At 35.1% G+C, this 51,713-nt stretch carries 77 protein-coding genes, 1 tRNA gene and 1 pseudogene (2 of these 79 running past the window's edge); 22 read left to right on the forward strand and 57 right to left on the reverse strand.

Annotated features, from left to right (window positions below):
• On the reverse strand, nt 1-801 hold the 5' portion of the coding sequence (locus VIX88_RS09350) for an IS982-like element ISRa1 family transposase (protein WP_127919811.1). It extends 78 nt beyond the left edge of the window; only the first 801 of its 879 coding nucleotides appear in the window; it begins with the start codon at nt 799-801; its stop codon lies beyond the left edge, outside the window.
• Between the two features lie 119 nt (nt 802-920).
• Here VIX88_RS09350 and VIX88_RS09355 point away from each other — a divergent pair, with 119 nt between their 5' ends.
• The 4 genes from VIX88_RS09355 (at nt 921) to VIX88_RS09370 (ending at nt 3,714) form a co-directional block, all read left to right on the forward strand.
• A complete protein-coding gene (locus VIX88_RS09355) occupies nt 921-1,241 on the forward strand; it encodes a hypothetical protein (RefSeq protein WP_214193797.1) in 321 nt (106 codons plus the stop codon).
• A 149-nt stretch (nt 1,242-1,390) separates the two neighbouring features.
• Nucleotides 1,391-2,224: a DUF3800 domain-containing protein gene (locus tag VIX88_RS09360; RefSeq protein WP_014938297.1), complete on the forward strand. Its 834-nt coding sequence runs from the start codon at nt 1,391-1,393 to the stop codon at nt 2,222-2,224.
• 348 nt (nt 2,225-2,572) lie between these two features.
• Nucleotides 2,573-2,965, forward strand: a complete 393-nt coding sequence (locus VIX88_RS09365; protein ID WP_214193799.1) for a hypothetical protein — start codon at nt 2,573-2,575, stop codon at nt 2,963-2,965.
• Between the two features lie 2 nt (nt 2,966-2,967).
• On the forward strand, nt 2,968-3,714 hold the full coding sequence (locus tag VIX88_RS09370) for a phage antirepressor KilAC domain-containing protein (protein WP_214193800.1): 747 nt from the start codon (nt 2,968-2,970) through the stop codon (nt 3,712-3,714).
• A gap of 502 nt (nt 3,715-4,216) precedes the next feature.
• Here the strand turns inward: VIX88_RS09370 and VIX88_RS09375 are convergent.
• The 27 genes and pseudogenes from VIX88_RS09375 to VIX88_RS09505 all read right to left on the reverse strand — a co-directional run bounded on the left by VIX88_RS09375 (nt 4,217) and on the right by VIX88_RS09505 (nt 19,666).
• Nucleotides 4,217-5,128: a hypothetical protein gene (locus VIX88_RS09375; protein ID WP_214193802.1), complete on the reverse strand. Its 912-nt coding sequence runs from the start codon at nt 5,126-5,128 to the stop codon at nt 4,217-4,219.
• 73 nt (nt 5,129-5,201) lie between these two features.
• Nucleotides 5,202-6,095 carry a hypothetical protein gene (locus VIX88_RS09380; RefSeq protein WP_214193804.1) on the reverse strand — a complete coding sequence of 298 codons (894 nt, stop codon included), beginning with the start codon at nt 6,093-6,095 and terminating at the stop codon, nt 5,202-5,204.
• The gene (locus VIX88_RS09385) at nt 6,092-6,556 is read right to left on the reverse strand and encodes a hypothetical protein (protein WP_214193806.1); all 465 of its coding nucleotides are present in this window, start codon (nt 6,554-6,556) and stop codon (nt 6,092-6,094) included. Before VIX88_RS09385 ends, VIX88_RS09380 begins: the two co-directional genes overlap by 4 nt.
• Entirely contained in the window at nt 6,553-7,041 is a 489-nt protein-coding gene (locus VIX88_RS09390; protein WP_214193808.1) for a hypothetical protein, read from the reverse strand. The genes VIX88_RS09385 and VIX88_RS09390 overlap by 4 nt, the downstream gene beginning before the upstream one ends.
• Entirely contained in the window at nt 7,038-7,541 is a 504-nt protein-coding gene (locus VIX88_RS09395) for a hypothetical protein (RefSeq protein ID WP_214193810.1), read from the reverse strand. The genes VIX88_RS09390 and VIX88_RS09395 overlap by 4 nt, the downstream gene beginning before the upstream one ends.
• Before the next feature lie 66 nt (nt 7,542-7,607).
• A complete protein-coding gene (locus VIX88_RS09400) occupies nt 7,608-7,826 on the reverse strand; it encodes a hypothetical protein (protein ID WP_214193812.1) in 219 nt (72 codons plus the stop codon).
• A 4-nt stretch (nt 7,827-7,830) separates the two neighbouring features.
• Nucleotides 7,831-7,977, reverse strand: coding sequence for a hypothetical protein (locus tag VIX88_RS09405; protein WP_153928891.1), 147 nt, complete (start codon nt 7,975-7,977; stop codon nt 7,831-7,833).
• Nucleotides 7,978-8,264: 287 nt separating this feature from the next.
• Nucleotides 8,265-9,485, reverse strand: coding sequence for a phage terminase large subunit (locus VIX88_RS09410; protein WP_214193814.1), 1,221 nt, complete (start codon nt 9,483-9,485; stop codon nt 8,265-8,267).
• Nucleotides 9,460-9,993 carry a hypothetical protein gene (locus tag VIX88_RS09415; protein WP_214193816.1) on the reverse strand — a complete coding sequence of 178 codons (534 nt, stop codon included), beginning with the start codon at nt 9,991-9,993 and terminating at the stop codon, nt 9,460-9,462. Before VIX88_RS09415 ends, VIX88_RS09410 begins: the two co-directional genes overlap by 26 nt.
• Nucleotides 9,990-10,316, reverse strand: a complete 327-nt coding sequence (locus VIX88_RS09420; protein WP_153928887.1) for a VRR-NUC domain-containing protein — start codon at nt 10,314-10,316, stop codon at nt 9,990-9,992. Before VIX88_RS09420 ends, VIX88_RS09415 begins: the two co-directional genes overlap by 4 nt.
• A gap of 226 nt (nt 10,317-10,542) precedes the next feature.
• Nucleotides 10,543-10,788 carry a hypothetical protein gene (locus VIX88_RS09425; RefSeq protein ID WP_214193817.1) on the reverse strand — a complete coding sequence of 82 codons (246 nt, stop codon included), beginning with the start codon at nt 10,786-10,788 and terminating at the stop codon, nt 10,543-10,545.
• Nucleotides 10,785-11,081: a MazG-like family protein gene (locus VIX88_RS09430; protein ID WP_214193818.1), complete on the reverse strand. Its 297-nt coding sequence runs from the start codon at nt 11,079-11,081 to the stop codon at nt 10,785-10,787. Before VIX88_RS09430 ends, VIX88_RS09425 begins: the two co-directional genes overlap by 4 nt.
• A 106-nt stretch (nt 11,082-11,187) precedes the next feature.
• Entirely contained in the window at nt 11,188-11,502 is a 315-nt protein-coding gene (locus VIX88_RS09435; protein WP_214193819.1) for a hypothetical protein, read from the reverse strand.
• A gap of 4 nt (nt 11,503-11,506) precedes the next feature.
• Nucleotides 11,507-11,776, reverse strand: a complete 270-nt coding sequence (locus tag VIX88_RS09440) for a hypothetical protein (protein ID WP_214193820.1) — start codon at nt 11,774-11,776, stop codon at nt 11,507-11,509.
• 4 nt (nt 11,777-11,780) lie between these two features.
• Nucleotides 11,781-12,227, reverse strand: coding sequence for a hypothetical protein (locus tag VIX88_RS09445; RefSeq protein ID WP_214193821.1), 447 nt, complete (start codon nt 12,225-12,227; stop codon nt 11,781-11,783).
• Nucleotides 12,228-12,239: 12 nt separating this feature from the next.
• The gene (locus tag VIX88_RS09450; protein WP_214193822.1) at nt 12,240-13,052 is read right to left on the reverse strand and encodes a phosphoadenosine phosphosulfate reductase family protein; all 813 of its coding nucleotides are present in this window, start codon (nt 13,050-13,052) and stop codon (nt 12,240-12,242) included.
• On the reverse strand, nt 13,049-14,167 hold the full coding sequence (locus VIX88_RS09455) for a DUF4942 domain-containing protein (protein ID WP_324711526.1): 1,119 nt from the start codon (nt 14,165-14,167) through the stop codon (nt 13,049-13,051). Before VIX88_RS09455 ends, VIX88_RS09450 begins: the two co-directional genes overlap by 4 nt.
• A pseudogene (locus VIX88_RS09460) lies at nt 14,162-14,443 on the reverse strand (class I SAM-dependent methyltransferase); the annotation flags it as partial. The pseudogene VIX88_RS09460 and the gene VIX88_RS09455, both read right to left, overlap by 6 nt.
• A 109-nt stretch (nt 14,444-14,552) precedes the next feature.
• On the reverse strand, nt 14,553-14,765 hold the full coding sequence (locus VIX88_RS09465) for a hypothetical protein (protein ID WP_214194219.1): 213 nt from the start codon (nt 14,763-14,765) through the stop codon (nt 14,553-14,555).
• Nucleotides 14,765-16,150 carry a replicative DNA helicase gene (gene dnaB, locus VIX88_RS09470; RefSeq protein WP_214193824.1) on the reverse strand — a complete coding sequence of 462 codons (1,386 nt, stop codon included), beginning with the start codon at nt 16,148-16,150 and terminating at the stop codon, nt 14,765-14,767. Before dnaB ends, VIX88_RS09465 begins: the two co-directional genes overlap by 1 nt.
• Nucleotides 16,140-16,814, reverse strand: a complete 675-nt coding sequence (locus VIX88_RS09475; protein ID WP_324711470.1) for a hypothetical protein — start codon at nt 16,812-16,814, stop codon at nt 16,140-16,142. The genes dnaB and VIX88_RS09475 overlap by 11 nt, the downstream gene beginning before the upstream one ends.
• Complete coding sequence (locus tag VIX88_RS09480; RefSeq protein WP_214193826.1) at nt 16,799-16,948, reverse strand: hypothetical protein; 150 nt, start codon at nt 16,946-16,948, stop codon at nt 16,799-16,801. The genes VIX88_RS09475 and VIX88_RS09480 overlap by 16 nt, the downstream gene beginning before the upstream one ends.
• A 2-nt stretch (nt 16,949-16,950) precedes the next feature.
• Entirely contained in the window at nt 16,951-17,253 is a 303-nt protein-coding gene (locus VIX88_RS09485) for a hypothetical protein (RefSeq protein ID WP_214193827.1), read from the reverse strand.
• A 21-nt stretch (nt 17,254-17,274) separates the two neighbouring features.
• A complete protein-coding gene (locus VIX88_RS09490) occupies nt 17,275-17,631 on the reverse strand; it encodes a DUF3127 domain-containing protein (RefSeq protein WP_214193828.1) in 357 nt (118 codons plus the stop codon).
• Nucleotides 17,632-17,650: 19 nt separating this feature from the next.
• Nucleotides 17,651-18,574, reverse strand: a complete 924-nt coding sequence (locus VIX88_RS09495; protein ID WP_214193829.1) for a hypothetical protein — start codon at nt 18,572-18,574, stop codon at nt 17,651-17,653.
• Nucleotides 18,574-19,461: a recombinase RecT gene (locus VIX88_RS09500; protein WP_222535065.1), complete on the reverse strand. Its 888-nt coding sequence runs from the start codon at nt 19,459-19,461 to the stop codon at nt 18,574-18,576. The genes VIX88_RS09495 and VIX88_RS09500 overlap by 1 nt, the downstream gene beginning before the upstream one ends.
• A gap of 13 nt (nt 19,462-19,474) precedes the next feature.
• The gene (locus tag VIX88_RS09505) at nt 19,475-19,666 is read right to left on the reverse strand and encodes a hypothetical protein (protein ID WP_214193831.1); all 192 of its coding nucleotides are present in this window, start codon (nt 19,664-19,666) and stop codon (nt 19,475-19,477) included.
• Nucleotides 19,667-19,978: 312 nt separating this feature from the next.
• Here VIX88_RS09505 and VIX88_RS12840 point away from each other — a divergent pair, with 312 nt between their 5' ends.
• Entirely contained in the window at nt 19,979-20,116 is a 138-nt protein-coding gene (locus VIX88_RS12840) for a KTSC domain-containing protein (protein ID WP_374099872.1), read from the forward strand.
• Here VIX88_RS12840 and VIX88_RS09510 read toward each other — a convergent pair.
• The 5 genes from VIX88_RS09510 to VIX88_RS09530 form a co-directional block, all read right to left on the reverse strand.
• On the reverse strand, nt 20,085-20,297 hold the full coding sequence (locus VIX88_RS09510; RefSeq protein ID WP_214193833.1) for a hypothetical protein: 213 nt from the start codon (nt 20,295-20,297) through the stop codon (nt 20,085-20,087). The genes VIX88_RS12840 and VIX88_RS09510 overlap by 32 nt on opposite strands.
• Nucleotides 20,298-20,394: 97 nt before the next feature.
• Complete coding sequence (locus tag VIX88_RS09515; RefSeq protein WP_214193834.1) at nt 20,395-20,580, reverse strand: hypothetical protein; 186 nt, start codon at nt 20,578-20,580, stop codon at nt 20,395-20,397.
• 96 nt (nt 20,581-20,676) lie between these two features.
• On the reverse strand, nt 20,677-20,994 hold the full coding sequence (locus VIX88_RS09520) for a hypothetical protein (RefSeq protein WP_214194215.1): 318 nt from the start codon (nt 20,992-20,994) through the stop codon (nt 20,677-20,679).
• Nucleotides 20,995-21,053: 59 nt separating this feature from the next.
• Nucleotides 21,054-21,335: a hypothetical protein gene (locus tag VIX88_RS09525; protein WP_017686247.1), complete on the reverse strand. Its 282-nt coding sequence runs from the start codon at nt 21,333-21,335 to the stop codon at nt 21,054-21,056.
• A 5-nt stretch (nt 21,336-21,340) separates the two neighbouring features.
• Nucleotides 21,341-21,547: a DNA-packaging protein gene (locus VIX88_RS09530; RefSeq protein WP_222535064.1), complete on the reverse strand. Its 207-nt coding sequence runs from the start codon at nt 21,545-21,547 to the stop codon at nt 21,341-21,343.
• Nucleotides 21,548-21,677: 130 nt separating this feature from the next.
• Between VIX88_RS09530 and VIX88_RS09535 the strand changes: the two genes are divergently transcribed.
• A complete protein-coding gene (locus VIX88_RS09535) occupies nt 21,678-22,994 on the forward strand; it encodes a coiled-coil domain-containing protein (RefSeq protein ID WP_222535063.1) in 1,317 nt (438 codons plus the stop codon).
• A gap of 2 nt (nt 22,995-22,996) precedes the next feature.
• Here the strand turns inward: VIX88_RS09535 and VIX88_RS09540 are convergent, their stop codons facing one another.
• Nucleotides 22,997-23,173 carry a hypothetical protein gene (locus VIX88_RS09540; protein WP_222535062.1) on the reverse strand — a complete coding sequence of 59 codons (177 nt, stop codon included), beginning with the start codon at nt 23,171-23,173 and terminating at the stop codon, nt 22,997-22,999.
• Nucleotides 23,174-23,218: 45 nt separating this feature from the next.
• Between VIX88_RS09540 and VIX88_RS09545 the strand changes: the two genes are divergently transcribed.
• The 14 genes from VIX88_RS09545 (at nt 23,219) to VIX88_RS09610 (ending at nt 33,214) form a co-directional block, all read left to right on the forward strand.
• Nucleotides 23,219-23,953, forward strand: a complete 735-nt coding sequence (locus VIX88_RS09545) for a hypothetical protein (protein WP_310503728.1) — start codon at nt 23,219-23,221, stop codon at nt 23,951-23,953.
• Nucleotides 23,954-23,968: 15 nt separating this feature from the next.
• Complete coding sequence (locus tag VIX88_RS09550) at nt 23,969-24,970, forward strand: HNH endonuclease (protein ID WP_222535061.1); 1,002 nt, start codon at nt 23,969-23,971, stop codon at nt 24,968-24,970.
• A 1-nt stretch (nt 24,971) separates the two neighbouring features.
• Nucleotides 24,972-25,214 (forward strand): hypothetical protein, encoded by a 243-nt coding sequence (locus VIX88_RS09555; protein WP_222535060.1) that lies wholly within the window; start codon nt 24,972-24,974, stop codon nt 25,212-25,214.
• 229 nt (nt 25,215-25,443) lie between these two features.
• On the forward strand, nt 25,444-26,466 hold the full coding sequence (locus tag VIX88_RS09560) for a quinone-dependent dihydroorotate dehydrogenase (protein ID WP_153926521.1): 1,023 nt from the start codon (nt 25,444-25,446) through the stop codon (nt 26,464-26,466).
• Between the two features lie 169 nt (nt 26,467-26,635).
• On the forward strand, nt 26,636-27,823 hold the full coding sequence (tuf, locus tag VIX88_RS09565; RefSeq protein WP_064969766.1) for an elongation factor Tu: 1,188 nt from the start codon (nt 26,636-26,638) through the stop codon (nt 27,821-27,823).
• Between the two features lie 82 nt (nt 27,824-27,905).
• Nucleotides 27,906-27,976: transfer RNA gene (locus VIX88_RS09570), tRNA-Trp, on the forward strand.
• Nucleotides 27,977-27,989: 13 nt separating this feature from the next.
• Complete coding sequence (gene secE / locus VIX88_RS09575) at nt 27,990-28,196, forward strand: preprotein translocase subunit SecE (protein WP_004916763.1); 207 nt, start codon at nt 27,990-27,992, stop codon at nt 28,194-28,196.
• Between the two features lie 19 nt (nt 28,197-28,215).
• Entirely contained in the window at nt 28,216-28,758 is a 543-nt protein-coding gene (nusG, locus tag VIX88_RS09580; RefSeq protein ID WP_014937424.1) for a transcription termination/antitermination protein NusG, read from the forward strand.
• Between the two features lie 223 nt (nt 28,759-28,981).
• Nucleotides 28,982-29,425 carry a 50S ribosomal protein L11 gene (rplK, locus tag VIX88_RS09585; RefSeq protein WP_004916770.1) on the forward strand — a complete coding sequence of 148 codons (444 nt, stop codon included), beginning with the start codon at nt 28,982-28,984 and terminating at the stop codon, nt 29,423-29,425.
• An 11-nt stretch (nt 29,426-29,436) separates the two neighbouring features.
• Nucleotides 29,437-30,129 carry a 50S ribosomal protein L1 gene (gene rplA, locus VIX88_RS09590; RefSeq protein ID WP_214193836.1) on the forward strand — a complete coding sequence of 231 codons (693 nt, stop codon included), beginning with the start codon at nt 29,437-29,439 and terminating at the stop codon, nt 30,127-30,129.
• 13 nt (nt 30,130-30,142) lie between these two features.
• Nucleotides 30,143-30,646: a 50S ribosomal protein L10 gene (rplJ, locus tag VIX88_RS09595; protein WP_064969764.1), complete on the forward strand. Its 504-nt coding sequence runs from the start codon at nt 30,143-30,145 to the stop codon at nt 30,644-30,646.
• A gap of 73 nt (nt 30,647-30,719) precedes the next feature.
• Complete coding sequence (gene rplL / locus VIX88_RS09600) at nt 30,720-31,088, forward strand: 50S ribosomal protein L7/L12 (RefSeq protein ID WP_064969762.1); 369 nt, start codon at nt 30,720-30,722, stop codon at nt 31,086-31,088.
• 144 nt (nt 31,089-31,232) lie between these two features.
• The gene (locus VIX88_RS09605; RefSeq protein WP_064969760.1) at nt 31,233-32,618 is read left to right on the forward strand and encodes a hypothetical protein; all 1,386 of its coding nucleotides are present in this window, start codon (nt 31,233-31,235) and stop codon (nt 32,616-32,618) included.
• 29 nt (nt 32,619-32,647) lie between these two features.
• Nucleotides 32,648-33,214 carry a hypothetical protein gene (locus VIX88_RS09610; RefSeq protein ID WP_153929269.1) on the forward strand — a complete coding sequence of 189 codons (567 nt, stop codon included), beginning with the start codon at nt 32,648-32,650 and terminating at the stop codon, nt 33,212-33,214.
• Nucleotides 33,215-33,276: 62 nt separating this feature from the next.
• Here VIX88_RS09610 and VIX88_RS09615 read toward each other — a convergent pair whose 3' ends face one another.
• Both VIX88_RS09615 and VIX88_RS09620 read right to left on the reverse strand, forming a co-directional pair.
• Nucleotides 33,277-34,158: an alpha/beta hydrolase family esterase gene (locus VIX88_RS09615; RefSeq protein WP_064969756.1), complete on the reverse strand. Its 882-nt coding sequence runs from the start codon at nt 34,156-34,158 to the stop codon at nt 33,277-33,279.
• Between the two features lie 69 nt (nt 34,159-34,227).
• Complete coding sequence (locus VIX88_RS09620; RefSeq protein ID WP_154212550.1) at nt 34,228-35,757, reverse strand: hypothetical protein; 1,530 nt, start codon at nt 35,755-35,757, stop codon at nt 34,228-34,230.
• Nucleotides 35,758-35,916: 159 nt separating this feature from the next.
• On the opposite strand from VIX88_RS09620, the gene VIX88_RS09625 reads away from it, so the two are divergent.
• Nucleotides 35,917-36,599, forward strand: a protein-coding gene (locus VIX88_RS09625; RefSeq protein WP_222535059.1) for an IS1 family transposase whose coding sequence is annotated in 2 segments (ribosomal slippage) — nt 35,917-36,244 and nt 36,244-36,599 — 684 coding nt in all. Because the reading frame shifts where the segments join, the coding sequence is not laid out codon by codon here.
• Here VIX88_RS09625 and VIX88_RS09630 read toward each other — a convergent pair.
• The 7 genes from VIX88_RS09630 to VIX88_RS09660 all read right to left on the reverse strand — a co-directional run bounded on the left by VIX88_RS09630 (nt 36,596) and on the right by VIX88_RS09660 (nt 40,961).
• A complete protein-coding gene (locus VIX88_RS09630) occupies nt 36,596-37,450 on the reverse strand; it encodes a DNA adenine methylase (RefSeq protein ID WP_222535058.1) in 855 nt (284 codons plus the stop codon). The genes VIX88_RS09625 and VIX88_RS09630 overlap by 4 nt on opposite strands.
• A 1-nt stretch (nt 37,451) precedes the next feature.
• Complete coding sequence (locus VIX88_RS09635; RefSeq protein WP_064969752.1) at nt 37,452-38,075, reverse strand: thymidylate synthase; 624 nt, start codon at nt 38,073-38,075, stop codon at nt 37,452-37,454.
• A gap of 244 nt (nt 38,076-38,319) precedes the next feature.
• On the reverse strand, nt 38,320-38,886 hold the full coding sequence (locus VIX88_RS09640; protein ID WP_127919927.1) for a hypothetical protein: 567 nt from the start codon (nt 38,884-38,886) through the stop codon (nt 38,320-38,322).
• The gene (locus VIX88_RS09645; RefSeq protein WP_064969748.1) at nt 38,879-39,433 is read right to left on the reverse strand and encodes an N-acetylmuramoyl-L-alanine amidase; all 555 of its coding nucleotides are present in this window, start codon (nt 39,431-39,433) and stop codon (nt 38,879-38,881) included. The genes VIX88_RS09640 and VIX88_RS09645 overlap by 8 nt, the downstream gene beginning before the upstream one ends.
• Entirely contained in the window at nt 39,430-39,828 is a 399-nt protein-coding gene (locus tag VIX88_RS09650; RefSeq protein WP_064969746.1) for a hypothetical protein, read from the reverse strand. Before VIX88_RS09650 ends, VIX88_RS09645 begins: the two co-directional genes overlap by 4 nt.
• 12 nt (nt 39,829-39,840) lie before the next feature.
• Entirely contained in the window at nt 39,841-40,281 is a 441-nt protein-coding gene (locus VIX88_RS09655) for a hypothetical protein (protein ID WP_127919929.1), read from the reverse strand.
• Nucleotides 40,282-40,292: 11 nt separating this feature from the next.
• Entirely contained in the window at nt 40,293-40,961 is a 669-nt protein-coding gene (locus VIX88_RS09660; RefSeq protein WP_222535057.1) for a hypothetical protein, read from the reverse strand.
• Nucleotides 40,962-41,168: 207 nt separating this feature from the next.
• Here VIX88_RS09660 and VIX88_RS09665 point away from each other — a divergent pair, with 207 nt between their 5' ends.
• Nucleotides 41,169-42,047: an IS982-like element ISRa1 family transposase gene (locus tag VIX88_RS09665; protein WP_214193766.1), complete on the forward strand. Its 879-nt coding sequence runs from the start codon at nt 41,169-41,171 to the stop codon at nt 42,045-42,047.
• Here VIX88_RS09665 and VIX88_RS09670 read toward each other — a convergent pair.
• The 14 genes from VIX88_RS09670 to VIX88_RS09735 form a co-directional block, all read right to left on the reverse strand.
• Nucleotides 42,040-42,828, reverse strand: a complete 789-nt coding sequence (locus VIX88_RS09670; protein ID WP_222535056.1) for a hypothetical protein — start codon at nt 42,826-42,828, stop codon at nt 42,040-42,042. The genes VIX88_RS09665 and VIX88_RS09670 overlap by 8 nt on opposite strands.
• 15 nt (nt 42,829-42,843) lie before the next feature.
• Nucleotides 42,844-43,671 carry a hypothetical protein gene (locus VIX88_RS09675; protein WP_064970238.1) on the reverse strand — a complete coding sequence of 276 codons (828 nt, stop codon included), beginning with the start codon at nt 43,669-43,671 and terminating at the stop codon, nt 42,844-42,846.
• Nucleotides 43,668-44,129, reverse strand: a complete 462-nt coding sequence (locus VIX88_RS09680) for a hypothetical protein (RefSeq protein ID WP_064970237.1) — start codon at nt 44,127-44,129, stop codon at nt 43,668-43,670. Before VIX88_RS09680 ends, VIX88_RS09675 begins: the two co-directional genes overlap by 4 nt.
• A complete protein-coding gene (locus VIX88_RS09685; RefSeq protein ID WP_214193840.1) occupies nt 44,119-44,958 on the reverse strand; it encodes a nucleotidyltransferase in 840 nt (279 codons plus the stop codon). Before VIX88_RS09685 ends, VIX88_RS09680 begins: the two co-directional genes overlap by 11 nt.
• Before the next feature lie 2 nt (nt 44,959-44,960).
• Nucleotides 44,961-45,248 carry a hypothetical protein gene (locus VIX88_RS09690; protein WP_064970236.1) on the reverse strand — a complete coding sequence of 96 codons (288 nt, stop codon included), beginning with the start codon at nt 45,246-45,248 and terminating at the stop codon, nt 44,961-44,963.
• Nucleotides 45,226-45,582 (reverse strand): hypothetical protein, encoded by a 357-nt coding sequence (locus VIX88_RS09695; protein ID WP_064970235.1) that lies wholly within the window; start codon nt 45,580-45,582, stop codon nt 45,226-45,228. Before VIX88_RS09695 ends, VIX88_RS09690 begins: the two co-directional genes overlap by 23 nt.
• A gap of 5 nt (nt 45,583-45,587) precedes the next feature.
• The gene (locus tag VIX88_RS09700; RefSeq protein WP_064970234.1) at nt 45,588-45,830 is read right to left on the reverse strand and encodes a hypothetical protein; all 243 of its coding nucleotides are present in this window, start codon (nt 45,828-45,830) and stop codon (nt 45,588-45,590) included.
• 1 nt (nt 45,831) lies between these two features.
• Complete coding sequence (locus VIX88_RS09705; RefSeq protein WP_237190274.1) at nt 45,832-46,314, reverse strand: hypothetical protein; 483 nt, start codon at nt 46,312-46,314, stop codon at nt 45,832-45,834.
• Nucleotide 46,315: 1 nt separating this feature from the next.
• Complete coding sequence (locus tag VIX88_RS09710; protein ID WP_064970241.1) at nt 46,316-47,290, reverse strand: hypothetical protein; 975 nt, start codon at nt 47,288-47,290, stop codon at nt 46,316-46,318.
• Nucleotides 47,274-47,903, reverse strand: a complete 630-nt coding sequence (locus tag VIX88_RS09715) for a DUF6046 domain-containing protein (protein WP_064970240.1) — start codon at nt 47,901-47,903, stop codon at nt 47,274-47,276. Before VIX88_RS09715 ends, VIX88_RS09710 begins: the two co-directional genes overlap by 17 nt.
• A gap of 4 nt (nt 47,904-47,907) precedes the next feature.
• A complete protein-coding gene (locus VIX88_RS09720; RefSeq protein ID WP_214193841.1) occupies nt 47,908-50,361 on the reverse strand; it encodes a phage tail tape measure protein in 2,454 nt (817 codons plus the stop codon).
• A gap of 362 nt (nt 50,362-50,723) precedes the next feature.
• Nucleotides 50,724-51,044: a hypothetical protein gene (locus tag VIX88_RS09725; protein ID WP_064970232.1), complete on the reverse strand. Its 321-nt coding sequence runs from the start codon at nt 51,042-51,044 to the stop codon at nt 50,724-50,726.
• Nucleotides 51,045-51,074: 30 nt separating this feature from the next.
• Entirely contained in the window at nt 51,075-51,512 is a 438-nt protein-coding gene (locus VIX88_RS09730; protein WP_064970231.1) for a hypothetical protein, read from the reverse strand.
• A 3-nt stretch (nt 51,513-51,515) separates the two neighbouring features.
• Nucleotides 51,516-51,713 carry the 3' portion of a DUF2586 family protein gene (locus VIX88_RS09735; protein WP_064970230.1) on the reverse strand. 981 nt of this gene lie beyond the right edge of the window, so the window shows 198 of its 1,179 coding nt (coding positions 982-1,179); its start codon lies beyond the right edge, outside the window; it ends in the stop codon at nt 51,516-51,518.

Raw genomic sequence — 51,713 nt, forward strand, 5'->3', positions numbered from 1 at the left:
GGTTATTTTACTGATTATCCTTGTTTTAAAGCCTTCAAAAGTTTTAGCATAGTTTCTTTTAATCATAAATTGGTCGCAAAGTTGAGAGAAAAATGTCTCAATTCGTTTTCGCTTTTTCTTGTACAATGAAAATTGAGGAATATAATCTTTCTGATTACTTCTCATTGGTGTATCTAATTTAATATTAGCATAGTTAAATAAATCTATTTGAACTTTTGCTGATAAATAGCCTCTATCTCCAATTAAAGTACAGTTTCGCATTTGCTCACCACTATCTTTTAAATAGTGGATGTCGTGAACGGATGCAGGGCTTATATCAAAATTCTTAATCACACCATTTAAAGAACATACTGCGTGTAGTTTATAGCCATAGAAATATAATTTCTGTGAAGCACAATAACCATATGTTGGTGAAGAATAGGATTGCTCTTTACAAATTTTTGAACGAGTAGAACGAGCGTTTTCACAAACTTTCATTGGCATGCTATCAACGATAAAAATATCTTCAAACTCATTGAACTCCATCGAAATACGCTGTCTAATTTGCTCTGTTTGTAGGGATAGTCTTCGTTTTCGCTTATTGTAAACACTTCTTTCAATTTTGTTTATCAGAGAGTTTGGCAATTTTCTAAATAACTGTAATTCGCTATCAATACTCAAGTATTCAGCAGTAATATTAAGACTTATGACTTCTAAATCGCTCATTTTAGGTGTTCTTCTCTGATAACTAATCAGTTGATTTTCTGAAAAAAGTCCTAAAACTTCCAAAATTCTTTCATATATTTGCTCTATGTTGTTCATTTATATCGTTTTATAGCAAAAACAATATACTGATTTTCAGTCTAATAAACAACTCTTGTTTTTTTCATTTCATAATGCACAACGGGTTTGTTTTAATATTTTTGTGCAAAATTCAAATTATGAGAGCGTTACTATTTTTTGGTTTTGTTTTGTCGTTGGTTTCTTGTAGAGAAGAGAATAGGACATCGCGGTCAGATTGTGACTTCAGGTGTACTTATAAAGACTTCGAGTATTATGTAACTTATAAAGTTAATGGAGAGTCTTTAGAGACTATAAGTGTTACAGAAAAGAAGCCTGTTGATAGTGGGTATTATGGCTCAAGGTGTTCTGAGTATAAAATGAAATATAGGCTTCCTCGTTTTGAAAAGGACGATAAGAAACAAAATGGAGATGGGACTATAACGGAACGACTAAGAGAAAGGGAGGTTATTTGCAAATAATTCACTATCTTTGTGATAGTTCGCAACCTCAAAAACAAACCCATTGAAAAACAATGGGTTTTGTGTTTTTGTAGGGTGAGGAAAATTGTTTTTTAAACTATGTCAAGCAGTTTATTTTTTATATTTGTGATTTCTAAAACTTATTTTGAATGGCTGGATTTTACATATTTTGTGATGAATCTATTAAAAAAGGAAAATATTATTCTAACTTCTATGGTGGATTGCTGATTGATAAAAATGATTTTGAAAAAGCAAATAATCTGTTATTAAGTAGTCTGCGAGATTTAAATATAGAAAACTCTGAGCTAAAATGGAGTTCTGTAAACACATACGGTTTGCAAAGTTATGTTCAAATGATGAATGTCTTTTTTGAACTGATAAAAAACAACACAATAAAGGTAAGAATTATGTTTACGGACAATCGCTTCTTAACACAGGATTTACCTCGTGAATACCATAAAAAAGAATATCATTTACTCTATTATCAGTTTCTAAAACACGCTTTTGGGTTATCATATATAAATTCAGATATTCCAATAGATTTAGAGATTTTTTTTGATGAACTCCCTGATAAAAAACAGAAGAACGAAGACTTTAAAAAATTCGTGTATGGTATACAGTTTTTACCTAATTTCATTAGTTCAAAAATTAACATAAAAAAGGAGGCTATATACGAAGTAGATTCTAAAAAACACCTTTTAATGCAATGTTTAGATGTTGTTTTGGGAGCAATAGCCTTTAGATTAAATGATATGCACAAGGAGAAACCAGTAGGCTCTCGCAGAAGAGGCAAAAGAACTATCGCAAAAGAAAAACTATACAAACATATCAATAAAAAAATAAGAGAAATACGCCCTAATTTCAATATTGGTATTACTACTGGTACAGATGGAGACCTTTTAAACAGATTCTTACACCCCTATAGACACTGGTTATTTATACCTAAAAATGCATCATACGGAACAAATGATGAAGACGAATAAAAAAAGAAAAGCCCAAAACACCTCTAAAAAACCCTCTGCGTAGTACGCAGAACTTCGAGATACTAAAGACTTTTCTACTGCAAATATACAAAAAAAAATAAAACTACAAATATTTACACAAAAATAACTAAAAAATTTGCACAGTAAAAAAATAGTCGTATATTTGCAGTGTTCAAATCAGAGCAATAATTGTTTATTATTGCACTAAATCTCAAAAGAGATTAAAATATTAGCCCAAAAAAGGTGTCGCTATATAGTAATGTATAGCAATCAATAAGCGTAAGCTCTGATTTGAACAGCACCCACTTTTTGGGCTTTTTGTATTTAAAACTTTTTAAATTTTATATTATGTTCAAATCAGAAACAACCGCACCAACCGCAAACAACAGTAGCGATGCACAAAGACAAATCGTAAGAAGTGTAGCTATCGGCATTATCAAAGATGCTATCTTATTTGAAAGAATACACGACGGTTTATTTATGGTAATTAACGCTTTTAAAAGCAATGGGCATTCCAAAAATTTAGCCGCTGCTCAACAATATAGCGGCATAGGTAACGCCATAAACTTAATTTGTGATGGAGAATGTCCTTGTGATGACTTATATAGTAAGCTAACATCTGTATTTTTAAATATACATCAGCAAGAAAAAAGCGACAATCTTTTGTATATATCCGAAAGGGTTTATAATGAATGGTCTGAGGTTATAAGAGATTTTTACATTAACAGAAAATCTGCCTAACTATGAAAGCGTTAATCAAAATCACAGAACAAAACGGCAAACAAACCGTGTCAGCTAGAGAGTTGTATGAGTTTTTAGGGTACAATAAAGCCGTTTGGTCTCGCTGGTATGCTAAAAATATAGAAAATAATGAGTTTGCAATAGAAAATATTGATTATCAAACCTTCAACATTATGTTGAACGGTAACGAAACTAAAGATTTTGCCCTTACCATAGACTTTGCTAAGAAAATATCAATGATGGCAAGAACTCAAAAGGGGGAAGATGCAAGAGATTATTTCATAGAGTGTGAGAAGAAACTTAAAACCACCCTACCCACCACCTACAAAGAAGCCTTACTTGAACTCATCAAGAAAGAAGAAGAAAAAGAGGTATTACTCTTGCAAAATCAAGAGCAACAAGCCCAACTTGATGCACAAGCCCCAAAGGTACTATTTACAGAGGCGGTAATGGGTAGCAAGACATCGTGTCTTGTTGGTGAGTTAGCCAAAATAATTACGCAAAATGGTTATTATATAGGCGAAAGGCGATTATTCAAATACCTAAGAGAAAACGGCTATTTGGGGCGTAAAGGCGAACGCTACAACATACCTAATCAAAAATATGTAGAACAGGGTATTTTTGAACTCAAAAAAGGCACTCGTTCAGGCAGCGGTGGCGTTATGCATACCACCATAACCACAAAGGTAACAGGCAAAGGGCAAGTTTATTTTGTAAACAAATTTCTCAAACGCTTGCAAACTGCCTAAAAAACAAACCCACTAAAAATAGTGGGTTTTGTTTTTATAGAGAGTATTTGAAAAAATTAGTTTTTGTCTAACTCTTCCTCTATTTGTGTATTCAATTTTTGCATTTCTAAGAAGTTGAATATATAGTAAGCTATTACATACAGCATTAGTAATATCATTATATGAGAATATTTTACAAAGCATATTTCATAAATACAAAACTCCGTTTTTTTCGTTGTGTTAAGTATATCTTCAATAATATAAAATAACGATACTATAGCGAAGTAAATAATGAAATTATTTCTTACCCTATTTACATTGTCTCTTATTCTACGTTTAATCTTTAGGTTTTTAATGCCTGATAAATTAAATGTAATGGCTAAGCTCATCCCTATGGAGAACATAATGCCTAAAATAGCGTAGATGTTTTGTATAATTTCTTTGCTCGGCGTAATATATGGGAATAACCATTTAATTATAGCCGATAAGAACACACAAACAAATAAGCTTATAATAATTCTTATCATAAATTTTTTAATTCTCTTAAATATTTTTCCATCTCTAGGACTAAATCTCGTTCTGATATTCTATTATCATCTATTAACTCAATTTCTACCTCTTTATACTGGAGCATATTTTCTCCAGAAATTGTTTTTCCATTTTTTAACTTAAAAGATACGCCGTCAGCGTGTGATATAGGGGTCATATATGTGCCTAATAGCTTTTCATATTCCTGTTGTGGCATTTTTCTTGGTTTAGAAATACTTATAAGTAGCCTTGATGAAAAAATATTACTGCGTACAATATCATCTAAATTTTTGGTATCTGATATAAGTTTTTTAAGTAATTCTGTTCCTAGCCCAAAAACTTTAAACCCATTTTCATTCTTTTCTTTCTTTTGAGAGGATTTTAATGATATATGTTTAATTTCGTTTAGTTTAATCTGTTCGCTAACTTTAATTTTGGATGTGAAATTGTATGATTTATCTCCTCGAGTCGCTAGTAATAACCAATTTAGATATACTTCTAGAGATTTTATTCTGCTTTTGGGCAAGTTAGTAACTAAAAAATGATTGTTTAATGCGAAGTAATAATGTTCTTTGCAGGTTAGCTGTATTTTCTCGTCATTATTAAAAATATCATCTATTTGTATTTTAGGGTTGCTAAAATAATCATCAGGAATACGAGGTATTTCTTTAGATGGAGATATTCTCCACATTACTCCATAAACATATCTATCTGTGATTGCGAAATCAGAAAGTAAATCCTCATCACTAGAACTTAAGTTGAGTTTCATTCTACGAGTGTCGGCAGATTCGCCATATCCTAATTTCTCCTTTAGTTTCTCAAATAAGTCAGAATAAGGAGCTTTTATATCTTCATTATCAATATCGTAGGCTAATAGTTTAATGGTTTTGGTTTTTATCGAAAGCATATATTCTTTTTCTACAAAAATAAAAAATATCTTTAGTTATCATAAAGCACTTTGTGCATTTTTTATAACCTTTCTACAACTCCCTCGCAACATCATCATAAAAAGAAAATGATATTTTATTTTCAAATGAGTTGTCGTAAGTGTTTTCTACGCTGTCGTTAGATTCCAATACTAACCTGTGCCATTGGCTCTCATCACTCACGCCATCAGGGTCAAATAGATAAACATCATAGGATTGCACTAAGTCGGTTATAATAGGCTGTAAATGCCTTTTGGTTTTGGTGTGAAGTTCTATTGTTTTATCAGCTTCTATTCCTAAGTTGAAAAAGTTATTTTGCCTTAGAGAGGTCTTTATTTTAGATATAGTCTTTTTGCCTTTTGTTTTCGTCTTCCCCTCGCTGTTTTCAAATACATAGCATTGGTAACCTCCGAGAGAATTAAGGAACTTTATTATCTTGTACTTGCACCCTCTAATATTGATACGCTCTACCTCATCTTTGGAAGGGATAAAAGTAACTAATCTACCTCCGATTATTTTTTTAGGTTGAACTATTGGGAGGTTGCCCCATTCTATCCATTTGCCAACTACTAAACTGTCTCCCTCGTTGAGGTGCCACTCTTTCACGCCCTCTTTTCTTCTCCAGCCTCTGATGAAATTTTTAGTCAAGGTTATTGTTTCTGTTTCAGCCCCTGTATTGAAAAAGGCTTTAAAGGTAATTTCAAAGGATTGCAGAGTATTTATGTCAATATGATTAGGAGAGGGGAGAAGTCCTCTTATAGCCTCTGATATGTTGAATAAATAAGTATTATCTGCATTAGGTGTAATATTAAAGCTGTAAGAGGTTTGCGTTTCCAAACGCTTAATTACAACCTCTAAGGCAGATGATAAGCGTGTAAATCCGCTCACTTCTATCCAAATGTTATTTCCTGATAGGTAATAATCGTTTTCTAATCCTATGACTTTCATTTTTCTAAAATGCTTTTTGCGTTTCTGCGTAATTGGTCAGCTATCTTTACCCTAGCTATACTACCTAATTCCTCTTGTAAGAATAGTATCACTCTAGGCTCTTCTAATACCTCTAAAAGGTCTGTTCCTCCTTTTTGGTAGTGTGTAGTTCCTGATTGTTCTATTTTCTTGGCTATTGCCCACGCCCTCTGCCTTGCTTCTTTTCCTGATAGTCCAAATTTAACTTTGAGCCATTTTTCTATGGCTTCTACTGGAGGGAGAGAACCGCCCTCTCGTCCTTTGGCTAATTGTTCGGAGTAATGCCTTCCTCTTATAACGCCTTTGTTTTGTTCAGCAACAACCTCTAGGCTTTCTTCCCATTCTCCAGAAGCTCTCATATTTAACTCCTTAAATCTAGGGATTAAAAATAAATCTACTACTTTGAGTAAAACAGCTTCTATTTCTTGGGGTTCAAATATCATAGTTTCTCTCTAAATATCCCTGATACTTTCCAGCCTGTATAGTTGTTATCATCTTTAAATACGGTAGTTTCCATATCCCACTTAGTAACCTCAAACGGATAACCTAATTCACAAATAGGTAAATTATTTGCATCTCCTAAACAATTTTGTAACGGCTCTAAAATGGTACTCCAAAGCCCCTCACTTATAGGGTATCCATTAGCTTCGTTGTATATGTTTACGCCTAAGTTGGATTTTCTAACAATATATAGCGTGAAAATATGGTCTTTCCACTCTTCGTTTTTTAAAGTTGTTTGTCCGTCTTTTTTAGAGCCGATAGATGTTTTATAATATGTAACGAAAAGATGAGTGCAACAAGGGTCTTCTGATGTCTTTCGGTTCATTCCACTTTCGCTAAGAGGGGCGGAATATTCCCAACAAAAACCGCAATTTTTCTCATCGTTAAATCGTTCGGTTAAATCTTTAAAGAAACTTATTATATTCATTTCTTACTTATTATTTTTTCATACTTTTTGCGAATGTCACTATTAACCTTGTCTAGTTTCATCTTTTGATAAACTTTGTGATAGGGTAGGGCTAGAATATCATCGTACTTTAGAATATCGCCACCTGCTAAACTATCAACTATTGCCATCGCTCCGAACTCGTTAAGTTTTGTAACTCCAGACGCTAACAATTCAGGTTCAGGAGTAGATTGTAAGTTTTCAGCTTCTTTAGAATTGATAAAATCCACCTGCTCTTTAATCCAAAGAATAAAAGAGGCTGTTTCGTTGGCGGTAGCCTTGCTTATATCTACATTGTTATATTGGCATTCTAAAATGCATTTAATCGCCTTTTCAGGGTCTTGCTTTAGTAATTCAGGTAACTGTACTTTTACCACGCCGAACGGCAGGAATATAAACGGTTTAGATTTATACCCCTGCACCTCATCGCTAGGCTTTCCAAACCTAACTATAAAATCGTCGTGTTTTACCAAAGAATGCATACAATTATTTCCTTACAAAGGTACAAAAAGTAAACTAAAGATTTACTATTTTGAAAAATAAAAGTATTACATTCCTTTCTTAAGTTTGTGTGCTAAAAAGTAGTAGTAAAACAAAGCCTTTGTTTGCTTGGTTAATTGTATTTTATGAGGTTTATCATCGCTAGAAAATAGGCGGCTTAAATAGCTTCTATCTAGTAACAAGTCTTTTGTTAGGTCTTTTCTTTTAACGCCTAACTCTTTCATTTGTTCCTCTATCCACAAAATGTTTATATCTTCTATGTTCATAAGGTTATTTTAAGAAGATGTACATCACTCCTGCTAAAGCTAAAATAATAAATATTATCTGCTCTAAAGATAAACTAAATCTAATAGTTATATCTTGCTCAAATGGTTCTTTTGAAAAGATGTTTTTAATCAATTTTATAAATTCTTTCATTTGAAAAAATATTTATAAATTTGCCTTTAGAAGTAAGGGGGACTAAGCCCCCTTGTTTCAGAATAACAGACCGAAAAGTTTCTGTTTTATCTCGGCTTTAAGTTTCGCAACAAACTTAAAGCCTTTTTTGATTCTTCTGAAACTGATTTTGAACTCAAAATCTAACTTCATAAAAAGCAAATTTAAAGGTTAAACTTAGGTGCGTCTGTTCTGTCTCTCATTGACAATGCAAATATATAAAAAACGTTTTAATTACGAAAACATTTTAATAATTTTTTTATCTTTTTTTACCTTACCCTGTAAGTAATTGTTTTGCCTGTTGCTTGGTAAATATAGTATCCACCTGCTTCTGTGATATGGTCAAAACCGCTCGTTTTGTCAGGCTCTCCGTTTTTATATGTTTGGCGTTCTAGGGCTTCTGAATAGTTAGGACATTGCTCGTCATTGACATAGTAGCTTATCTCTTGTTTATTGTTTTTAAAAGCGAGGTTCATAGCATTAACTCTATCTTTAACAGCAGGGTTCCTTACCATTCCCCTAATAGTGAAACCAAAGGAACGGATAATATCGTGGTCAGATTTTCCGCTTGTACTTCTTGAACTTCCTGCACTATCAGGGTAAACTATTATCTTATGATTTGAGTATTTCCGTTTAATTAACTCGCAAAGTTCTTGAGTGTCATAAGCGTTTACAAATTCATCAACGGCGAAATGTTTTTTATCCTCCTGAATATGCACGACTGCGTTCATCTTGGTTATGTTAAAGTCCATTCCGATATGCAACACATCTCCAGCTTTTACTACTCTGCGAGTGTTGTTGTCTTGCCTGTTGTAGTTTCTGTAAACATTACCGCTCGTTAAATTGACAAATTCGCCCTCCAAATAAGCGAGTATTTTCTCGTCGGAGTATGTTTCCAATAGAGAGGGTATATAGTCGTCAGGTAAAAAAGGATTATCCGCTGTTTTGCCTTTTATGAGTAGCTTGTTGGGGCTTGGTTTCTTTACGAAAAATTCATATAAAAATTTAAAACCCTCAGGGGTACTCACGAAGTCTAAACTGTTCTTTTCTCCGTTGGGGAGTGCTTTTCTATTTCTAGCGACTATTTTGGTATAGACTTCTTGCATTTTGTCTTTAGGTAAAACATCTGCTTCGTCTATTAGAGAATAGCCAACCTCATAACCTACGATGAGGTCAGGGTTATCCATTGTCCTTAAAATAATCCTTCCGTTTGGAAGATGAAACTCTTTGTCTGAACGATTTAACTTAAAAGGTATTCCTAGATTAGATAATATTTCTGAGAATCTCGGAAACGCAATATCTTTTACAAGTGGATAGGTGGGTAGGTAGTAGGCTACATCTATACCGTTATACATTAACTTTTTTATAACGGTTTTTGTAATTCCAGCGTGGCTCTTTCCTGAACCAAAACCCGCAACTAACCCTGTGTGTCGGTAGTTAGATTTTATAAAGTCGTCCTGATGTTTAAGAAGTAATATTTCCTTTTTCATCTACACGCTTTATCACAAGTTCTAAAACATTGCCCTTATTTTCTACTTCTTGTTTTGTTGGTGCGTAATCGCCCTCTATCTTGGATATTTCGGCTCTTATATCTTTTATGGTGCTTTCTATCTTGGCAACCTCTAAAGCAGTCAGGTCTCGCTCTTGTGAGGTATACACGCCTTGACTAAAAGTATATGCTAATGTTTTGCCTTTAGCGAGGAGGTACTCTAGTCTTTTTATCTGCTTCTCTAACCCTGCTAACCTGTCAATTTTTGTAGAAATAGCTTTCTTTCTTTCCTCTATCTCTATACTAGTTGTTTCTTCTATTACCCTGTCGCTAATTTCCTTTTGGTATGCCTGAAACTCCTCCGTTGCTTTTTTCCAGTCTTTATCAAATGTTCTTCTTGATTTTGCGAAGTTTTGCGAATAATCTGCGAACATATCACCATAAGACAAAGTTGGCTCACTTTTCAGCAAGTCTACTATCCATTGTTGTCTTGTTTCAGGGTTGTTCATCTGCTTTCTACTATTGTTTTGAAGTCGTCAAAGCTCCTGCATAGGTGATATTCATAGCCTAGATTTGATACTTTGCTCTCAAACTCTTTTTGTGATTTTGACTGCCTCCCTTTTTCGTGCTTCATCTCAATAAATACAATGCGGTTGTTTTGTATTACTATTAAATCCGATACCCCTGCCATTACTCCCTCCCTTTTTAGCTTTCTTGCTTCTAGTAGGTTTCTACTTCCTCCGTTTGGAACGGCAAAGATTAAATCGTTTGGGTGTTGCAACCTAAACCAAGTAACGCATTGAGTTTGTATTAAACTTTCTAGGCTGTTCATTTATACAAAGATACAAAAAGTAAATTAAAAGTTTACTATTTTGGGTTGAAAATATTACAAGAAAAAGAGAGGCGGTAGCCCCTCTGTAATGCTTAGTGGTTACTCTCTTGAATAAACCATACCCTTTCTAAGCCTTGATGTTATTCTCCTGTACTTAAATGTATATCCAACATCATACTGAGCATATGCTAAAGTGGATACTTCCATAATATTGTTTTTTAATATTTTAAATTTTAGGTATATCTGGCACCGAATGCCAAAACTTAACATCTAAACCCTCTTCTAAATCTACCTCTGTCATTATCTTGTTGTCTTTTGAGTATATTTCATTATTGGAAATTCCCCATAGATAGCCGTCTTCAACATACGCTAAACAACCCAATGCTACCCAATCTTTTCCGTTCGTTATCCAAACAGTTTCGTTTTCATTTGGTAATTCTTCTTCTGTTTTTTTCCAATTATTCGTTGTCATATATCTTTTACAAATTGCCCGTTAATCATTTTTCCTGTTCTTTTGCTTATTACATCGTAAGCACTTTGTACGCAGTCTATAAAATTTAAATTCTGCATTTCGCACTGAATAATTAGCGTAACTACTATATCTCCTATTGCATCTTTTATTTCCGTTCCATCATCATCTGCAATAGCAGTGAGTAGTTCTGTACATTCTTCTAATGTTTTTAGGGCTTGTTTCGTTGGTGTTGCTTTAGCTAGTATTCCTTTGTCTTCAGCCCATTGTTTGATTTGTTTGATTAGTTTTTCCATAATTTTTAATTTTTGTTATCTCTAATTGTTAAATAAAGTATTGTAACAATAGCTACACATCCAATTATAGTCATTATTACTTCTTGTAAATTTTTTCCTATTTCTATCATTGTTTATTGTTTTTTAAAAAATCGTAAAGTTCTTCGGGCGTTTTTATATATACATCTTTGTCTTCGCAAAAAATACGCAGTCGTTTATTACCAAAGTCTGCGTTCCAACAGAACAACTCTATTAAACTTATATCGTTCATTTCTTCTTGTAGTATTTTCATCAATATGTTGGATAAAAAGTGTTTTTGTGGTAATAAATTAGCTTCAAAAGCATTAGGAAAAACCTTGCTTAAATTTTTAGCTACTTCCTTATCGTATTCGTATTGTTTCTTTATAGCCTCAATGGCTTTTATAAATGTTTGTTTTGTCATTTGTTTATTTATTTTTGCTTCTTACAATAGTTTCTAAATCTTCTTCTGAAATATGGTCAAAATTTTCAATGAAAAATTTTATTTTGCTTTCTTCTATTATGTTTTTAGGTTTTAATAGTTGATTATCTAATATGTATTTGCTTTTTAGCATCTCTCTTAATCGTTTTGTTATTTCATCTTTATAAAATTGAATTTTTAGTCTAGATTCTATCTCATTTAATAAAACATCTGTACTAAACTCATCTATGCTTATTTCTACTGTTATTGTTGACATAACTTTACTTTTTAATATTTTTGATTGTTTTTGCGAAGTTTAGTAAAGCCTCGTACTGTTTAGCGTTCAGGCTTCCTATCGTTCTTATTAGTTCATCATATCCCTTTTGTTGGGCTATTCTTTGCAGTTCTGCCGCTTCGCCTTTCTCCATAGCCATACCGATAAATACCTCTATAAGTTTCAATAACTCGTTTTGGAAATCTACCACGAGGCTTTTAGAGTGAATAACTCCCATATCAAGAAGTTCATCTATTTGCTCGGATAGAAACTCGGTAGAGTAGGCTATCATCGTAAGCCTATGGGCTACTTTTTTAAAGGTTTCATCGTCCATTTTGGATATGCAGAAACCTCTCTTGTTTTCTAGTTCTTTTCGCTTTCTTTTCTCCTCTTTTTCCCTAGCTTTCAATTCTCTTAGGGTGGGAGTTTTTATGTTTAGATAGTTCTGTATCATTTAATTATAGTTTTAAAAGTTGCAAACACATTTGTTTTCTTCAAAGTTTAGCTCTCCTGTAAAAGGGAGCTTAGAAAGCTCTACTAAATCGTCAATGCTTTTATGACCTCTAAAAGAGGTATTGCCATATTTCTCCTCCATTTTTCTATACCAATCTATAAAACGAGTTCCATTTCGGATAACATCTATTAGATTGGTGTCAGATTTTTTCCAACATAGTTCGCAGTTTCCAAATTTGTTGTGTATTTCCAACTTGAATGGCTGACTATCCCAAAATTTATTTAATTCCATTTGCCCAATAGGAAACTTGAAATCGGTCAAAAGCGGAAATATTCTCTTCTTGTCTTCCTTGATTTCAGCCCAAGATATACGCTTAGGCATATCTTCTTTTCTAAAACCTATAGCTTTTATATAGTTGTTCATACCGAAAACATCGTCTGCAAATTTTTTGGCAGGTAATGTTTTAAGCATTTCCGAGCAGAAAGGAGCGTCTTTGCTTGGCATACCATTAAAAATCCCTTTATTTTTGTGTGCTATTGCTTCAGCAAAGGGTTTAGCCATCATATTCAACTCTTCCCAATCTACCGCCTTGTAGCCAACCCCAACGCCCATTTCATTTGAGTAAACACCCTCTATTTTAACTAAAGGAATATTCCAATACTTCTCTATATTTTTGAGAAAATATATCGTCTCTGGTCGCTCCATTCCTGTATTGCAGAACAAAAATAATTTCTCGTAATTTTTATATTTTTCAGAAGTTTGTATGTGTCGTGCCATCATAGCGGAACTTCTCCCTCCAGACACTGTTATTATTAAATTTTTCATAGTTTTTCTGGTAACACATTTCCTTTAGCTTGAGCATAGGCTCTATTGAGCCTCTCCCAAACATTTTTATCTTTGAACTCAAAGTGCATCGTTCCTTTTTTAAACCCTTTGTATCGGAAAAACTCCATATCGTGCCAAATACCCCTTTCAAATTCTTCCCAAGCATTTAGTCGTTCTATCTTATCATAGTTTTTCCCCTCTAACGAACATAACACTTTCAATAAGTCATTGAAATTTTCCATATATCCTGAGCTATCAACCCTTAAATGGTTGTTTTTACACCATCGTACCTTACACATATTAGGCACAATGAATTTTCTATTTAGTAGGTGTCCTGAGTTAGTAGCCCAACCCTCCACCGAATACCTATTCTCTTTCGTGTGGCGTGTGTAGTTGTCAATAGCTTCAACTAACGAGCGTTTGAAATTATGGTCTTTCGTTCCATAAATAATTTCTATCATTTTAAAGATGTTTCTTTTGGTAAAAGGAGTTTGGCTCTTGTATCTTACCCACGCTTCCAAATCTTTCGCAACAGAACTAGTAACATATTTTTCAATATTAAACAGCTTAAATACTTTATGCCAAAGTTGCACTTGAACCTCCCTTAAAAACAGTTGTCTGTTTATCTTATTTTCCTTTAGTTCAACGCCTATCTTTATTGAAACGCCAACTCCACAAGATTTAGCCATTTGCATAAATAGTTCGGCATCTTCAAATAGCTTTTCAGAATACTTAGCTATTCCTTTGTACGAGTTTACAAGGTTGTCAATCTCGCTGTACCTTATAATACCCTCCTCTGAACTATCAATATCAAAGCCTCCTGTATTGTCGAAATAATCGTCAAAATTTAGGCTCTCGCTTGTAATGGGCTTATAGACTTTGATTAAGCCGATACTTACATCGGTTTGCCTCTCAGCATTGCTGAACACATTGCCTAAATCAGACTTATAACCGTAAGCCTCAATGATGTTTAGGATTTCTTCTTTTTCTCTTAGGAAACTCCCTCTATCACTTACGTTGTCGTAATTGCAAAGGCTGACTATTTCACAACCGTCAGGAGCAATATTCCAGGCGTGTAAAAAATGCTTTCTGAACTCGCTAAACGGCGGATTCATTATGATAGCTTCTACTCCTGCAACAGCTTCTGGTTTTAGTTCCAAAAAGTCTGTGCCTATTTGGTTGGCTTTGTTTTTACATATTTCTGCTAAATCCTTGTTGATTTCGCAGAAAAGAACCTCCTTAGCTCCGTACTCTTTCAGATAATCTATAATATTACCTTTCCCTGCACTTGGCTCTAAAATAATTTTGTTGTTTACATCTAACTCCATAAGGTCTAAAACCTCTCTAGGAGTAGGGTAAAAGTCTTGGTTGAATAGGTTTTGGTATTTCATTTTAATTTTTTCTTAGGTTTATTTCTTCTCTTGGGCTTTTGCTCTAGGCTTTGCCCTCTTTTCAGAAAGACCACAGGTCTATTGAGTTTCTTGGCTTCTTCTAATACCTCTAAGGCTTTTCTGTGTTGCTCCTTGCTTCGTTGCCATTTAATATCTTCCATTCTTCGGTGTCTTTTAATGTTGGGGTGTGTTTTGGGAATTTCTTTTGTTTTTCAAGCTCTATAAAATTTTTAAGCCCTTCGCTAAAAACTGTTTTCTTTTTAGCTAACTCGGCAATCATTTTGAGTGGGAGGGAGGTGGGTGTATTTTCTATTTTTCTCATTAAAAAGCATCTTTTAAATCTATGGTTGGTAATGGTTCAAATGTGTTATCGTCAATATCTTTGAATTTTTGATATTTAGGTATCCATTTGAGTCTAGTTTCGCTAGTTCCTACATGTCTGTGTTTTGCTGTTATTATTTCAGCTTCGCCTTCGGTTGGTAAATCACTTATTCCACTCCATTCTACATCCCAAATTTCTATTCCGTAATATTCAGGACGATAAATAAACTGAATAACATCAGCATCTTGCTCTATTGCTCCTGAATCTCTCAAGTCAGAAAGTTGAGGGCGTTTGTTCGGGCGAGTTTCTACTGACCTAGAGAGTTGTGATAAAACAACTACTGGGACATTTAATTCCTTTGCTAACATTTTCAACTTTCTTGATATAAAGCTAACTTTCTCGTTACCTTCGGATTTTCCTTTAGCTTCTATGAGTTGCAAATAGTCAATGATTATAAACTTTACACCAAGCTCCTTTTTAGCCACCCTAGCTTTGCTTATAATTCCGTTTAAGTCAAAAACACTATCTTCATAGTAGAGAGGCATCTGTTCAATTTCGCTACTGTCGTAAATTTTACTCCATTCACTATCACTTAAATTGTGTTTTCTTAGACTATTTGAATCTATTTCTAGCTCATTAGCTACTAGTCTTGTATGTAGCTGTATGTTAGCCATTTCTAGCGAAAATATCAGCGTAGGCACCTTATTTTTAGATGCACATCTTGCTAACTCCATAGCGTAAGCGGACTTTCCCATTCCAGGTCTTGCTCCTATGATTATTAAATCGGTAGGTTGCCAACCGTAAAAATGATTATCCATTTTTCGGAAAGGAATAGGAACCCCTCTCGCCATTCCCTTTTTTTGATTTTCTATAAGTTCTAAATGCAAGTCTTTTGACGACTTAATCGCTTTTTGCCCAGCAATATAATCGTATATTTTTCCTATTTCAAAAGAGAAATCATTTAACAAATCAAATGTACTTCCGTCGTCTTTGTAGGCTTTCTCTGTTATTTTGGTTGAAACCTCAATCATTTTTCTAAGGAAAAATTTTTCAGAAACCAACAAGCAATAATGCTCTATATGTGCAGCAGAACTTATACCTATTGTCAAATCTATGATGTACCCATCTCCTCCCGCATTGTTTAATTTACCTCGTTTTTTTAAGTTTTCTATTACTGTCGCTAAGTCTATTGGCTCGTTATTGGAGTTAAGTTCGCACATAGACTTGTAAATCTCCGTGTGTCTAGGGTCATAAAACATTTCCCATTTGTCTTTAAAAATGCTTAATACCCTCTCTTTCCCTGTTTCACTTATTAGACAAGCTCCTAGTATCAATTTTTCAACATCTACGGAATTTGGTGGTGTTACTCCATTTTTATAACTCATTTCGTTTTCGTTTTACTGGTGTTGTTTGGGTTTTTCCAAACTTAGACTCATTTCTTGCCCAAGTTTTCAATCTCCGTTCAGTATTCCAAGTTTTTTCTAACTTAAATCTCGGTGTTCCGTTGGCACTTGGTTCCGTCCAATACTCATAGAAGTCCCTAACTAAATCTTTACTATACTCTACCAAAAAGGGCATAAGTGAATCACGAAACTCTTTTTCAGTTAAATTTTTAAAAGATTTTTGGGGTGTGGTATTATTCCCACTCTCTTCTGTTTCTGTTTCTGTTTCAGGCGGCGAACCGCTGACAGGTTGCTGACAGGTTGCTGACATAAACTCATTTAGCTCTTTTTCAGGTATTTTCGGGAACTTAGGTTTTACTTGACGCAACCTTTGCCCAAAGTTTATAATATGTAAGTAAGGGTTGTTATCGGCGTTGTAAAGTGCGATTATTCCGGCTGAAACTAACTCATCTAGCCAACGGGTAATATCGGACTCTCTAATGTTTTTTAGCGGAAAACAAAACGCTTTTATTAGTCTTGGGTTTGCGTGGTAACCACCTAAGTCATCGGCTTTCATTAAAAGGCGAGTAAAAAGAACCTCTGCTTGAAATGATAATTCATTTATTCGTTCGTTGTCTGTCCAATCTCTTATTATCCTGTTAGGCATTTTACATTACCATTTTTTTCTTTATACTTAACTTCTGTATCTATTACCTCATACTTACCGCTAGGCAGTCTATTTACCGCTCTTATCTTAGCGGTGAGGGTGTTTTTCTTTTTCTTTTTTGAAATGAGTACCATATCTAAATTGTTATTTTTTCTGATTTAACTATGTAGCAAGTCCACCTCTTACTCTCTTCGTCAAAAACACCTCTATGAGGTCTGCTAGAAATAACATCTGTTACCACATATAAAAAACCTTTGGTATCTCTGAAATCGTCCCCAACTTCTAAAGTTGAATTTGGAGGAATACATATAAGTTGTGTTCCGTCTTTGTATTTGAAACTCTCTACTTTGCTTGATTTGTACTTGTTTAGATTGTAGCCTGCTTCGTGTTTGTTGTTTAAAAATCTCTTAAGATTTTCGTTTATAGTTAAGTTTTCCATTTTGTCTATTTTTTAAAATTTTTAAAAAGGCAAATCGTCGTCCTCGTATTCTGTAGTTTCGCCGTTACTTGGCTGTTTGATGTCTATTCTCCATACATCTAATGATTGCGAGTGTCCTTTTTTAGTTTCGCCTTCTGTTTCTTTCTCCCAAAACCTTCCTTTTACATTGAAAAATACATTCACCAAATCGCCGTTATTTACCTTTGAAAGGACGGTGTCTATTTTGCTTCCTGTTACTTGGAATTTTAGAATATTCTCTCTCTTTTGTCCTGTTATTTGGTTGTATCTGGAACAATCCAAATAAAACTCTTGAATTGTGAATGTTTCAGACGGTTGTCTGATGTCTGATTTCTTTAGTAGTTTTCCTGTGATTTCCATTTTTCTAATTGTTTTTATTTTAAGCCATCAACTCAAGTCTGTCAGCCATTGATAGGGTTAGTTTATTTAAGTGTTCTCTGCACTTTTTTATTTGTTCATAGAGAGATTCAATCATCGTTTTGTCATATTGAAAATGAAAGACTTTAACTCTTAATAGTTCTGGGACTTCGTGAAAATTTGAAAACCACTCTTTATGAACACTTGTGGATTGGCTGCAAAAATCCTCAAGACCTTCTTCTGTATAAATTAGATTTGATACTGTTTCGGTTACTAGGTCTATACATTCCTCCCTAACTTCCCCAAGATGATTAAATATGTTTTCTTTCCAGTCTAATCTTCTTAATTCGTCTTCTACTATCTTAAATGGAGTGTCTATTAAGCAATACACTAATTCTGCTTCTTTTAGCCCCGTGAGTTCCATATAGCCTTGAACCTGCCACTCATAGTCTTTAGTTGGAGTTTCTTCTGCATATAGAGGGAAAGTTTTAAAGCTCCAGCTACTTTTAATATCTCTAACTTTACCTTGTATATTGTCAGGTGTCCCTTTGATAAAATCGTTAGAAAAATGTTTTTCATTCTTCATAAACAATTTGCCAGTAACCCTTGTATAAAGACTTATAGACTTTTCTTCAACTTGAATACCCTTGTCAAGGTATTTGTTCGTGATATGGTTATCTCTTCCAAAAGCGACCCCTTTATGAATATCTGACAAGTGTGTTTTTACACTCGCTGATAATTCGGGTTTTTGGTTCTTTTTAGCCAATAAATCTCCGCAGGTTTGGATTTGCTTATCGGTAATTTTACCCGCCTTCATTTTTTCTCGCAAAGCAATTAGGGTTCTTTCCTGATTAGGCGTTAAGGCAGGATTTACCCCAACCATTAACTTTCCTAATTGAGAACATCTAAAAAGATGATTGTTGAAGCTTAAAGACAGTGCGTTCATTATTTGGTTAAGTCTTTTAATTTTTTATCATAAAGCTCTTTCACTTCGCTGTTTTCTTCTATGAAAGGCTCTGCTTCTTGCAGTTGCTCTATATTTTGAGCGTTATTTATAAACTCAACAATTCGTTGTTGTTCCTCTTGTATATTTTCTGCTTCAATATCAATGATATTATCTACATAGTTATACTTTCCTTCTTTAGGCTGAACGGCTTGGTCGGCTAATTGTGCCGTCTGCAATTCAATACTCATAATGCCCCATTTGCTGATGGTGTTTTTGAGTACCGTTTTTTTAGCCATAGCGTGGAATTTATCTTTCTCATTCCAAGGAGAAAAAGACCCTTTACCGTAGGCTTGAGAATATTTTTTAGCGTGATTTATAACCTCTTCTTTGCTCCAGTAGGATAATTTTTCTAGTCCGTTTATCAATTTGAAATAAGCAGCATAACCAACTATATCGCCTTTGCCTTCTATGTTAAAATCAGCGACCAACTCTTCTGTAAGCCTGTTAAAAGACTTAAATTGATTCTCATAAACTTCTGTTACATTTATTCGAGAGTATTGCCCTGTTCTTAAAGCCAGTTGCACATAGCCTTTCCAACCCATTTGAAATTGTGCCTCCCCTTTATATGGTACTATCCAAGAAAAGCCTAAATTGGGGTTTATAGGAAGGTCCAATATTGCTGCTGTAACTGCTGCGGTAAGTACTGTGTTTGGATCTGCATTAGCTAATTGTTCGCTATTGTTTACTATTTGTAATACAGAGGAAATAAACCCCTGTGATTTTTTGCCTAATAGTTGATTAAATCTTTTTTGTATATGGGCTTTTTGAAATAAAGACTTTGTGCTTAACGCCTCTTCTTCTTTTTTTTGTAATGCTTGATTTTCCATTTCTCTGTATTTTTTATCTTCTGTTTTTAGATTTGCTTATGAATATTACCGCCAATACTATAATTATCCCTAATCCGAATAGTATTAACATTGGCGACAGAACCAACCACCAAGACCAGTCTATATGTTTCGTTAATTTTAATGTGATGAACAATAAGGTTAGTAGGCTTATAAATCCTACGCTTTTGTTTGTTGCTGTTTCCATTTTCTAATTGTTTTTTTATTTGAAATTTTATTAATCTACACATCCAAATGCACAAATAGGATTGATACAATAACCACCATTTGGACACTTTTTGAAGAACTTTTGTTTTAATAACTTTCTTCTGTTTTTCAGCTTTGTTTTCACAATGTTTTATTTTCTTAGTTGTCTTATTTGCTCCCGCCGTGTACCTGCCTCACGGAGTATGCTTTTCGGGAAAAATCACTAAATTTGTTTTGTTAGATTTCAAATTTTTGTGATATGATACCTGTTAGGTCTTCTGTAATAAGAGCAGTGGATTATGATGCACGCTCTATGAGACTTTTTATATTGTTTCACTCGGGTTCTACTTATGTTTATCATCGAGTGCCTGAACGAATTTTTACAGGATTATTAAGAGCCTCGTCCAAGGGTCGCTATTTTAATGCCTACATTCGGGACAGTTACTCGTAGGCTTTATTTGATAGGCGTTTTCTTTTATCCATTCGTAAGATACCTCTTGCGGGTTTCTGTCTATTGCCCAAAGCCCTATGGTTATAGACTCGTGATACTTTAATCTTTCTATCTCTTTGATTTCTTCTTTTAATATTTTTTGCACCATTGGTGTTATAAGTTTTTGAACTATTTTTTTCATAGTTATACCTTTTGTATATTAGTTTGAAAACAACCCGTAACCTTTCTTAACTGGCAACAACCATAGGTAGTAACCTATTCGCTTTGCCTTTTGTGTTTTATATTGCTTTATCTTCGCTTTCATCTCTGAAAAAGTTTGTGATTTCTTGCTCTTTGATATTCATAAAAAGACTCATCAACAAAAGCCCTGTTGCAGTTGTTAAAGCCCCTATATCGTGGCTTTCTGAAACTAGAAAGGCGTATATAATTGCTGTTATTGTTGTTATTTTTGATAGTATTTTCATTTTTTGGACTTTTTAAAGAAGTGGTTTAGAATTACTCTCTCAAAGCTGTTGGCTTCTTGGTATTTTTTACCATTGATAAGCCAATAGCCGTTTTGATTATTTATTTTTATATAATTCATTTTTTAGGTCTGCTAGATGATACTCTAGTTCTAAATCTTCGCCTTCTTGGTTTTCATATAGCTTTTGTTTCGCTATATTTACCCAGCCTTTTTGGGCTTCTTCTGACATTTGGAGGTCTTTTGGATAAAGATTTTCATCTGTGATACATACCTCTCCAAACTCATCTACTGTTACTAAAACCGTGTCGTCTTCGTCTATTGCGAACCATACGGTCGGGGTAGTATTTCTACTCTTGTAATTGAACCCAAAATCGTTAAATTTTAAGGTTTCTAAGTTTTGTTGTATATTTGCCATGCTTTTAATGTTGTTCATATTTTTAAATATGGATTAAACTATCCGCCCTCTGATAGCCGTTAGAGGGCTTTTTTATTTAGCCACTCTTTGTAGTAGGCAACCGAACTTTTTAAAAAAGTTTTCATCTTACCTTTACCTCTACTGCCTTTGTCTATTACTTTCAGAGGGCAGTCGTAGTGTCTTAGGTCTTTTTTTATCTTTTCAATAGAAACCCCTACATATTCGGCAACATCTTTTATAGTAGGTATTTCTATATCTTGCCACTCTATCTTTTTTATAAAGAGGTTGTAGGTTGATTCAGGAACCAATACATAACCTTTGGGTATTTGAGGTGTTGTCATAAACATTATTTTTGTTTTTTCTCAAATATTTCTTCTTGAGTTAGCCCTGTTATCTTATTGATAGCATCAATAACTATCAAATTGGCTATTTTATCGTTCTCTTTTGAAAGCCATCTGTTCAATGTGCTTCTTGAAATATCCAACTCTAGACACAAAGCCGATTTTATTTTATCGGGTCTTAACTTTTCTTTTAATTGTTTTGATATTCTCATATATATTTATATTTTTGAATACTTAAATTTGATAATGCAAATATACAAGAAAATACAACATAAATACAAGTTTTTAATTGTAATTTATTGTATTTTATTTTTAATGTTTTGAAAATCAGATTGAAAAAATATGAGTTTAGGAGATAGCTTTAATCATAATGACTTCAATAGGCTAAAGGAGTTTGATTTTGATGCTTATATTGCTAAAAACTATAAGGATACAGAGCTTTCGGAAGTTTGTTTCGGTTCTATAGATGCAATCCAATTCAAAAAAATATTGAATAGAATAATATCTTGGTTTGGTAGGGTTATTAAATCAGATATGTTTTATTTGCTACCTGAATATTATATAAGTGAAAATGAAACTTATGGTATAACTAATGAGTTAGACATGTTAGTACATTGGCTAAATGTAGATGATAGATATAATGCTTATCAAACAATTAAAAATATCACTGTATATATTCTCTTGTTTGGAGGCTGGAATAAAGAGGAGGTTGTGATTAGTCATCAACAGATTTCAGATTTACAATCTAAACAATCTCTTATACAGGCACAGCTAGAAACTAACTTATCAGCTTTAGAAGAGTTAAAATCTAAAATAACCAATCAGACAGAGGCAAGCGAAGAGCTTAATAAAAAAGCGGATAGTCTTTATAACAATCTTTTGAAGAATAAGGAAGATATTCAAAATGATAAAGCGGAAATAGACACTATGCTTGCACTCGCTAAGCAGAACTCAAAAGATATTGAAGCCGTAAAAGCTAGCATAAATGCCCACGAAGCCAAAATAGTTGAAAATATATATAAATATGAGAAAAATTTCTCTGTAATAAAGTCTCAAAACGAAGATTCTTTATCTAATATGGAAGAAGCCATTAGATTGCAAAAAGAAATTTTAGATAAAAGACAAGAGGTAGAGAATTTACTTGGAGCAGCAGCAGACGGTTCGTTAGGTGTAAAATTTGAAAAGAGAAGAGAGATTATTGGTAGTAGTTCCAGTGCTTTTCTTTATACTTCGGGTTTTATTTTTCTTCTGGCTTTAGGGTGGACTTTTTATATTTATAAAGAATTTAGCGTAAATCCAAAAGATAGTGGACTGCCTGTATGGGCTGGAATATTGCTAAATTTTATAAAAATCACTCCTGCGTGGTGGTTATTTATTTGGGTAACTGGTCGTTATAGCAGAGAGCGAAAATTAGAAGAAATATATGCTTTTAAATCGGCTACAGCTATGACAGTGAGAAATCACGCCAATTTGTTAAAAGACGATGATGGAGGAGACGCAAACCAAAGAGCTTCTAGGCAAATAATGCTCCTTAAATCGGTGGAAAATATCTATAAAGAGCCTTCTGTTGATGACAAAAAAGAGAAGGAGCTTAGTATGAAAAAGATAACTAATCTAGTAAAACAATTAACAGAAACGATAAAAGAGATAAAAAACTAAAATTAGTCTTTTAAGTCTTTTAAGTGTCGTCCAAAATGTTTATAAAGATAATATCCACTTCCTATTGCTATAAATAAAAACATTGCAATCATTAGGGTGGTCATCAATGTATAGATGATGTATTCGTAAAATTCATATATGGAAATGGTTATGTAAAGGTCTTCATTTTGAATTGGCATAGTTGATATTATTGGATTAAATAATAAATTTTATACTGCAAATATATGAAAAAAGAAAAAAATACAAGAAAATACAATCATTATCTATATGATTTTATTTTGCATTTGAAATTAAATCCGAAGTCATTTGCAGAATCTCTTGGTTTTGAAAGAACCGATAGAATTTATAATGTTTTGAAAGGGGCAAACGGTATTAGTTCTGATTTGGCAAGTATCATTTCTGATAAATATCCCGATGTAATTTACGAATGGCTTCTAACGGGCAAAGGCGAAATGCTAAAGTCTTCAGAAGAAACTCCGATAAAAGGGGAGGGGGTAAAAGTAATTTTAGACGCAGAGATAAAAAGAACCCCATCGGAAGGCACGCCTTATTATGATGTTGATTTTGCAGGAGGCTGGAACTCTGATGAGATTTTTTCACTTGGGAATCCGTCATTTTATATCCAAAGTCCAGATTTTAGAAGGGCAGAGTTTGCTACTAACCTAGTGGGAAATTCTGTATCAAAGGTAATTCCTAGTGGAGCTATTATAGGGCTTAGACAAATAGAGGATTGGAAAACTTATTTCCCAACAAATGAGCTGTATGGTATCATCACTAAAAACGAAATGAGAACTGTAAAAAGGGTAAAAAGAAAGAAAGGAGACCCAAATACACTTGTGCTGATACCAGACCCATTAGAGGCTTATTCAGGGTATGAGCCTGAGGAGTTGCCTATTGATTTTGTTTCAAAGATGTTTCAAGTGGTTGCTTGGGCAATGTTTGAAAGAGTAGCAATGTAATTAACAACAGAAATTATGGATATACTTTGGGTTTTATTGTTTTTTTTCGTTCTTGTTTCTCCTATAATAGCTATTGTTTTAATAGTCCAAAACAGAAAAATAACTAAATCATACGGATTATTGCTACAAGAATACAACAAAAATTTGAATGATAATAATTTGAATTTAGAGAATAAAAATAAAGAAATAGAAAGTCATAAAAGTAATTTAGAATTAAAAAACAATGAGCTTCAATACAAAGAGAATACTATAATAAATCTTAAAAATAGGATTAAGGAACAACAGGAGTTATTTTTAAAAAAAGAGGCGTATTTAGAGAATAAAATTAATGAGTATAATAAAGAGGTCTCTCTTGATAAACAAAGTAAATTAGTCTTAACCGAAGAAGATATTATTTTTTTCAATCAATATGAGCTAAAAAAAGCGAAGGGAGAGCTGTCGTATTATAATGGCAAACTAGAAGCAATTATATTAGGAGACAAAGGAGCTAAAATAATATCTTTAATAAAAAATAGTGCAAGGTTTTCAGTAGATAATGATATAGAACTTGATATAAAAAGGGAACTTTGGCTTGATACATTGGAGTATAATGAAATTTGTACTAGGATAAAAGAAGAGGGTATATATTATACTCCTTCTTTGGCTGAAAAATTTATAAGTTATTTAGAGGATTTTTTATATAAATATAAGTTTTTGTACAAAAAAGACCATTTTAATAAAATAAAAAATGATGTAGAGTTAGTATTGGAGGCTAGAATAGCAGAGGAAAAACTCAGAGAGCTTAAAAAAGTAGAGGAGAGGATAAGTAGAAGGGAGCATATTTCTCAAAAAGTAAAGGATATGGTTTGGAATAGAGATGGTGGAAAGTGTGTGGAATGTGGCAGTTCAGAAAAATTAGAATTTGACCACATTGTGCCTTTTTCAAAAGGAGGCTCTAACACATATAGAAATATACAGCTACTTTGTGAGCCGTGTAACCGTAAAAAATCAAATAAAATAGGACAGCAAATCTTATAAGATGAAAACAGCAATAGACGAAAGAATATTGAGCCTGCCGAGATACCTAAAGAAGAACGGAAAAATAAAAAGAATCCAGGAGTTTTACGATAAAGTAGGAATTTCAAAGCAACGGTTTAATAAAATTAAAAAACAAGATATAAGTGATATTAACGCACACTTTACCGTTGAGCAGATACGCAAAATAGGAATAGTTTATGACATTGATTTTAATTGGATTTTTGGGCGTGGAGATATGCCCTAGTTGGTGTTTTTTGTTCCAACTATTTTCTAACTATTTTGTTTTTTAAATGTGAATTGTACTGATTTTAAAAATTTTACTAATTATATTATCTTTCTTGGTAAGGAAGAGGTCTCGGGTTCAAGTCCCGATATTGGCTCTGAATCTCTCAGTAATGAGAGATTTTTTTGTTTTTATTAGTTTCTCATTGTAGGGTTTATTATTTTTGTAAATCTAATAAATCCTAATAAAAATGTATAAAACAGTCATTCGTCCGTTATTATTTCGTTTTGACCCAGAAGGGGTTCATCATTTTACCTTTAAGTTTATAAAAACTCTTTTTAAGATACCGTTTATTTCTTCTTTAGTGAGTTCTCGCTATGTGATAGAGAATCCCAGATTAGAAAGGGAGGTTTTTGGATTAAAGTTTAAAAATCCTGTGGGGTTAGCGGCTGGATTTGATAAGGATGCTAAGTTATACAACGAGCTTTCGTCTTTTGGGTTTGGTTTTATAGAAATAGGAACCATTACACCTAAGCCTCAACCAGGGAATGATAAACAAAGATTATTTAGATTGAAGGAAGATGAAGCGGTTATAAATAGAATGGGATTCAATAATGGAGGAGTAGATGAAGCAGTAAAAAGATTGAAAAAAAATAAGGGGGGAGTGCTTATAGGTGGAAACATAGGGAAGAATAAAGTTACCAATAATGATAATGCAGAGGAAGATTATATTATATGCTTCAATGCACTCTATGATTATGTAGATTATTTTGTAGTGAATGTTAGCTCTCCTAATACACCTAATTTAAGAGATTTACAGGAGAAAGAACCACTTACAAAATTATTGAAGCTACTTCAACTGGAAAATCAAAAGAAAATAAAACAGAAACCTATTTTGTTAAAAATAGCTCCCGACCTTACAGATTCTCAACTTTTGGATGTGATTGATATTGTCAAGACAACAAATACAGCGGGAGTTATAGCTACTAATACAACTATAAGTAGGGAAAACCTGAAGTCAAATTTAAAATCTGAAGTTGGGGGATTGTCTGGTAAACCTCTTCGAGAAAGAGCAACGGAGGTAATTAAATTTCTGTCAGAAAAAAGCGGAGGTGCTTTTCCTATTATTGGGGTTGGGGGAATCCATTCTGAAGAAGATGCTTTAGAAAAAATAAAAGCTGGAGCTACCTTGGTACAGCTTTATACTGGTTTTATATATGAGGGACCAGCCTTAGTAAAAAGGATAAATAAGAAGATTTTATCAGAACTGTAGAAGTTATATATTTATATGTTTTTTGAAATATTGATTATAAGTGAAAAATATAGATTAAAATTAGGATGATAAAATTTTAATGAAAATGTTTTTGTTTTCAAAAAAAATACTATATTTGCAGACCGAAAAGGGATAAAATTAAAAATTAGTAAAATTAAATATTAAAATCATGGCAAAGGAAACGTTTAATCGTAACAAACCGCACTTAAACATTGGTACTATTGGTCACGTAGACCACGGTAAAACTACCTTGACTGCGGCTATTTCTAAAGTATTAGCAGATAAAGGTCTTGCTGAAGTAAAAGATTTCTCTTCTATTGACTCTGCTCCAGAGGAAAAAGAAAGAGGTATTACAATTAATACTGCTCACATTGAGTATGAAACTGAAAACAGACACTACGCTCACGTAGACTGTCCTGGTCACGCCGACTATGTTAAGAACATGGTAACTGGTGCTGCACAGATGGATGGTGCTATCCTAGTGGTAGCTGCTACTGATGGTCCTATGCCACAGACAAGAGAGCATATCTTATTATGTCGTCAGGTAAATGTACCTAGAATTGTAGTATTCATGAACAAAGTAGATATGGTAGATGATCCAGAACTTCTTGAGCTTGTTGAGCTTGAAGTAAGAGATTTACTTTCTACTTATGAATATGATGGAGATAACTCTCCAGTAATCCAAGGTTCTGCTTTAGGTGCTCTTAACGGAGAAGCTAAGTGGGTGGCTACTGTAGATGCTTTAATGGAAGCGGTGGATACTTGGATTGAGCAGCCAGTAAGAGATCAAGATAAACCATTCTTGATGCCAATCGAAGATGTATTCTCTATTACAGGTAGAGGTACCGTAGCAACTGGTAGAATTGAGTCTGGTATTATCAATACTGGTGATCCTGTAGATATCGTAGGTATGGGAGATGAGAAGTTAACATCTACTGTAACTGGAGTTGAGATGTTTAGAAAAATCTTAGATAGAGGTCAAGCTGGTGATAACGTAGGATTACTTTTAAGAGGTATCGAAAAAACAGATATCAAGAGAGGTATGGTTATCGCTAAACAAGGTTCTGTAACTCCACACAAAAAATTCAAAGCAGAGGTTTATATCCTTTCTAAAGAAGAAGGTGGTCGTCACACTCCTTTCCATAATAAATATCGTCCTCAGTTTTATGTGAGAACTACAGACGTTACAGGTGAGATTTTCTTACCAGAGGGAGTAGAGATGGTAATGCCAGGTGATAACTTAACTATTACTGTAGAATTATTACAACCAATCGCTCTTAATGTAGGTCTTAGATTTGCAATTAGAGAGGGTGGTAGAACTGTAGGTGCTGGTCAGGTAACTGAAATCCTAGACTAATCTAGTTCTAAAACAATAAATAAAAGAGCTTTCAGATAAATGAAAGTTTTCTGAGAGCTCTTTATTTTTATTAAATTAACTTACGGGCATCGTCCAATGGTAGGATACCGGTCTCCAAAACCGTTGATCTGGGTTCGAATCCTAGTGCCCGTGCAAATTGTTTAAAATGAGTTCGTTAGTAAGCTTTTTAAAAGATTCGTATATAGAGTTTAAGGATAAGGTGGAATGGCCTAAGTGGGTAGATTTACAATCTTCTACTACAGTTGTGGCTGTATCTACTCTAATATTAGCTTTGTTTACTTTTGGGGTTGATACTCTTTTTAGTAGATCAATCAATAATCTTTTTAGTTTACTTATTAACTTGTTTAATTAATTTAAATTGTTTTTATCCGATGAGTGAGCTTAAATGGTATGTGCTGAAAGCAGTAAGCGGACAGGAAAATAAAGTGAAGAGCTATATAGAAAATGAAATCCAAAGATTTAAGTTAGAGGATTTCGTTTCTCAGATAGTTATTCCTATGGAGAAAACAATTCAAATGAGAAATGGAAAGAAGGTACAAAAAGAGAAACCTTACTATCCTGGTTATTTAATGGTGGAAGCTAATCTTACGGGAGAAGTACCTCATATTATAAAGAATATACCAGGTGTTATTTCTTTTCTGAGCCTTACTAAAGGAGGAGATCCTGTTCCTATGAGAAAGTCTGAGGTAAATAGAATGTTAGGTAGGATGGATGAGTTGTCACAGTTTGCTACAGATGTTGATATTCCTTATGTAGTAGGAGAGAGTGTTAAGGTGATCGATGGACCTTTTAATGGGTTTAATGGAACAATAGAGAAGATTCATGAGGATAAAAAGAAATTAGAAGTTATGGTTCTTATCTTCGGTAGAAAAACCCCTCTTGAGCTTAATTATATGCAAGTAGAAAAAATATAAACTTGTGTTTTTAGAGTAAAATAAACCACTTCGTTATTTCGAGGTGGTTTAATTTTAAAAAATATAAATTTATTTGTGTGCTAAAAAAAAAATATATAATTTTGCACCTCGTAATCTGAGAAGAAGTGTATTCAGGTGAGAGAGTTACAATTCTAATTAACTTAGGTTATTAACAAAGAATGCTTCCACATTTTTTATATTTTTAATTTTTTAAAAAACAAACATGGCAAAGAAAGTCTTTAAAATGGTTAAGCTCCAGGTGAAAGGTGGTGCTGCTAATCCTTCACCTCCAGTAGGGCCTGCTTTAGGTTCTGCAGGGGTAAATATCATGGAGTTTTGTAAGCAATTCAACGGAAGAACTCAGGATAAACCAGGACAGGTATTACCTGTAGTAATTACAGTGTATGAAGATAAATCATTTGATTTCGTAATTAAAACTCCTCCTGCAGCTGTGCAGCTTTTGGAAGCTTCTAAAGTGAAAAAAGGTTCAGGACAGCCTAACAGAGAGAAAGTAGGTAGCGTATCTTGGGAGCAAGTACAGAAGATAGCAGAAGATAAGATGTCAGATTTAAACTGCTTCACTCTTGATTCTGCAATGAGTATGGTTGCTGGTACAGCTAGATCTATGGGATTAAAGGTGACAGGAACTAAACCTACTAACGCTTAAAATTAAATCAAATGGCAAGATTAACTAAAAAGCAAAAAAAAGTTTCTACTAAGATAGAAAAAAATAAGTTTTACACTCTTGAAGAAGCTTCGGCTTTAGTAAAGGAGGTAAGTACTGCAAAGTTTGATGCTTCTGTAGATATCGCTGTGAGATTGGGTGTTGACCCGAGAAAAGCGAATCAAATGGTAAGAGGAGTTGTTTCTCTTCCTCATGGGACAGGTAAAGATGTTAAAGTTCTAGCTTTAGTAACTCCAGATAAGGAAGCTGAAGCTAAAGAAGCTGGGGCAGACTTTGTAGGTCTTGATGAGTATCTAGAGAAAATCAAAGGTGGTTGGACAGATGTAGATGTTATTGTTACTATGCCTGCTGTTATGGGGAAATTGGGTCCTCTAGGTAGAGTGTTAGGGCCAAGAGGTCTTATGCCAAACCCTAAATCAGGAACTGTAACTATGGAAGTAGGAAAGGCGGTTTCTGAGGTTAAGGCTGGTAAAATAGACTTTAAAGTGGATAAGTATGGTATCGTACATGCTGCTATAGGTAAGGTGTCTTTTGATGCTGAAAAAATTAAAGAAAATGCCCAAGAGTTGGTTCAAACTTTAATAAAGCTTAAGCCTACAGCCGCTAAAGGAACTTATATGAAGAGTATTTACATCTCTCCTACAATGGGGCCTGGTATAGCAATCGATACTAAATCTGTAAACTAAAATCTGTAAGACAATGACTAAAGAAGAAAAAGTATTAGTAATACAAGAGATAAAAGAATTGCTACAAGATGCTAAAAATGTATATGTAGCAAGCCTTGAAGGAATAAATGCTTCTGCGACTTCAGATTTTAGAAGAAGAGCCTTCAAGAATAACATTAAGTTAAAGGTAGTAAAAAATACTTTACTTAGAAAAGCAATGGAGCAAATGGAAGGAGTAGATTACTCTGAGATGTTTGCAATATTTAAAGGTAATTCTGCTTTAATGATTTCAGAGACGGCTAATGCTCCTGCTAAGCTGATTAAAGACTTTAGAAAAAATGCAGAGTTTCCTGCACTAAAAGCAGCTTACTTAGATGAAACATTCTATATTGGAGATGACAAACTAGGTGCTCTTGCAAGTCTTAAGTCTAAGGAAGAGATGCTTGGAGAAATCATTGGATTGCTTCAGTCTCCTATCAGAAATATTCTTTCTGCTCTTCAAAATCAAGACAAAATGAAGGAAGGAGGTGCTGAGTAAGCCTTTTTCACTGATTAACAAAGAAACACTCAAAAAATAATATAAATCGTTTAACAACAAAAACATTAAGAAAATGTCAGATTTAAAAAATTTAGCGGAAACGCTTGTAAACCTTACAGTAAAAGATGTAAATGAATTAGCTCAAATTCTTAAAGATGAGTATGGTATCGAACCTGCTGCTGCTACAGTAGTTGCTGCTGCTGGTGGTGCTGGAGAAGCTGCTCAAGAAAAAACTGAGTTTGATGTAATATTAAAATCAGCTGGAGCTTCTAAATTAGCTATCGTTAAGTTAGTGAAAGACTTAACAGGTGCTGGTCTTAAAGAAGCTAAAGACATCGTAGATGGTGCTCCTGCTCCAATTAAAGAAGGAGTTTCTAAAGATGAAGCTGAAGCTCTTAAGAAGCAACTAGAAGAAGCTGGTGCAGAAGTAGAGTTAAAATAATACTATCTAATAATTAGATAAAAGCTACAGTAAATTTAATATGCTGTAGCTTTTTTTTTTGATTAACTTTGAAGTTGTTAATTTTTTAGGTATGCTATTTGATAAAATTCAAATAATTCAATAATATATTAATTTGATAATAATATGAAACAAATTTACTTTATAAGACTTCTGTTTTTATTTATAGTAGTTCTTTCACCAGCTCAATATTCTTCACCGGATTCGGATGGAGATGGAATAGTTGATTTCGAAGATTTAGATGATGATAACGATGGAATTTTGGATATAATAGAATGTCCCAAAAACTTCTTAGCTAATAATACATCTACTACATGGAAGGGGTTAACCTCCACAACAGTATCTTATACGGGGTTTCCTGCTGCTCAAGCTGTAGTATCAAGTGTAAGTGATAAGCAGGTAACTTATAATATTGGTCAATCTGGAGCGGATAATAGAGTGACGTCTTCGTCTAATGTAAATATGACGATAACATTTGCATCTCCTGTGCCTGCTAGTGAGATTGCAATTATGATAAACGATGTTAATGCAAATAATGCTTCTCCTAATGCTACGTACACTATTAAGGTAAATGGGACAACACCCAACTCTGCTTTTGGTAGAGTGTTGCTAGGGAGAAATCAAGGATTAGTATCCTATAATACGGCTACAGGTGAGGCGGAATTTTCAACAGGGGGGACTACTGCGTCTGATTTATATATCAGAGGTCTAACTAAAGATCTTATGGTGAGTAATATCAATATTACTAGTAAAGGTATTTCGGCTGTTACAACAAGAGATGTAGTGGCGTATTCTATTTTTGCTTTAGCTACTGCTTGTGATATAGATGGAGATGGTGTGCCAAATGACTTAGATACAGACTCAGACGGAGATGGATGTCCAGATGCAGTGGAGGAAGCGGATAATGTGAATATAGCACATTTAGCTGCAGCAGATATAACAACGCCTTTTGTTGCTAAAAAATGGTCTATTATAGCCAAAGCAGATGGTACAATATCAACTTCTGGAACAGACATTGTCTCTAAAATAACTGCTGCTAACGGTGTCCCTGAAATTGTAAACACGGCAGTTAATAATACTTCTGGTATTCAAGGTGTAGCACAGATAGATACTAATCTAGTAGGACAAGGAGTAAATAATGCAAATAACGCCTCTGTTAATGATAGGTGCTTTTGTACATTAGCCAATAGTTCTTCGGCTACGGAGTTAGATACTAAGGTGGGGATTAGTGCTTTGAGTAGGCTTACTTCAGAATCTAGTGAAAATTGGCCAAAGTCTCGTAAGGGAGGTCATATAGCTTTGGAATCTGAATCTAAAGGTTTTACTATTACAAGAATGACCACAAGTGAACTGTCTGCTATAAAGAATCCCGTGGTAGGTATGTTGGTTTATGACACTGTGGAAAATTGTTTGAAAGCCTATGTGGAAACAAGCACCTCTCCAACGGTAGTAAGAGAGTGGAAGTGTATGAATAAGACGGGGTGTCCTAGTGGAGCAACATACAATAAATAGTTTTTGAATTATAATTAAAAATAGAAATAATGAAATACATATATTCAGCGATATTAGTAATATTAGGTGCGGGAACTTTTCTTAAGGCTCAGGTTAATATCGGTACAGGCTCTCTCAATACTAATTCTAATGGAGATTCAGTACTTCTAGAGTTTAATAATGCAGAGAAAAAAGGGATTATACTGCCTTGGGTTGTTGGGGTTTCTCATGCCAATTTAGTAGATAATACAGCTACTCCTAATGGTACATTTGTTTTAGATAGAAGTGATAAGAAGGTAAAAGTTAAAATAAACGGATTGTGGCAAGATTTAAACTATTTGGCTAGTACCACTAATGCTATCCCAGTAAATACCTCTTTGTCATCTAATGTGGAAAAAAGTACTGCCCAAGTAGTTATGGGAGCTTCTAGTAGTACGGCTAATGGTATTTTGGTTTTAGAAAGTACCTCTAAGGCATTAGTATTACCAAAATTTAAAGATGTTCAAAAAAGTATTGCTAATCCTGCTCCAGGGATGATGGCTTTTGATGATACGCCGGGTAAAGAACAACTTTGCGTGTACAACGGCACAGAATGGAGTTTTTGGACTTGGAAATAAATAATGAAATATTATATTAATTGAAATAAAAAGAGCTACTAAAAAAGTAGCTCTTTTTTTAGTTATTGTGCATAAGCAAGTCTATAAATACCGTAACATTTAGGATTTTGTGCTAGTTTAATCATGGCTCTCTTAATGTTACTATTAGAGAACTGCTGGTCTGTAGCGTGTACACCACCATCTATTACAAAGAAGTAAATAGGGGTTGTAGCGTTGGAATATTCTCTAAAATAGAAATCTTTATCTGATGCAGTGGAGCTTCCTTTTAGATATTTTATTTCTACAGGTTGGGTGAGTCCTAGATGAGAAGCCCACTTATCAACGGTAGTTTTAATAGATTCAAAATTAGGAGAGATAATACCATACTTCCCGCTTCCACCTTGATAAGGTACAGTTTCGTCTGCCGTACCGTGAATAAATATCATAGGGACTTTAGAAGCTGTAGATGGAATGTTATGTCCGCTTTCAAAACTCATAGAACGGATAACAGCAGCTTTAAATAAAGAAGTTTCCTCTACCATTTTCATTGCCATAGCACCTCCGTTGCTGAAGCCATATACATAGACTTTATTAGCATTAAACTTACTGCCTAATTTAGTTTTAATATCGTTGTAAACAGCAGTAATGTAGTTTACATCATCGCCAAAAAAACTTTTGGTGGCACTCCAAGAATTCCAAGCTCTGTATCCAAGTACGCTGGTTCCTTCGGGACGAACGGAGATGTATTGTTGTTCGTTGATGACATTTGGGTCATTCATTTGGGTTCTATCCTTATTAAAAGAGTGTAACTCAAATACGATAGGATATTCTTTAGTGGGGTTATAGTCAGATGGTGTTGTAACATCATAGCTTCGTCCCGAAACACTATAAGTCTGAACTCCTGCTGTTAGTTGTGCTAAAGCTAGTGCAGGCATTCCTAAAAAAAATAAAAGTTGCTTTTTCATAAGCTAGTTAATTTGTTACACAAATATACTAAAAATCTCCCGTCTAAACGGAAGACTTTTGAGAGAAGATTATTTTTGTAAAAGTTTCTCTAATTTTTCTAGTCTTTCTTTGAGCTCTTTTACTTCTTTGTCTTTCTCTAAAAGGTGTAAATAGAGTTCTTCTATCTTCTCTACATTGGTAAGCTGTGTAGCCATAAGGTCTACATAACCCTGTTTTTTAATTTCTGCGGCGGACTTATACCCTGGCAAATGCCCATTAGTCTTTACAAAATCTTCTACTTGACTTAGGGTTTTAAAGCTATAATCTGCCTTTAGGCTAGAAGTACCTGTGTAATACTTTTGGAATACATAGTCTGGGAAGATAGCGGCATTAGTACCGATAAAGCCTGTAGCTTTTACATTACCTGCAACCTCTAGTTTTTCGGTAGGGGAACTTGTACCAATACCTAAAGACCCTTGCAAATAGTTTGTTTTTTTAGCACCAACAATATAAACTCCAAATCTTTTGGTAATTCTTAAGTCATCCACATTATCTCCTCCTTCTGAATAGAAATCATAGATTTCTCCTATTGTACCTCTATAATAGCCTGCTAAAGTTTCGTAATTTCCATAATATAAAAAGGCTTTATTTATATTGTTTGTAGGAGTAAAATTAGACCTAGTATTAAATCTAGAAAAAGAACCATAAATTCTATCTATATTTCCCGTACCATTAAGCCGAACTTCTGACAAAGAAGCTGCCAAAGTTCCTATTGCTTGATTGGAGTTGGTTGTTGCATCTGCATGAACTCCTATAGAAGTTTTCACTTTAGCATTTTGTCCATTAATCGCAGCCGAGCCATATATCCCTACTAGTCGGCTTAGTTCTGTATTCCCAAAATGCTGTCCATTTGCAAATAAACTTAGAACCATATTATTTTGGAGAACATCCGAATTTACACTTGTAAGAAATGCATGATTCCATATTTGTTGATTAGAGCTATGGAGTTCACTATCTATGTTAAAAACATCGAAACCTTTAGAGGCAAAAGGTATTGGGGAAGAAATAAAATTTATATCTGAGCTATTAATCAATGTTTTTTGGAAGGCATTCATCTGTAATAAATCTTGCTCTACAGGCGTTCTTACAGTTCCATCAAGCAAATCAACATCTGTCCACTTCGGATTATTAGTTTTGTATAGTGAGTATCCTCCATTATTTAAATATTTAGTCACATAACTACTTACTGGATAAATTAACTTAGCATCACTACCATCTTTTCCCCATATAATATCATTAGTCACATTATTTGGTTTCACCCACTCCGTACCGTTGTAGTAATAGTAGCCTTTCTCTGTAATTTTAGCGACCTTAGGGTCAGTACCTTTGTAGGCACCTATAGTACCATTGGTTTTATTAGCGTCATCTATTACATACACTAGAGTTCCTTCTACAGGAGCTTCGATACTTGCCACACGAGTTTTACTTAATTGGGGAGCTAAAATCCCTTCGTTAGTCTTGGCGTTATCTTGGCTATTGGTTGCATTGGGCTGAACATCTAAAGTAGCTCTAGGTGAGGAGATATTAACCCCTACTTTTCCACTTTGCCCATAAACCACTAATCCCAGGCCTAAAAAGGCAAGTACACTTAATTATAATCGGCAAAACGAAATGTACAAAAATTTAATTTGAAATGTACATTTTTTGACACAAAAAAAAGGGCTTATTCAGCCCCTTTTGGCATTGTTAATCTGATATATTTTTTATAATTTAGCCTAATGAAATGTACCAAATGTCAATCATCCAATAAGATTAAAGCAGGCTTTGCCAGAGAGCGACAGCGATATAAATGTAAAGATTGTGGCTATTTTTTCAGTGTTGAGAAAAAATCAGATGTAAAAACACTAGAACAAAAGCGTCTTGCTTTAGAAATGTATCTAGAAGGGTTAGGCTTTCGAGCCATTGGGAGGCTATTAAATATTAGCTATGGAACAGTTTATCAATGGGTTAAGAAATGGGGAGAATCTGTAGAGCTTCCAAAAAATGAAGTTCCTATTGAAATAGTGGAATTAGATGAGATTCACAGCTATGTACAGCATAAAAAAACTACTGTTGGAGCTGGATTGCTGTTGATAGACTTAGAAAAAGGTTCATCAGTTTTATTAGTGACAAACGGGACACAAAAACCTTCTTAAAACTTTGGGAGCAATTGAAAAACAGAAATATAAATGTTTTTTGTAGTGATTATTGGAAAAGTTATTCAGAGCTGATACCCAGTGAAAGACACGTAACCTCCAAAGCAGAAACCTTTACAGTGGAGGGATATAACAGTAGAATAAGGCATTATTTGGCGAGATTTAAAAGAAAAACAAAGTGTTACTCTAAGTCAAAAACAATGTTGGAAAATTCTTTAAAACTTTTGTTCTTGAAACTAAATAATGAATTGAATATAATAATTTAACAATACCCCCCTTTTTTATAGTGATACATCAAATCTATATAGCTAGATTTACTAGTAATTTGGTTGTTCACTGCGGTGCAGGTTGCTCCCTTGAATGGATTAGCGTTATCTGCCGTTCGAGTTTCCAACCATTGGCAAAGTTCAATTATCTGCGACTTGTTACTCGTAAAGTAGAAGTAATTAGCACCTTGCAAGGTCTCCAGCACTTCCAAATAATCCGTTAGGTGCCAGTAACTGTCATTCTTGTAAGTAGCAGTGTCAGTTGATAAATATGGCGGGTCTACTAAGAAGACCACATTATCTACATCTTTCCATTTTGCAAATAAGTGCTTGTAATCCTCTGAAACCACCTCTATACCTGCGAGGTAATCGCTTGCAGTCTCATAGTTGCTTTTTCGGATAGTATTATACAAGGTATCTTCCGTGAAGTCTTCCAGCTTCGTTCCATAATTCATGGAAAATTTAAGGGAACTAGACAGGCTTATCCAATCCACAAAGCCCCGCTTGTCAGCTTTTCTAAGCACTTCGCATACAGCCTCTCGTTCTACTCCATCTATCTTTTTACCTCTTGGCGTTTGCAAGTTTAAGACTCTAAGCTCGTCTAATATCTTATTTGTTTCGGGAATAGCCTCCAATCGCTGTCTGAAATTATCATAATCGTTATAAATCACTTTTGCATTAGGATGCACACACTTAACCGTGTGGCTTAATAGCCCAGAACCTCCAAACAAATCTACATAAATAGCATTGCTTGGATATTTCTTCACCGCTTCGCTGAAGTACCTTACAAAACCTTTCTTTTGACCTTGAAACGGCAAGGGTGCCGATTTCCATTGTTTTCTCTTTTCCATATTATACATTCAATTCAAATTTTACTTTCTCTCCTTTTAATAATCTTTTCGTGCCTTTGATGTTATTCTCATAAATATGCACTTTCCCAATATTTAGCGTAATGCTTTTAAGTGGCAGGTCTATCTGTCTACTGATAAGATATAAATGGTAAATATCTGCTGGAAGCCCTAAATTAGCATCGCTTGACCTCTGATAAGCCGATACTACCAATTTACCTCTATCTATCTGAAATTGAACTAAACTAAGGCAGGGCTGTTGGTTGCTTTCTGCTCCTGTTTCGCCAAGGAATAGCACATAATTTTTACTGCTTCGCTTTTCTTTGTTAATTTGTTCTATACGTTCAAAATAAGTAGGATAACTATTTACGAGGATTGGTCCACAATAGTCCCACCAGTCTATGCCTACCTCCTTGTATTTTTCTGTGAGCCTTTCGCCTTTCTGAAACAACTCTAATTCACTTTTTAGTTTCAGCCTTGCAATACCGTGCCCCTCAAATATCTCCAATAAATCGGCAGGTTTGAGCTTAAGCTGTTGGTCTAGTAGATATTTAATTTTACCCTTTTTATTTTCTTGTACCTTACCTTTAGTAAGGATTTTGCTTAGAATTTCGTGATATTTATTCATAATTATTTGCTGATTATTCTTACTTTTGCAATCCCTACATCCATAAACACAAAAAGCACACAGGCACAGAAGATTTATTTGTCCTCCGTAGCCTGTGTGCTCGTGTTTAAAAGATGTAGGGAATTTTTTAAAGCGGAGGACATTTTTTTAATCCTCCTATTTTTTTCACTTGCAGAGTTAAGGCTACTGCTTAACTGGACAAGGGCGAATTATACGGCTCGTTTCCCAACCTGTTTATTTATCTTTAAATCTTTTTTAAACGGCTTTTAAACCACCTAAAAAGACCTGCTCGTTCGCATATCCATATAACAGCTATTAGCAATAGCAACCAAAGTGCATACTTGAAATTATTAGCAAGTTTATTACCTTCTACTCGTATCTGTTCTTGTTCTCTTTTAAGTTGGTTGATTTGCGTTCGTTGCTCTTGTACAGTATTAACAACATTGCTGATATATCTAATAAAATCTTGCACGCGTTTATGTTCTATGCTATCTTTTACAGACTTTCCTTCCGTGTAAACTGCATTTCTAACTTCTAAACTCCTAAAAGGCTTTCCTTCTCGGTATTCCGTGAGGCGGGCAGGTTGGGTAGTGTCTTGGCTTTTGAGTGTGAAATTATAGTTAAACAGTTCCACTTTCTTAATAGCCTCCTGAACACTTTCGGAGTGGTTCTGCACCTGCTCCAAACTCTCGAGCTTTTCCGTTTTGGTTACTTGGACACTTTCCGTTTTAGTGTCTATAGTTACTTTCTTTGTCTTACAACTTACCGCTAATAAGGCGATAAGTAGTGTAAATAATAATCTTTTATGCATTTCTATCATATTTGATTAATAATTGAACTAAAAATTCCGCAATACGCTCTTTATTCGTAATAAACTTTTGCATATCTGATTTGTTCGTGATAAAGCAAAACTCTATTAAAATCGCCGTGCCTCGTAGGTTCAAAATACCAATTCTATTATGTTGACTTTGCCCTTCTGTCTTCACTCCTCGATTTGTAATGCCCATAATCTTAGCCAACCCGTTCGCAGCTTCTTGTGCCATTGCACGGCTGTCAGCTCCTGCATTACGACTTATGAATACTTCGACACCAGTGGCTGTTGGAGGACCTACATTCAAATGCATGTCCATTACCACATCACCAGTTCTTAGCTCTCTCCTAATTCTACCTTGGTATTGTCGGTTATTCTCGCTATTGTCGTCTGTATTAAATGGATGCCCTTTTGCTTTCAACCTCGCAACCATCGTATTTCTAAGGGAGTCCATTTCGTCTCTCTCAATGTAGCCATTGGCTACCGCCCCAGGGTCGGCTGAATGATGCCCAGCCGAAGGGAATACTTTAGTATTTATTTGTATCATTTCTTATACAAACTTTTAAAATTTTCTATTTGATGATTTACATTCAAATTGATAGATTTTTCACAATGGTTGGAGTCTTTTTTATCTAAATAGTCAGCCAGCCATTGCCCTATTTTTGTAAGCGTTCTGTCTCGTTGATTCTTGCCTAAGACAGACGAAATAGTTTCGTCTATATTTCCGAAGTGGTGGACGCTTTCCGCCGTGATGAGTTCGGAGTTCCAAAGTGTGCGGAACTCTCGGTTTGCCCACTTATCGATTGACTTGGCAGAATTAAGAAGATACCCGCTTGTATCTCCATAAATCTTCCGAACTTTCCTCCTATTCCAAAGGGTTAATGGAGGGATTAAAAAATAGGCGATAAGCCAAAGCAATAAGTTAATAGCTCCTTTTTTCATAGCCTTGTTTTTTTAATTTCTAACAATTTCCCAATCTTGTGATTCAGAGAAATACATACCTTTACCTTCTTGACACTCTTTTTGAGTGATAATGAGTAGTCCTTTCCTAAACAATTCATTTATATAATCTGTATAAGACTCAAAATCTTCCAGATTTAACCTAAGTAACTTTGATAATTGTTCTAATTCTTCATAAGTGTAAACTTTAATTCTTGTTACAGGAGTACCTAATCTTTTAATTACCATTATTTTTTTAGTAATAGTTTCTTGAGTTATTGGTTCTACCTCATTTACCTCTTCTTCTACCTCTTTAGTACAAGTATCTATAATTCTTAGTTCATACTTATTTTCAGTAGGTTTGTTTTGAATTAAGTCTATTTCCATTGTTACAATGCCTTTGTGTATTGGTGGAAACATTAAATCTCTATTAGACTGTATTGCTATTTTTTGCATTTTTTTAAATTTTAAGGGTTATTACTTTCTAATTGTTCTATTCTTTGTTCTAAGTCATATATGGTTCTTTCCATTCTGTTGATAGAGTCAAATAATCCAGATACCATTTGTTGAACAGAACCTGCAACAATTCTACTTACATCTTCCGATAATATCCTTGCAAAATCATTTACACTTCTTATTCCAACTGTACCATCACCTTTCACCATTACTATTTTATTAAATAATGTATCTCCATCTGCACTGGCTGTTCTATTAAGGTCTAGTTTGAGTTGTCCATTTATTTTTAGCCATCTTTCATCAAACTTTCCTGTTATTAAACCATCATCTATTTTTGTGAAATTATGCTTATCATTGTGTATGGATAATATATTGTCTCTAAATCCAGAACCTACTCCAAAATCCAAATTATTTCCTATAACAACAGAGTTAAGATATTGCACTCTACCATAAGTAGAATAATTATCAGAACCTATGAAAAGGTTATTATAACATCTGTACAATAAATTCCAATAAGGAGATTGTCCTATGATGGTAGACATTATAGCCTTATCTGGTCCATTAGTGCTTGTAAGAATATTTCCCACAAATGTGTTCATTCCAGAGTGCAATGTATAATTATCATTTGGGTCATTTGGGTCTATACCAAAATATTGCTTACCTGTATTATTTTTTGCCATAAATGCAGATTTAGCTACTACAGGTGATAAAGACTTGATATCATCTATATCAATAGTTTCTGATTTAAGACTAAAGGCTGTTGCTTGCCCTATGAATGTATTAGAATAAGATTTAGGTAAACCCGTTGTGCATTATGAAATGAAAAAAACAAGAGTTGTTTATTAGACTGAAAATCAGTATATTGTTTTTGCTATAAAACGATATAAATGAACAACATAGAGCAAATATATGAAAGAATTTTGGAAGTTTTAGGACTTTTTTCAGAAAATCAACTGATTAGTTATCAGAGAAGAACACCTAAAATGAGCGATTTAGAAGTCATAAGTCTTAATATTACTGCTGAATACTTGAGTATTGATAGCGAATTACAGTTATTTAGAAAATTGCCAAACTCTCTGATAAACAAAATTGAAAGAAGTGTTTACAATAAGCGAAAACGAAGACTATCCCTACAAACAGAGCAAATTAGACAGCGTATTTCGATGGAGTTCAATGAGTTTGAAGATATTTTTATCGTTGATAGCATGCCAATGAAAGTTTGTGAAAACGCTCGTTCTACTCGTTCAAAAATTTGTAAAGAGCAATCCTATTCTTCACCAACATATGGTTATTGTGCTTCACAGAAATTATATTTCTATGGCTATAAACTACACGCAGTATGTTCTTTAAATGGTGTGATTAAGAATTTTGATATAAGCCCTGCATCCGTTCACGACATCCACTATTTAAAAGATATTGGTGAGCAAATGCGAAACTGTACTTTAATTGGAGATAGAGGCTATTTATCAGCAAAAGTTCAAATAGATTTATTTAACTATGCTAATATTAAATTAGATACACCAATGAGAAGTAATCAGAAAGATTATATTCCTCAATTTTCATTGTACAAGAAAAAGCGAAAACGAATTGAGATATTTTTCTCTCAACTTTGCGACCAATTTATGATTAAAAGAAACTATGCTAAAACTTTTGAAGGCTTTAAAACAAGGATAATCAGTAAAATAACCGCCGCAACGGTTATTCAATATATCAATAAATTTATCTTCCAAAGAAAATTAAATCATCTAAAAATCAGTATTATTTAAAATGCACAACGAGTTTAGGTAAATTATAGGCTGTTGCTTGCCCTATAAAGGTATTTCTACCTCCTTTTTTTAGACTAAATCCAGAGCTACTCCCAATAGCTAGATTGTAACTATTATCATTAGCATCAGTAGATTCATCATTTAATTTTTGTAGTGCTGAAGTACCTATTGCTGTATTATGTTTTCCTACTGTATTACTATACAATGCATAACCTCCTATTGCTGTATTTGTTTCCCCTGTAGTATTATTCTCTAACGCACCAATACCATAACTTACATTGTAATTTCCTGTGCTTGACTTATTAAAAGTACCAAAATAGAGTGAACTTGTAGAGATGTCTGTTCCAAATCTAATTTCTTTTATATCATTAGATTCTTTTCTAAATAGTATATCTCTAGGAGTATAATTCTCGTTATTAACAGCCTTTTCTAGGGTTATATCGTTAAAAATCCCCTTAATTTGCTCTTTGGTATGTACATTACCCTCTATATCGCCACTATCCACGGTAGCTATGTTAGAGGGCAGCTCTCCAACACCCAAGGCTTCTTTCCAAGAGATGATATTTTCAGCGGACAGACCGGAGGCGTCCGTGTTTGCCTTGGCGTTGAGCTGACTGACATCCGCTTTGTTTGCCAAGCTACCGTCAAGCCCTTCTATCTGCGTTTGAGGTATTTTATCACTTTTATGGTAAAAGCTATCTATCCACGCCCAAAATTGCTCTTGGGTAGGTTTTAGACCATTTCTGAACCAGTTTTTTATGATGTTTTTGTCAGTTGCCATTTTTTATTTATTTTTTTAATCAAAACCTACAAATTCAATAAACCTAATCACTCTATATGGAGGCATATTGTTGTGAGGTTTATCTTGTCCACCAGAATTTATTGTTTCTTTAAATTTATTTCCTGGAGAATTACTCCATATTGTTTCTCTACCTCCCGATGGCGTTTCTTGACCTACCCAACGCTCCAAATCATAATTAGGAAGTTCTGCTTTAGTAAGTGTGTGTTCAGTTTCTCCCCTTCCAAAGCCTATCTCGTTCAATTTATAATCGAACCCCGAAGGATTGAATCTATAATCGGGGTCTTGTCCCACAGGCATTCGTCCGCGTAGAGGCACATACTCTCGCCAACCTTCTGGAATAGGCTCGCTCGCTGGCTTACCCCAAATAGCTATTAAGCCAATAGGCACGGGGCTTTTCTTTTCTTCTAACGCCTTAATTCTGTCTTCTAAAGACTTCTTGAAAGTGGCTATTTCAGTGGTTGGAAATACCCTTTTAAAATCTGCCCAACTATAAGTTTGGTCGGGCGTTGATGAGCCAAAAGTGGCGTATCTTTTGAATATGACAGGCTTATTACTTCCGTCCTCAAAAATTCGGTTTTCAGTTTCCTCTCGGATAATTACATTTGTTCCAAGAGTACCACCATTGAACTCCAATATTTCTCCATTGATGTAAACCACTCCATCGGTAACATTATTACCAGATACCTCGCAACCGCTTATGATGGCAAAGTTACCTGCCATACTTCCCAGCTTATTGAATAAGCTGTAAGCTGTCTGCATCGCATCTAGTATGTTAGTAGAAAGCGGAAAACCTCCAGTCTGGTTAAAGTTTAATTTATTCATATTACTTGTATTTTATATCTTTTTGACGCCAATTTATAGAAGTCAATCACTGCCTGCATTTCGTAGGCGTTATAGGTAAGCCCTCTAGGAACTAAAACAATAAAGTCCACTCCCGTATCGGCATAATCGGCATCGTCTCGGAGGTATATAGCCCCTAAATATTTAGGGTTTTGTTCACCGTCTGTGTAGATATATTGCCTTTGGTAACGGTTGCCGTCCGCTATTTGGATACGCTTCTGCGAAACATCAAAGCGGTCATTCAGCACCTTTCGTAAATAGCAAACTTGACTGCTATGTTGCAGGTTGTAGAGGTTCTCGTTTCTATTGAAATTAAACCTATCCAAAAGCCCCCGAAGCGGATAATGCAAAGCCCTAAGCCACGCTAAGTGCTTTTCTTTCCTTAGAAAAGTAGGCGTTAATAGTGTTACGAGCTTGTCTATGTCTATATTATACCACATACTCAATACCGTTGAAATTTTCTATTTTAAAGTAGCCGCTTATAGGTATTGTTTTAACATCTATAGGCTGAAAATTACCGTAGTCGTTTACATCTGCATCTATCCATTTGCTTTCAGCGAGAGTGATATGCGGTATTTTTACCCCTTCTACTTTTTGAAGTTCATCTACCAAGTGTGCTAAAACCAACTCGCCGTTGAAAGGTAACCTTTTTAGATAAGCCTTAATAGCATCTTCTACCGGCTTTTTACCTGTTAGAATAGATTGTCCGTTTTGATCTAGGACCAAAGGGTCTCTATATATTTTCATTTGCAATCTTAGAATATCGGGACGATAATTAATTACGGTAGTTTGTATGCCTGCATCTTTAATCTCACTTAAATACGCCTCAAATGTTGCTTTTTGGTCGGCATTGATAGGCTGTAATTCTTCCCCTTGTTCGGTAGCTATTTTAATAATCAAACGGCTTTCATCGGTAGATTCTACAACTGCCGAATATTTGATAATTTTACTCGCTTCTACTTGTTCGGGGTCGTGTCCTTCGTTATCAAACTGGTCGCTGTCCTCTAATAAGTCAAAGCCATATTGAAAGGCTAGAGCTTTATTTCTATACCAACGAGCCGTGTGTGGCTTTAGCTGTCGCAACGCTTCGGAAACTTCCTCTTTGTGGGTATCAAACAACTTTTCCAACACCCAAATCGCAAAAGCAGTAATATAAATCCATAGTCGCCAAATAGAGGTCTTACTGGTGCTATTAAGCTCCTGCAAAGCAGTTTCATTCTGCTTTGCGGTTAGTATTTCGTTCTGTATTTCTTCTACGCTTCTTGCCATAATTAACTTACTTTAAAATCTATACCTATTGCCCAGCAGCCTATTCCAGAACACTTCTCTACAACCTCCGTTATGGCTGTGGCAGGCTGGATACCTTTAGCGGTATAATAGCTTAGGATATCTCTATCTGTCTTAATCCCTTCGGGCAGTTGTAGAACCGTACCAGCTTGTACATCGTCGGTTATTGCTAAATTGTTTGCCATTGCCAACTCAAATACACCCTCGATGCTTCCTGTGTGTTGAAGGCAGGCGTCTAAAAGACTTTGATTATGGAGTACGATTATCTGCATACTGTTTCAGTTTGTTCCTAAGTTCTGTATTTTCGGCTTTCAAGTTGGCTATTACTCTTTTATGTAATTTTATTTCATCTTCAAGAAGCTGTACCTTTCTGTTGTGCATATCTTCAAACTCCTTGTACTTCGCCTCATAGCGAGCTTGAAGGTCGTTGAGCATATCTTGGTACAAATCGACTTTTTTTCGCTCGTTTTCGATTTCTATACTTTCGTTTGCTACGGCTATTCCCCTCGTTTCCTCGTTTCTTTTTCTTCGCTCCAAAATCCAACCAAGCCCTGTAATTGCAGAGCCTCCTCCAAATAATAGAGTAATCCAATCCTGTATATTCATGTTATTTAGCTTAAATTTGCAATCTTTATCTCTGTTGTAGCACCTGTTTGGGAGGTTGCTGTCCCTGTGGTTGCTACCTTTATTCCCGCTGGAACTTCCACTCGAAGCTCCAATATTTCTTCCACGATAGCTGTAGCTATTTTATCTGACAGTCGCTCCACCGAGCTGTCCCAACTTTCCTCTTCGTTTTGCTCTTGTAGGAAAGCTAATTTTATTTTTTGTTTGAGTCTTTCTTTGTTCAGTGGCATTTTAATTATCTTTTAAAAAGTTTTTAAATCGGTTTTCAATTGCCGTAAACTGAGGTTTATTTATTAGTTTGATAGTTGGTCCTGCATTGGTCGTAAATTTCATTTTCTTAATTTCCTGTATCAAATCCACCATTAGAGCCTTTAATGTTTCGTTTTCTTTGCGGAGGAGGAAGCCGTCTTTGTCTACCCGCAACTCCGTTTCCTCAATGTTTACCCGAAATTCCTTTAATTCCGAAGCATTTACCACGACAGCTATTTCTTTACTCACAAACACCACACAGACCAAACTCCCCACGCTTGGCTCGGCATATACACCGCCTTTTTCATCATCTACGATTAGATAGACATCATTGATTTCGGAACCGCCGTCTAATGGTTTCAAATCTGCCGTTTTGTTTTCACTATCCACCGAAAGCACCTCACAAATTTTGGCGTAAACCTCGTCGCCTGTTTGGGCTAATTGTTGTATTAGTTCCTTTATCATCTCAACTTACTGCATTTCCAAGTTCAATGGTTTGGCGGTAGCCACTTTGACCGAATTTGATTTCATTTTTCTTGACCAAATAGGTCCCGCTATTACCGTCCGATGCGTGGATTTCCACCATATCGCACTTGTTGACTTCGGAAACGCCAAAGGTTTCAAAACTGCCTTTGAATCCGCTTTGCTTGTAGCGTTCAATAGCTTGCATCGCATATTTTTTCAATTCTTCTTTACTCAACCCGTCAATACGGATTTTAATTAGCTCGCCGTCCTTGTCGCCATATTCGTAGGTTATTTTTTTATGCTTCGCATCAAAACTTTGGGCTTCTACATGCACCCGTATATCTTCCTTATCCCGATACTCAAAATTTTCGTTAATAATGTTCTTTCCATGCTTGAATACCGCCTTTTTTCGGTTGTCCAACGGATAAGCTAAACCTATGTACAATATGCTTTTTCCGTCTATCATTCGGAAGTAGGAAGACAACATCATTTTTTCTTTGAGTTCCTGCAATTCCTCCGACACATTGGCTTTAGTAATTCGCCAATTTCCCACCTTTATATTATCATCAATGAGTTTAAACTCAATGTTTGTCCCTTTCAATAGATGCGTGATAACCTCTTTTAAACTTGCATTTTTAAAGGCTTTTGGCTCTGCTTTTTTCGATTTGAGGATAAACATACCATCTTCACATTTAATGGTTACGGGCGTTTTGGCATCTACCGACCGCATGAAGCCTGTAAATCGGATTTCGGGTTTATCATCGTAACCAAGTTTAACCGTTATTTTATCGCCTCTTTTAATGGGGGGCTTTCCGTCTTCTCTTGTATTTTCCTGCCAAGTGATGTTCTTGGGTAAAATCAATTCGCAGGTATCGGTAAGCGTGCCCGTATCTTCCACAATAGTACACTCGTTCAACGCGGTAAACTCCCAAGTTTTATCGCCTTCGATGATGATATGGCTACTTAACTTTAACATAATCTTCCTTAATCGTTTTAATTTCATACGGAGTATCCGAAAGCATTTGTATCTGAATGCTTTGGCGGTTGCTATGGGTTTCCTGTACCAATGAAAATGACTTTACTACTACCGATGTTATCCCAAAAACAAGCAAAAACTCACTATAGGCTTCAATCGCTTTTGGAAGTGTTAAAATTTTTATTAATCGCTCCAGTTCGGCCTTTGGATAAGTATTACCCGGTATTTGAAAACTCACTTCATCGTCTTCGTTATCGACTTGTTTTTGCCCTTCCATTACTCCGGCATCCACTGTAATCACATAATCGCCATTGCTAATGAACTCTTTTATCGTTCCATCTCTGCCCTGCAGGGGTGTTGTCACGATATTTCGTTCTTGTGCAACACTCATAACAACCTCATTGAAAATAAAAGCTTCATCTTTGTTTAGGATTATTTTTAAACTGGTCAACCATTGCTTATTGAGTAATTTCTCCGCCTCCGAAAAAGTAAAGCCTTCTTCTTTTCGTATCGGAAAAGGCTTCGCCGTCTGCATTCCAAAACGAAACGCTAGGTTTACGGCAGCGCTTTTAAGTCCTCTGCTGTCAGGTCTAAATGAAAAATCTTGTATCATAACTTTAATCTGTTGCACCTGCAAAGTCTGCCGATGCCGTTAATAACACTTCTCTTACCGCTTGTAGTAATTGGTGCTTGTCAATACCATTGCTAGCGTTCATATACACATTGAAATTGTCCATCATCTTACCGATGCTTAAGTTGCGTACTTTGTTGCCACTGTCAGAACCGTTGCCTCTTCCCACTCCAGAGCCTTTTTGGGTTGCTTTTACGGCAGAACCGCCAATAGTTGGGGTTTTGGGAATACCTCCTTTTACATCAAACTTGGGGTCTTCTACGAGTTTGACCTCTTGTGGTTGGTCTCCTTTTTTTGCTTTTTGTTCTCTGTCAAATCGTTCTCCAGCCTCTTTTGAATTTGCTTTTCCAGTCTCATGTACATTAATCGTTCCCTCCGAAGAAAATAACTTATTCCAAAATTTTTTAATAGGCGTAAGTATTCCCGACAGCTTATTCTTCATTCCGTCAAATAAACCTACAATCCAATCCCATATTTTTGAAAAGGCAGACCTTACCGGCTCTATAATAGTTTCATTCAGCCACTGTCCAAAACCTCCAAAAAGCTGTTTTATCCAATTCCAAACCCCTAAAGCAAAGTTTTTAATCGTAGAAAATACCCATTTAACAGTATTCCATATTGCCATAAAAACAGTTTTATACAAATTCAAAATCCAAAGAGCTACGGGCTTAATAACATTATTCCACGTGCCTAATACAATACTCTTTACCCAGTTGAAAACATTTTTAATGACTTCCCAAATGGTTAGGAACACCCATTTATACACATTATAGTAGGCCATGGCAATGGGTTTTATTATCATATCCCACACACGCTTGGCGTATACACCTATGTTATGGAATATCGCTTTAGCCGCCCCACCGATATAGCCGAGTATTTCATGAAATTTTCGAGAGTTCTCCCATAGGTGTTTGAATAAAGCAATCAGCCCAGCAATAGCCAACAGAATAAGCCCTATCCCCAACGCATCTAAAGCGATTTGAAAGGCGGTTGCTCCTAAAGTAGCCTGCCCAAAAGCTACAGCCACTGAACGAATACCGCTTGCCTGTATTCTTGCTAATACCGCGCCTATGGTCATTTGAGCATTAATCGCTCTTAGTTTAAGTGCGGCAAAAATTGATTTAATTCCCAATCGGTTTTTTGCACGGGTATTTTGGTTCGTTGCGGCAGTGTTTATTTGAGTAGAAATAGTATCACTATCCGTTGCCCCTTTCTTAATAAATAGCTTTGGTAAAAAGGCTTCAAGAGTAGATTTTAAGGCTATGTAAGAGCGCGACAATTCTCCAGCCATATTAAACATACTAAAGAAACCTTGAATAGTGGGCGCAAAAGGTTCAATTAAATTGAAAAAACTAATTTTCAAATCATCAACCCAAGCTTTGGTTCTTGCCATTTTTTCGGTATAGCTCCCCATAATGGTGTTAGCTTGCTCTACCGCGGAGTTGGTACCTGTAATTTGCTGGGTTAGTTTATCCGCTTCATCGGCACCGTTAATCATTGCAATAGCAGCTGCCATATTCTCTTTACCAAAAACCTTAGTCATTAGGGCGGTGTCGCCTTGTATTTTACGTAAAGTTCGTAATCTATCGGTTAAGGATATGCTATTATTTGCTAAATAATCAACTGAAATACCTGCCGCTTCCAAGCCCTCCGCTGCTAATTTGGAAGTAAAACGCCCCTCGGATAAGGTTGTTAAAACATTTCGCAACGCCACACCACCCTCGCTTCCTTTCTTTCCCGCCTTGTCCAAAATTTGGATTTGGGCGTTAGTTTCTTCAAAACTCAAACCCGTGGTTTTCGCTACCATACCCACCTGCTCCAGTGCCGACTGTATTTGTGGCAACTCCGCAGAACCTGCTTGTGCCGCCGAAGACATCACATTCATCATGTCTGCCATGACTTTGGCGGCCCGTATGGGGTCTTCGGTGCTTACGCCAAATTGGTTCATTGAGGTGGTCAGTACATTAGTAGCCGCTACCGTATCCCCACCCATTTGCTTGGAAAGGATATTGATATTATCCCCCATCATTTTCATTGCCTCGCTGTTCTTGGCAATTTCAGGGTCAAGCTGGGAAAGCACCAATTTATAAGACTCTACATTCGCACTGGCATCCGTTCCAAAAGTTTTGGAAGTTAATCGTGCTGCCTGTTCAATTTCTTTCAAGCCTTGTCCTGTTACCCCTGTAATAGCCGAAAGTTCCGCCATTTGAGAATTGAGTGTGGCTCCTGGCTGAATAAGACTATCGAAGCCTTGCTTCAGTACACTAATACCATCAGCAGCTAAATTAACAGATAACAAAGCCTTGTAACAATCACCGAAAACTTTTTGTGTTTTTTCCGCAGATTTATTTACCTCACCAAGTCCTGTATTTATTTGAGCAAATACAGGCTCCCCATTAGTGGAAAAATTTATCTGATATGTTACTGCATTTGATGACATTTTTGTATTTTTGTAAAAAATGATTATGAAAGGTTACAAATTATCTCTGTTAGGTTATTGTTTTGTTATCAGCTTATTGGTATCCTTTGTTAATCCTATTCTATTTCTTATAGTTTCAAGCTTTTGGGCTTTTTATGCTCTCATTACATTTGCTAATCGATGCTCTGATAACTAACCTCCAAACAACGCCTTAAACATTTCCGCTTGGTTTTTCAACCGCCATTCTTCTAACCAGTAGGCTTGAGCATAGAGTTTATTCCACTCACTTACCTGCAACTTTTCGGGGTCTATATGGAAGTTTGAGCGTATGAGCGCATCGCCCTTCCATTGTTCCCGTTCCGACTGCTCGCTTTGTAGCGAGCTTATAAGTTTTTTGCCTCGGCGGTGGTTTTTTGCATTCTCGCCATAAGTGCCTCAATAGCTTTCGCTTTGAGCATATCCCTACTTTGTATTTCTTCGTCGGCTTTTACAATGTAGTTCGCATAAGCAGATTGCACTGCTTTCATCTCATTACTCTTACTAATTGCCGTTAGAGCTTCCAATTGTTTAAAAGTCGGTTCTTTGAAAATTACTTGCTGTTTTTTACCTGCATAGGTTACTTCTACCAATACCAAAGCTCCGTGCTCTTCTTTCAGTTGTTCTATCTCCGTAGCGGTTAGTCCGCAAATTCTTTCGTCTTGCATTTTTTTCTGTTTTTAATTATTCTTAAAAAATTACCCTTTTGATTTATCTACAATGTGGGACATTAATAATTCCAGTTCCACCTCTTTGCTCATGTCGCCTTCTTTCCAATCAAAAGCTGTTTTTTTGAACTCACAATTTTTCAAAATATGAGTTACCAAAGGCTGATTGTCGGGCTGATAATTTACCGTTATGAGAAATGGTGGTAAACGATGCAACTGTCCTTTGGGAGCTTTGGCTTTCAACGCCATCACGGTACTTGCCAACAAGGTTACCGAACCGGTAGCTTTTACTCTTCCGTAGCCTCTTGACACGGGGTGTCTTCCTGCTCCGTAAATATTCTCTTTCTCTTGTTCCTCCTCATATTTTATCGCACGAATACCCGTTACCGGCACACCGCCAATATTAACGGCAATATCCGCCCAGCCGTATTCTCTACCGTTAATTAAAGGTTCTAATTCTACTGCCATATTTTAATTGATTTGAAGGGTTAATCCTATTTTAACTTCGATTTGTCGCATAGCCCCAACAGGAACTATTTTAATAACCAATTCCAATTTTGAGTTTTGTAAAACTCGTTGGTTAGGGTTGATTTTAACCTTGTAACCGCTGATTTCTCCGTTTCGTAACATTTCGTCCAACGGCTCATCGCATAAGGCTTCTAAGGCTAC

It is taken from the genome of Riemerella anatipestifer (assembly GCF_035666175.1).
GTDB classification, from domain to species: Bacteria; Bacteroidota; Bacteroidia; order Flavobacteriales; family Weeksellaceae; genus Riemerella; species Riemerella anatipestifer_D.

What these genes read in the sequence shown, in the direction of transcription:
- VIX88_RS09355 (WP_214193797.1), top strand. Translation starts at nt 921, where the DNA reads ATGAGAGCGTTACTATTTTTTGGTTTTGTTTTGTCGTTGGTTTCTTGT.
- VIX88_RS09360 (WP_014938297.1), top strand. Translation starts at nt 1,391, where the DNA reads ATGGCTGGATTTTACATATTTTGTGATGAATCTATTAAAAAAGGAAAA.
- VIX88_RS09365 (WP_214193799.1), top strand. Translation starts at nt 2,573, where the DNA reads ATGTTCAAATCAGAAACAACCGCACCAACCGCAAACAACAGTAGCGAT.
- VIX88_RS09370 (WP_214193800.1), top strand. Translation starts at nt 2,968, where the DNA reads ATGAAAGCGTTAATCAAAATCACAGAACAAAACGGCAAACAAACCGTG.
- VIX88_RS09375 (WP_214193802.1), bottom strand. Translation starts at nt 5,128, where the DNA reads ATGCTTTCGATAAAAACCAAAACCATTAAACTATTAGCCTACGATATT.
- VIX88_RS09380 (WP_214193804.1), bottom strand. Translation starts at nt 6,095, where the DNA reads ATGAAAGTCATAGGATTAGAAAACGATTATTACCTATCAGGAAATAAC.
- VIX88_RS09385 (WP_214193806.1), bottom strand. Translation starts at nt 6,556, where the DNA reads ATGATATTTGAACCCCAAGAAATAGAAGCTGTTTTACTCAAAGTAGTA.
- VIX88_RS09390 (WP_214193808.1), bottom strand. Translation starts at nt 7,041, where the DNA reads ATGAATATAATAAGTTTCTTTAAAGATTTAACCGAACGATTTAACGAT.
- VIX88_RS09395 (WP_214193810.1), bottom strand. Translation starts at nt 7,541, where the DNA reads ATGCATTCTTTGGTAAAACACGACGATTTTATAGTTAGGTTTGGAAAG.
- VIX88_RS09400 (WP_214193812.1), bottom strand. Translation starts at nt 7,826, where the DNA reads ATGAACATAGAAGATATAAACATTTTGTGGATAGAGGAACAAATGAAA.
- VIX88_RS09405 (WP_153928891.1), bottom strand. Translation starts at nt 7,977, where the DNA reads ATGAAAGAATTTATAAAATTGATTAAAAACATCTTTTCAAAAGAACCA.
- VIX88_RS09410 (WP_214193814.1), bottom strand. Translation starts at nt 9,485, where the DNA reads ATGAAAAAGGAAATATTACTTCTTAAACATCAGGACGACTTTATAAAA.
- VIX88_RS09415 (WP_214193816.1), bottom strand. Translation starts at nt 9,993, where the DNA reads ATGAACAACCCTGAAACAAGACAACAATGGATAGTAGACTTGCTGAAA.
- VIX88_RS09420 (WP_153928887.1), bottom strand. Translation starts at nt 10,316, where the DNA reads ATGAACAGCCTAGAAAGTTTAATACAAACTCAATGCGTTACTTGGTTT.
- VIX88_RS09425 (WP_214193817.1), bottom strand. Translation starts at nt 10,788, where the DNA reads ATGACAACGAATAATTGGAAAAAAACAGAAGAAGAATTACCAAATGAA.
- VIX88_RS09430 (WP_214193818.1), bottom strand. Translation starts at nt 11,081, where the DNA reads ATGGAAAAACTAATCAAACAAATCAAACAATGGGCTGAAGACAAAGGA.
- VIX88_RS09435 (WP_214193819.1), bottom strand. Translation starts at nt 11,502, where the DNA reads ATGACAAAACAAACATTTATAAAAGCCATTGAGGCTATAAAGAAACAA.
- VIX88_RS09440 (WP_214193820.1), bottom strand. Translation starts at nt 11,776, where the DNA reads ATGTCAACAATAACAGTAGAAATAAGCATAGATGAGTTTAGTACAGAT.
- VIX88_RS09445 (WP_214193821.1), bottom strand. Translation starts at nt 12,227, where the DNA reads ATGATACAGAACTATCTAAACATAAAAACTCCCACCCTAAGAGAATTG.
- VIX88_RS09450 (WP_214193822.1), bottom strand. Translation starts at nt 13,052, where the DNA reads ATGAAAAATTTAATAATAACAGTGTCTGGAGGGAGAAGTTCCGCTATG.
- VIX88_RS09455 (WP_324711526.1), bottom strand. Translation starts at nt 14,167, where the DNA reads ATGAATCCGCCGTTTAGCGAGTTCAGAAAGCATTTTTTACACGCCTGG.
- VIX88_RS09465 (WP_214194219.1), bottom strand. Translation starts at nt 14,765, where the DNA reads ATGAGAAAAATAGAAAATACACCCACCTCCCTCCCACTCAAAATGATT.
- dnaB (WP_214193824.1), bottom strand. Translation starts at nt 16,150, where the DNA reads ATGAGTTATAAAAATGGAGTAACACCACCAAATTCCGTAGATGTTGAA.
- VIX88_RS09475 (WP_324711470.1), bottom strand. Translation starts at nt 16,814, where the DNA reads ATGCCTAACAGGATAATAAGAGATTGGACAGACAACGAACGAATAAAT.
- VIX88_RS09480 (WP_214193826.1), bottom strand. Translation starts at nt 16,948, where the DNA reads ATGGTACTCATTTCAAAAAAGAAAAAGAAAAACACCCTCACCGCTAAG.
- VIX88_RS09485 (WP_214193827.1), bottom strand. Translation starts at nt 17,253, where the DNA reads ATGGAAAACTTAACTATAAACGAAAATCTTAAGAGATTTTTAAACAAC.
- VIX88_RS09490 (WP_214193828.1), bottom strand. Translation starts at nt 17,631, where the DNA reads ATGGAAATCACAGGAAAACTACTAAAGAAATCAGACATCAGACAACCG.
- VIX88_RS09495 (WP_214193829.1), bottom strand. Translation starts at nt 18,574, where the DNA reads ATGAACGCACTGTCTTTAAGCTTCAACAATCATCTTTTTAGATGTTCT.
- VIX88_RS09500 (WP_222535065.1), bottom strand. Translation starts at nt 19,461, where the DNA reads ATGGAAAATCAAGCATTACAAAAAAAAGAAGAAGAGGCGTTAAGCACA.
- VIX88_RS09505 (WP_214193831.1), bottom strand. Translation starts at nt 19,666, where the DNA reads ATGGAAACAGCAACAAACAAAAGCGTAGGATTTATAAGCCTACTAACC.
- VIX88_RS12840 (WP_374099872.1), top strand. Translation starts at nt 19,979, where the DNA reads ATGAGACTTTTTATATTGTTTCACTCGGGTTCTACTTATGTTTATCAT.
- VIX88_RS09510 (WP_214193833.1), bottom strand. Translation starts at nt 20,297, where the DNA reads ATGAAAAAAATAGTTCAAAAACTTATAACACCAATGGTGCAAAAAATA.
- VIX88_RS09515 (WP_214193834.1), bottom strand. Translation starts at nt 20,580, where the DNA reads ATGAAAATACTATCAAAAATAACAACAATAACAGCAATTATATACGCC.
- VIX88_RS09520 (WP_214194215.1), bottom strand. Translation starts at nt 20,994, where the DNA reads ATGGCAAATATACAACAAAACTTAGAAACCTTAAAATTTAACGATTTT.
- VIX88_RS09525 (WP_017686247.1), bottom strand. Translation starts at nt 21,335, where the DNA reads ATGACAACACCTCAAATACCCAAAGGTTATGTATTGGTTCCTGAATCA.
- VIX88_RS09530 (WP_222535064.1), bottom strand. Translation starts at nt 21,547, where the DNA reads ATGAGAATATCAAAACAATTAAAAGAAAAGTTAAGACCCGATAAAATA.
- VIX88_RS09535 (WP_222535063.1), top strand. Translation starts at nt 21,678, where the DNA reads ATGAGTTTAGGAGATAGCTTTAATCATAATGACTTCAATAGGCTAAAG.
- VIX88_RS09540 (WP_222535062.1), bottom strand. Translation starts at nt 23,173, where the DNA reads ATGCCAATTCAAAATGAAGACCTTTACATAACCATTTCCATATATGAA.
- VIX88_RS09545 (WP_310503728.1), top strand. Translation starts at nt 23,219, where the DNA reads ATGAAAAAAGAAAAAAATACAAGAAAATACAATCATTATCTATATGAT.
- VIX88_RS09550 (WP_222535061.1), top strand. Translation starts at nt 23,969, where the DNA reads ATGGATATACTTTGGGTTTTATTGTTTTTTTTCGTTCTTGTTTCTCCT.
- VIX88_RS09555 (WP_222535060.1), top strand. Translation starts at nt 24,972, where the DNA reads ATGAAAACAGCAATAGACGAAAGAATATTGAGCCTGCCGAGATACCTA.
- VIX88_RS09560 (WP_153926521.1), top strand. Translation starts at nt 25,444, where the DNA reads ATGTATAAAACAGTCATTCGTCCGTTATTATTTCGTTTTGACCCAGAA.
- tuf (WP_064969766.1), top strand. Translation starts at nt 26,636, where the DNA reads ATGGCAAAGGAAACGTTTAATCGTAACAAACCGCACTTAAACATTGGT.
- secE (WP_004916763.1), top strand. Translation starts at nt 27,990, where the DNA reads ATGAGTTCGTTAGTAAGCTTTTTAAAAGATTCGTATATAGAGTTTAAG.
- nusG (WP_014937424.1), top strand. Translation starts at nt 28,216, where the DNA reads ATGAGTGAGCTTAAATGGTATGTGCTGAAAGCAGTAAGCGGACAGGAA.
- rplK (WP_004916770.1), top strand. Translation starts at nt 28,982, where the DNA reads ATGGCAAAGAAAGTCTTTAAAATGGTTAAGCTCCAGGTGAAAGGTGGT.
- rplA (WP_214193836.1), top strand. Translation starts at nt 29,437, where the DNA reads ATGGCAAGATTAACTAAAAAGCAAAAAAAAGTTTCTACTAAGATAGAA.
- rplJ (WP_064969764.1), top strand. Translation starts at nt 30,143, where the DNA reads ATGACTAAAGAAGAAAAAGTATTAGTAATACAAGAGATAAAAGAATTG.
- rplL (WP_064969762.1), top strand. Translation starts at nt 30,720, where the DNA reads ATGTCAGATTTAAAAAATTTAGCGGAAACGCTTGTAAACCTTACAGTA.
- VIX88_RS09605 (WP_064969760.1), top strand. Translation starts at nt 31,233, where the DNA reads ATGAAACAAATTTACTTTATAAGACTTCTGTTTTTATTTATAGTAGTT.
- VIX88_RS09610 (WP_153929269.1), top strand. Translation starts at nt 32,648, where the DNA reads ATGAAATACATATATTCAGCGATATTAGTAATATTAGGTGCGGGAACT.
- VIX88_RS09615 (WP_064969756.1), bottom strand. Translation starts at nt 34,158, where the DNA reads ATGAAAAAGCAACTTTTATTTTTTTTAGGAATGCCTGCACTAGCTTTA.
- VIX88_RS09630 (WP_222535058.1), bottom strand. Translation starts at nt 37,450, where the DNA reads ATGGAAAAGAGAAAACAATGGAAATCGGCACCCTTGCCGTTTCAAGGT.
- VIX88_RS09635 (WP_064969752.1), bottom strand. Translation starts at nt 38,075, where the DNA reads ATGAATAAATATCACGAAATTCTAAGCAAAATCCTTACTAAAGGTAAG.
- VIX88_RS09640 (WP_127919927.1), bottom strand. Translation starts at nt 38,886, where the DNA reads ATGCATAAAAGATTATTATTTACACTACTTATCGCCTTATTAGCGGTA.
- VIX88_RS09645 (WP_064969748.1), bottom strand. Translation starts at nt 39,433, where the DNA reads ATGATACAAATAAATACTAAAGTATTCCCTTCGGCTGGGCATCATTCA.
- VIX88_RS09650 (WP_064969746.1), bottom strand. Translation starts at nt 39,828, where the DNA reads ATGAAAAAAGGAGCTATTAACTTATTGCTTTGGCTTATCGCCTATTTT.
- VIX88_RS09655 (WP_127919929.1), bottom strand. Translation starts at nt 40,281, where the DNA reads ATGCAAAAAATAGCAATACAGTCTAATAGAGATTTAATGTTTCCACCA.
- VIX88_RS09660 (WP_222535057.1), bottom strand. Translation starts at nt 40,961, where the DNA reads ATGGCAAAAAATAATACAGGTAAGCAATATTTTGGTATAGACCCAAAT.
- VIX88_RS09665 (WP_214193766.1), top strand. Translation starts at nt 41,169, where the DNA reads ATGAACAACATAGAGCAAATATATGAAAGAATTTTGGAAGTTTTAGGA.
- VIX88_RS09670 (WP_222535056.1), bottom strand. Translation starts at nt 42,828, where the DNA reads ATGGCAACTGACAAAAACATCATAAAAAACTGGTTCAGAAATGGTCTA.
- VIX88_RS09675 (WP_064970238.1), bottom strand. Translation starts at nt 43,671, where the DNA reads ATGAATAAATTAAACTTTAACCAGACTGGAGGTTTTCCGCTTTCTACT.
- VIX88_RS09680 (WP_064970237.1), bottom strand. Translation starts at nt 44,129, where the DNA reads ATGTGGTATAATATAGACATAGACAAGCTCGTAACACTATTAACGCCT.
- VIX88_RS09685 (WP_214193840.1), bottom strand. Translation starts at nt 44,958, where the DNA reads ATGGCAAGAAGCGTAGAAGAAATACAGAACGAAATACTAACCGCAAAG.
- VIX88_RS09690 (WP_064970236.1), bottom strand. Translation starts at nt 45,248, where the DNA reads ATGCAGATAATCGTACTCCATAATCAAAGTCTTTTAGACGCCTGCCTT.
- VIX88_RS09695 (WP_064970235.1), bottom strand. Translation starts at nt 45,582, where the DNA reads ATGAATATACAGGATTGGATTACTCTATTATTTGGAGGAGGCTCTGCA.
- VIX88_RS09700 (WP_064970234.1), bottom strand. Translation starts at nt 45,830, where the DNA reads ATGCCACTGAACAAAGAAAGACTCAAACAAAAAATAAAATTAGCTTTC.
- VIX88_RS09705 (WP_237190274.1), bottom strand. Translation starts at nt 46,314, where the DNA reads ATGATAAAGGAACTAATACAACAATTAGCCCAAACAGGCGACGAGGTT.
- VIX88_RS09710 (WP_064970241.1), bottom strand. Translation starts at nt 47,290, where the DNA reads ATGTTAAAGTTAAGTAGCCATATCATCATCGAAGGCGATAAAACTTGG.
- VIX88_RS09715 (WP_064970240.1), bottom strand. Translation starts at nt 47,903, where the DNA reads ATGATACAAGATTTTTCATTTAGACCTGACAGCAGAGGACTTAAAAGC.
- VIX88_RS09720 (WP_214193841.1), bottom strand. Translation starts at nt 50,361, where the DNA reads ATGTCATCAAATGCAGTAACATATCAGATAAATTTTTCCACTAATGGG.
- VIX88_RS09725 (WP_064970232.1), bottom strand. Translation starts at nt 51,044, where the DNA reads ATGCAAGACGAAAGAATTTGCGGACTAACCGCTACGGAGATAGAACAA.
- VIX88_RS09730 (WP_064970231.1), bottom strand. Translation starts at nt 51,512, where the DNA reads ATGGCAGTAGAATTAGAACCTTTAATTAACGGTAGAGAATACGGCTGG.